Source organism: Microbulbifer maximicatervae (SeqCode) (assembly GCF_056232625.1).
On the sequence record NZ_CP174324.1, the window covers coordinates 2,424,154 to 2,481,824 of the forward strand.

Here is a 57,671-nt window from a genome sequence, read left to right on the forward strand (position 1 = left end):
TCAATAAATTCTGTGAGAATTATCTTATTGTAGACAAAGTAACTGGATCTAAACAAAGTAGATCCTCGTGGGTCAGGACTTTCTTCGAGCTAAATCCTACAGGGTATATTTTCCAAAGCAGGATTAATCTTCTTCCTATTGTAGGAAGGCGGATACTAATTAAAAAATCAGATATTACGGATATAGTTGCTCCCGGCTATGTTCCGAAGACTTTCTGGAGAAAACTAACAATTGAGTGGGAAAACGATCACTGGAGCATGCTAGCAATAGGCAAAAATCCAAAATTTGATGCAGACATTGATAGTTTGGTAGAACAGCTTGACACATCAAATTCATTTGGCGCGATATTCTGTACTCTTGAATGGAAGGATGAAGAAGAAAATAACCATAAAGAATCTCCATTTTCGATTTCCTGGCTTAAAGAAAATAATCAGCAACCTCTATTGAAACCATAGCCAGCCAAAATAGCTGTTATTTGTGGCGGTCAGCTTCATCCATTTTCGTGATAATTGAAGGTTTAGCGCCACTAAATAACACCCTGTATTGAGAAACACAAATAGGACACTCATGAATCATGCCCAATTGAGTTAGCGGCTTATGCCTTTTGTTCGGTGGGTGTCTAAATCTGTTCTTACCAAAAGCTGGCAAAACAACCGCGATTTTTTGCGACGACTGAGCCAGTCGTTAGGTGATCATAAGGATACAACGTGAAATTCAATATTTATCTCATCAAAGAAAGGATTTTAGATTTTTCTGATGCAATATCTCCCAACTATCTTCAAGGGGAAGATGAATACATTACAGCTGATTTACGAGGGTTACCGTTTGAGGCTGTTGCGTATATTCAACGCAACAAAACATCAACACCAAATTGGGTCAGTACGTTTTCTGGGCACATCGAAAGTTCTATTCTTGAAGGAATAACTAATACCTCTTCATCAATTATGCTGATGCTGCGATCTAGTCAACGAATCTTCATTGTAACTTATGGGTACGCTTATCTCGCCTTAAAAAAAGACGTAATTGTTCCAGATTTTGGACTTAAAGTAGTATTAAATAGCGTTGAGAGTGATTCGCTTAAAGCGGTTGAAGCTAGAGGAATGGATGCTGTAGCGCGCCAACGAAAAACAGTAGTCGCAGCCTTAAGTAACATTGACAATATGGGGCTAGAGCATGATGAAGAAATGGTACTTATGGCTGGAGGAGTTCCGCAAGATAACGATCTAGCAAAAGCAATATTTGGCAGTGACTCTCTGAAAATATCAGTTAACTGTCAATTATCAGACTTATCTAGAAAATGTGCTCAATTATTGACCTTATATGGGGCAAACCATTACCAAAACCATTTTGGATTTATTGATAATATAGCTTCTGAGAGGGATGTTGATACTATAAATTCGCTAAAATCTGAACTAAGATCAACACTGAATTCAAACCCTATTGGGAACGAAATAAACTTGGCCCCATTTAAAATTGATGAATGGGACTCGGCTGAAAAATTCAGGCTTGTTTACAATAGGAGGAGAATGGATTTTGATCAGTTAGATATTGATGAGGTACAGAGGTTTTTATCAGTAAAAAATATTACAAACTTCTCACCTGAAGATATTAAAGTACGAGTTCTGGATGGAAATAATAACTCCGTTGCACCAGATAGGAGTCTCTATGAATATCTTGTTTCTGAGGTTTCTCATAATGGCATGTTATATATTGTTTGTTTAGGCAAGTGGTTTAAGATAAGTGAAGGGTTTAAAAGAGATATTGAAACTAAATTTAGCCAATTAGTTCCACCTCCAAATAACTTTTCGCTACCCAATATTCTCCCGAATGAGCACGAAGGGACTTATAACCAGAGGGTTGCCAGTAGCTGTGACAACTATGTCTGCTTAGACTCCGTCAACTATCATCCTGGCGGGAGAAGTAGCGTTGAGCCATGCGACATACTTACTAGAGACTTAAATTTTGTTTGTGTCAAACCAGGCAACAAATCTGCCACATTGAGTCATCTTTTTTCACAGGGAAAAGTATCCGCAGCATTATTGAGAGACCTACAAGAGTATAGGGAGTTTATAGTTGATAATATACCTGATGATTGGGGGGTACAGGAAACCGATATTTCCAAGCCTGAAACTATTTCATTCACGTTCGCCATAGCATCTCGACGGGAAGGAAATATGAGTGACTACTTGCCATTTTTTAGTAAATTGAATGCAGTTTTGACTCATAAAGAAATATCACGTATGGGGTATCAAGTGTTTATCTACAAAATTGAGCAATCAACACAAATAAGACACCCATGAATCATGGGTGAGGAAGAAATCGGCGGAGTAAAGATCTATACTCACCAGAGGAGCATCGAAGCACGAATATGCGGAGTATTTTGTCTATTTTTGGTGTGCAGAGCTTTCAGCACACAGGGCGAACAGGTATCGATCGGTGGGATTAAAAATGATTCAATTGAGTTGAGATGAAGGGTAAGAGAGAAACTTTTGGCAATCACACACGCCTTGGGCCCAGCGTTTATTCAATAAGTTACAGGCTTTCCGTACTGCTTCAACCGACCCTACCAATCCTTTAAATCGGCTTTCAAAATTTCGGTTGAGGTAAAGCCAGTGCTCAGGTGAAATACCGAGGCGCTCAAGTATAGGAGGGGTATTCTCAGCGATAGTGCCGCGCTTTCTGGGATCTAGATGCCGACCGCTCCAATCCACCAACTCCAAATAATGGCCCAGCTGAAAAGGTAAACCTTTTGGCAATTTAAGCGTTCATCTCCCACAAACGGCAGTAAACTTCTGGGTTGCTCAGCGGTGATTACAGAGCGAATACGCAGTTGAATAGAGATGTATCAGGCGTTTTGGCAATATTAGCGCGGATAGGGTTTAGGTCTACATAGGTCATGCAAGCGGCGAGGGCTTTTTCATCCAGTAAAGCCTGCGACTTAAATCGCCCCTCCCCAAAAGGGCCTGTACACTTGTCTTCAGCATTGGCTTTCCGAGCGATAGACTCGTTTAAACAGCGCATAAACCAACTGATATCTATTAAGCGCTCCCGCCATATAGCGGCGACTTCCTTTAGTTTTCCCAACTCACAGTGATCGAGGGTATCGCCTTTGAGATAGTGCGGAGCCAGAAAGGGAGCCCGAAACAGCTTCTCCCACGGGTAATTACCTCTACAAGCTGCTTTAAATATTCGCGAAATAGAAATACCAATGTATTTTGAGAGCCCTGAAATTAATTGGCGAAATTTTCGCCCCGAAAGCATTGCGGAGCTTGGCAACCAATTAACAATGATAGATTTCATCAATTTGCAAATGGGCGGGCAGATACACAAAAAAGTTTACATTACCTATTTTCTGGATACGAATAACTTTAGAGCACTACTTTACCATTGCACAATGATAAAGTAGCGCTTTACACTCAAGGAATGCAATTTAACCTGTCCGTTATTTCTATTGGTTCAACTTATCAGCAAAACATCGCTGCTACATCTGCTACTTCTTCTGCTTCACTTGCTACATCTACTACATCACCGACTATCCCCCCACCGTCTCCTCCATCTTCAAATATCTCATCTTTATTTCGGTTAGCTCGCTTTGTATTTATACCTCGAGGGAGTGTCCGAAAGGACATTCCCAATTGAATTTGAGCTTCATCCACATCCACAAGTGTTTGAGCGTCATCCAGAATAGGTTGATCGTCACCGGGTCTGGCGTCCCTGGCGTCGTAGTGATATTTCCCATTCTCTAATCTGATATCGACAACTGAACTTGGACCAACAGCTTCCAATAACTCTTCTGGTGTATCCGCCTCTCCATAAGCGCCAAAATTTGGAATGAGAGCATTAAATTCCTGTGCCCCCCCAAAAGCGCCATAATTTTGACCAACACCATTCAAAACCTCTCCCTCCCCATCTTGATCAATTTGCCCACGCACCAAGTGTGACCAGGCACCCCACGCGCCAAATCCGAAGATGGTTGCACCGACGGCTGAGCCCACGCCGATACCAATCTTTACTGCAGTTGAATGATGCCCAGAAGGATCTTGCTTCATGACAGGGTTCCCATCGGCATAGGTGTAAGGATTCATAACCAGGAAGCTATCTCGACTCACAAACCTCATCCGTTGCGCCGCGTAGTACCGGGCCCTCAGATAGAGCAAGCTCGATTCCGAGTCGGCATATTCTCCACAATAAGCAAATGGATTGTCAGCGATGCTACCACTCTGGGATGACCTGCAGTTGCCATATACGTCGTAGACATACTCGCTACTGATAGAACCTGAAGTATCGAAAGTCAGAAGAACATTTTGTCTATCGAGTAGATAAGACTGGAGTTCAGATGACGAGTCTTTCTTCAGCACACGAGCGAGTCGCGACGATGCTGATATTATGTAGCTGGCCTCTGAATCCCCCTGAACTTCATTGATGATGTTGGCATTGCTGGCGTTATCGTAATAATAGTGAATGATTTCCTCATCACCGGTTTGCTTGGTTGCACGCAACCCATTGGGATAATAGGTGTAGGTCGTGTTCTCGCCGTCACTTGAGGTGAATTGTGTGAGTTGATTCAAAGCATTGTATTGGTAGCTATTGCCATTTTCATCTTTAATCAGATTGTTGTTTTCGTCGTAGCTCAAAGCCTTATCTTGGGCGCCAGCCACGCTGATGGAATTTAGCCGGTTATCAGCATCGTAGGTGTAATTTGTCTCCGCACTTTCAGAAGAAGGCAGTGAGCGGGCGCAAGTTTTGATATTGGCTAGCGCATCATAGCTATAAGATACGGTTTCGAGTGGGTTGCCTTGTAGGTCTACAGATGATTCCCCAATAACTTGTCCAACATCATCATATACGAATGAAACATCGCGGTTGAGTGTACTCGAGCCCCCAGGATGCCGGTAGCTAATGGCGGTTACGAATGAGGTCGTTGCATCGTAGCTGTAGGTGAGGGTAATCGGCTCGTCTTCACCCGTACTGGTAGCGATGATTTGTTGGGGGCGCCCATAACCGTTATAGGTGTAAGCGAGCTTGACCCCATTTGAGTAGCTCACCGAGGCTATTTTCCCCACATTAGCTTTGTCCATATGCTGGGTGATATAGGTGATTCCCACGGAAACAGAGCCATCGTCCCGAGCGATTTTAGCGAGCCGGCCATAACTGTCGTAGGAATAGCTACACTGATGCCCGAGCGCATCAATGAATGAAGTCAGAAGGCCCGTATTGACATCGTAGTTCCACGAAACTGTTTTCCCGTCTGGATAACTTATTGAAGAAATATTGCCATCAAGCGTGTAGGTGTAGCTGAGCAGTGCATCGCTTTCCCCATTCACGAAGCGCTCGATGGAAGTGCGCTGCCCGACACCATCGTATTCATAATGAATTTCAATGCTCGAGCCATTCTCGGTGTACGAATGAGAAGAGACTCGCTTGTTTAGATCATAGGTGCTGTTTATCTGTGATCCATTAAACTGATTGATCTGAGTCCTATTTCCTACCGCATCATAAGTAAATTTTCGAGTTTGTTCCGTCAGTGTGGCTTCTTGTGTGAATTCCCCGAGTTCATTGTAACTACGATTTGACGACGCTTCTGTCTGAGACGTACCTTCAAGTGTACAAGTGCTCTGAAGCATATTCCCATTTAGATCTCGCGAGGCCACTAGTGTGCGCTTGAGATTTGCACCACCGAGACAATACTGGGTGGGGCTTTGGAGGATATTGTAGGATCTCGCTAGAGAAAACTGTTGAGGGGTCTGCTGATCCCCAATACTGGTCTGTACATTGAGTTGAAAAGCGTTCCACAAGCGTGTAGCGCAGGCGTACTGATTAGCATTGTGCCTATCGAACTTTTTAGCCGAAGCGACAAGTCTTTGTTTATATTCTTTTTTAGCTCTTTTCTTGAATTTACTAAGAAGTGGGCCGCCAGACTTCTCAGGACCGTAAGTCACTTCAGTTGATTTCAGCGAATTAAAAGAGCTTGCTTTCGTGCAAGCTACCGAGTCATATTCGTATCCCGATATATTGCCAAGGGCATCAGTCTTAGAGGCTAATTGGCTGCGTACGTTATAGGCGTATGTAACTTTTGATGCTTCGCCTAGAACACCCAATTGTACGCTGAGACGCCCAAGCTGATCATAAGTATTCGTCGTTAAGGTTCGCTCTGCCCCACCCTTCACAGGATAATCACTTTGCTGGATAAGTTGCCCAAACCCGTTGTAGTAGTACTTCTGTTCGTAACCGTTGGCATCGAGCTTTCGCATTATGTTATTGGTAAGATCGTAGCTCCATGTTGTGGTATTACCCATAGGGTCAGTGCGTATTACGGTTGCTTCAGCGAGGTCATAGTTATACGTAGTGATCGCACCCACGGCGTTGCTGGTTGAGATTGGGAAACCAGTACATAAATCGTAAACCTCATTAGAGGTGTTGCCAAAGAAATCGGTCGTGGCATGCGTCAATGTGTGTGCGGTAGAGTCAAGAATATTTTCAAAGGCCGTGTTGGTTTTTGCAATTCCAGAATGATCTGGCGCTGCTGAACCCCAGGTACGCGTGGAGGAACTGGGACGGCCAGCAGTGTCATACTCAACAGAGGTCACGAGTAATGGATTTAGTAAGCCATTCACTTCAGTCCCGCGGGTGAATGTGAGGATGTGCTTTTTATCATCTGAAAGTTTATTGTCCGTTCTAATAATCTCTGGTGTTTGACTAAGTACTCCTCTGGGTTTGTAGTCGTATACCTTAACGGAAGTGGGCATACCAAAACTGATATCGTATTCAACCTCTCCCTTTTTGACGAGCTGTAATTCACCCTCTATCAGTTCGTACTCTTCGATAGAGGCAATTTGACCATTGTCTGTGTAGCTGCGAATAATTTTAGCGGGTCTGGTGTCTTCTTGCTCGTTGTAGAAGGTACTTAGCTTTTCTGCAATCAGTTGATAATTCGGATCGAGCTGGTTGTAGGGGGGGAAGTCGCCGTCCGTTTCACCAACATAAGTGTACGCTATTTCTTGGATGCGCTCGCTTCCATCTGCTGTGAAGGTGGTAGACTTTAGAAGAAGGTGCAGATTGTTGTACTGATTAACGACCAACGTTTTGTTATTGTTGATCGTGGTGTAATACCTGTAATTATTGTCATTACTTTGAAATAAAGTATCTGATGTTGTAGATGCGACCTCATACGTAGGGTTCCCAAGATAATTATGGCCATCTGGACCACTTTGCTCAGGGTGATAATTATAGGTTGTGCTACGGGTTTCTTCTTCATAGGTGTTTATCACCTTGCTCACGACATCTTGTTGCTCTTGTTGTCCAGAACTATCTTTATAGTAGATTGTACTGTAGTCAAACGTCGAGCTGACTTTATTGGGGTAGTTGACGTTCGAGAGGAGCTTGCTATTTATAAGACCTCCGTTGTAAATAAAGTGCGTGGTCAAGCCCATAGGGTCAATGTAGGAAACCAGCGCGCCCTCAAGTAGCTGGTAAGAATAGGTGATCGGGTTAGGGTTGGCATCGGATCTTGGGTAAATTACATCGATGGAGTCACTACTGAGTGAAATCGATAGGTTTTGTCCGTATGCATCGGTAACACTGATAAGCTTCGCCTGTATAATGGAAGCATCGCTTGAATCATAGGTAAAAAGCAGATGGTTTCCATTTTTGTCGTCCCAACAGATCAATTTCCCCTGGGCATCGAAATACTGATGATGGCCGTCTAAAAAGGTCAGTAGGTATGCATAAGGAGTACTTGGGTCATAGGGCAAATTAGGGTATTGCCCTGGACTATACTGCGTCATTTCAAGATTTTTCTGGTAGTAATACTGCAAGCCAGAAGCACTTTCCGGACTCAAAACATAGGTTTGGTTACCGTTGAGAGTCAAGATTCCATCATTAATGTAACTTAACGAATAGGACCATCCTACAGGTAGACCAAACAATTGTTCATAGGAACCTACGGTCTCCTGCGCGTATGTGATCCCGAGATTCACATCCATCGAGAGAATCCCTTTTAGAGGTGGCGATGGAATCGTAACGCTGAGTAAACCAGTACGGGGATTGACTTGGGTAAGAAAATTCTTCGCATAATTTTTGGCGACAGAGGATGAGTTAGAGCCAGTGGAAGTGCTAGCGATATTCGTGGTACTAGAAAAGTTTGCCATCTGGTCGAAGTTTGACACGTGCTCACCTTATATAAATATAAAAGCTACGCAAACAGATTAACTGTGTCTTGTTATCTCCACACGCCTTATCCTACAACCTGACAGCTGCTCACATCGCCTTTAGAGCTACGCTCTTATGGCGCGCGAGCACAGGCTGGCTAATTGTTTGCATTGGTGTAAAAAGAGATGACGACTATGAGCCATCAATGAATTCCGAAAATATAATAATACTGTTTATGCACCTTCACGGTACCAAACAACGAGGTGTGCTGAGTGACTCTTGGCGTCGATCATAGACAGTCGTGAGTAGTATGCCTGTACGGAATTAAGGGTTTCATTCAGAAAATTGACGGCATTTTGATACATTGTGCTATATCCGTCTGAATCGTTGAAGGTTTCGTAATTCCAAGTCTGTGACAATGTGTCAACTGAGCCAGCGGGTGCCGCGTCGTCTGTGTAAATAATGACACTCCGGCAATTTCCGCCATGTTCGTTTGAACTTGCGATTTTTACCGAATCGCGACCATTCTGGCTTAAGCTATTAAGGCTATTTTGTACCTGCCCCCACAAAGTATCGCTGTCTGACTCACTATCTGCGTAGGATTTATAGATGTAAGTGTTTGTAGCCATGTTAGTTCCCATTAATGTTTGTGATATATACAGGCACAGGCCTGCCCATTTTTTAACAAAAAGCCTTCTTAATACTGCGGAAAATTTTTTAAGATAAAAGGTAATTTAAGTGCCAAATACTAAAGCCCTCCCGATCAGTTTTTGCTTATAGATACTGACAGAAACTTAAAAGTAATTGGCGCTTGAACAAACCTGTTAATTAAAAATACCACAGAAAAAAATATTTAAACCATAGGCGACCACTGAGAGAGCTTGGCCCTTCACTTCAAAACTTTTCTGAAATCGCCCATGGAGAATCTAGTAAACACTATTCTAAATTCAATGTCGATAGTCATGAAAACGCAAAGAAAATTTACATCCATTTAGTTGCAGCTTATAGCACTTAGATTTGAATTTTTCAGCCAAGATTGACACTTAAGTATTACCCCTCCCACAAGGAGAATGCCTCAAGGCATTTATCCTTGGACTACTAACGCCCTACAAAATATATATTGAATTTCAAAGAGTTTTAAAAAAGAAATGATCCACAACCACCAGGAATAAGCGCCTCAAGACCACCTCCACAAAACAGATAGATTGTAGTTTTTTTATAACCTAGTCACTCAAAGATATTTTTACTTAATAGTTGAATTTTTGTTAAATATAGATATACGGCCGGAGATAAGTATCTTGAGGCGTATATTAAATCTGCAATCGCGCCATAATGCCATCCACATTCCGCCAATCTGATATTCTTCACAAATACAAAGGGAATTTATATTCCTTACAATCCTGGAAATCACTTGGGAACAGATGTTCGGAAAATTCGCACAAACATGCATTTAGCTAAGTTAGAATTCTAATTCCCTCGTCCATCAAAAATGCCAAAACGAATTGCTACAATTGACATCCTACACTCCGTTTGTATTGTGCTAGAAAACATTAGCACAATACAAGCTCCATTCAGGCCGCAACTGAGCAACGCGTTAGTGCTATCAAAAGTCGAAAAATTTGCATTAGAAGGTAATGTAGCTCATGATCTTGTATCGTGAGAAAAAAACGGCAAAACCTCGATTATCACTATTTTTCCTGCATATAATCATAAAGAATGAAAATCCTTTAAATTTGCTAATATTCAAGAACGATATGAGCAGGATTTAACTGATGGAGAAGACTTGCTTGAACATCCATTGCCTATTATTGGCTTTGACCCCAAAAGACTGCCGAGAGGTAATTGTAGTTTTTGTCTAAATGCAGAAGATATTGAATGTGGATTTTTTTGATTGGCCGAAAAATGCAAAGCAAAGAACTCTTGTTCGCCACTACCGTGGCTGGGGCTGCTGATACGCATCCACTTCACAGCAACCCCGAAGCTTGACGCTGTAAGCCATGATAAGAAAGTGCCCACAATGTGGAAAGCAAGCGGTAAAAGTCAGAATGCTGTCTTTTTCAAACCGCATGCACTGTGAAAAGTGCTTCTTTCAGTACGAGTACACTTCGTTGTCAAAGTGGGTACTCGCATTTATAGGCGCCATTATTCCAGTGCTGGCTATTATATTGGGTTTGGCCAGTAAGAGTTGGGTTGTGTTCGGTATAGTACTTATCTTAGTACCGCTTCTGAGCGAGTTACTGTTTGCAAAGTACTGTGCTTTAAAGCCTGTAGGTGTACGAGCGTTAAGGGCAAAGTTACGTGGTAAAAGATGATAAAAAGTTTCTCAATTTCGTTCCGACCGCGAAAAGCGCGGCCTCCACAGGATAGCCTGCGCGTTACTTCAGCTACCCATTAGCAAAGCGTTGGACTTATTTGATGATTCACAATATATTTAAAGTAATGTTGCTGGCTATCCTCTTAGCAGAGATCTCCACTGCTACAGCTACTTCGATCGGTATTTGCACGCCTCATGTGGAGTATTTAGGAGAGCGAAATATTGAAGGCAGCTTTGTAATGGTTCTCACTATTGCGAAGAATGGCACATTGATTGATGCTAAACCAGAGGACATTAATCCTGAAGAATTACGCGCTTATGCAGAATGCTTGGCAAAGCATTCAAATTATTACCTATCTACATGGCTGCCAAATCCAAGTGAAGGGCTGCATAGAATTCCAGTTTTATTTAAAGTAGAGACGTAACTTTTTCTGATTCGTTTAGAGTACATCAGTCTAGCAAGCACAAGCAGTTATGTCCGGGTCGCTGCGATCTCATTTTTGCACAAAACGTAGCCAGTATTGGTCGCCACTGTTGTAGCCGTCATTTATCATAAATCAATAAAAGAGGATATATTTTGATAAAGCTCTCTGTAAGTATTGATGTTTCTAATATTAAACAAGCTGAGAATTTTTATATTGAAGCTCTTGGTTGTAAAAAACTAAGAGATCAAGGTGGAATGTCAGTGATTTCAGTAGAGAACTGTGATATTTATCTACAAGAGAATGAGGCTAGATCAGTAGCAGTCCCCACCGAGACAGTTGAGCGAAACTATTCTCGTCATTGGACCCCCGTTCATATTGACTTTCTAACGGAAAACGTAGATGAAATAGTTAAGCGAATTGTTAAACTAGGCGGAAAGCATGAAGGCGGAGAAAGAGGTGACTGGGGCACTATTGCATATTGCTCAGATCCTTTTGGTAATGGGTTTTGTGTAATTAATGAGTAAAACACATACAAAGCACATCAAAAGTCGCTCCACCACGTTGCGCCTGATGTCATTGACGCTCCGCCTTTTATATGGTTGCCAGCCTCCTATAGGAATTTTATGAAAAATATAGATTTAAAAGGAATTTTCGTCGGTGGATTTCTTGGGCTACTCGGTGTTTTCGTTATCACCGTAATCTCGACATTTATTAAAATTATGCTGTTTGGCTCCCAACCATACAATGCTCCATACACTACCGAAGAGCTTGTCATTTTGGTTTTTACATGTACCTTTAGCTATATCTGGTCAGGCTTTATAATCTCCAAAATATCCCGAAAAGGCAAATTGCTTAATCCGATTATCGTCTCTTTAATAATATTAGTATTAGCTCTCTTTCCTGCTCGTGAAGTACCGTTTTGGTATATTTTACTATCTGGTTTTCTAGCGCCACCACTTTTCTACTATGGTGCTAATTTCCATCTTAGAAGGCTAGCCAGGTGCTCAAGCAAAGAGGTCGTAAACGGCGCTGCTTAGCTTGGCGTTGGGCCTGCAGCCTTACACGGGACGACCAACGCTCCAGCTGCTCCTGTTGTGGTCATTATGCTCTGTTCAGCTCTCTAACATCAGTAAATAATAAAAAGGAATCAACGAATGATTGAAAGTGCCCAAATAATTCAGCCTGTAATTGCCTTGATAGCTTGGTCAATGGTTATGTGGGTGTGGATGTACGCAACACGATTACCTGCTGTAAAGAAAGCTAAATTAAAGCTTGATCCGAATGCTCCTCGCGGAGAGCAAATGTCAACCCTGCCTCCCCATGTTCGTTGGAAAGCTGATAATTATAATCACCTCATGGAGCAACCAACTATTTTCTATGCTTTGGCAATATCACTTGCAGTCCTTGGCGCAGGAGATAGCATAAATTTTATTCTGGCATGGACATATGTCGGCATTCGAGTAATTCATAGTATTGTGCAAGCAACTTTCAACAAAATTGAAATCAGGTTTTTAATATTTGCTCTATCAAACATTCCATTATTAGCCTTAACAGTGAGCGCTGTGCGAACCACATTTATGCAATAAAACCAGTGGGCATAACAAAACGTCGGCGTTCGGCAGCAAACTGCCAGGGACGCCTACGGCGCCCCACAACTTCGTGTTGGCACAATATATGAAAGCACATATACCTTATGAAGAAAGATCTGGAAGAAAACCGGATTTTGTAGTCAAGTACAAGATAGACTTATCTGAAGAGAATAAAAATGCCAAGCCGGGACAAGGAATGAGAGTGGATTTTCTTTATGACGGGGATGATCCTCAAGTTGAAGGTATACACATGATCTGGCCAGAGATTCTTGATGAAGATGGCAGAGTCATAAGAGATACTACTCCGGGCAATATTCCCAATGAAGGCTTTGCCAATATGTGGATATTAAATGAAGAGCGCCGTGAGTATCACCATAAAAGGCTTAAGATTGGTACAAAAGGGACTTGGTGGCGCGGTGGTCGCATTGCTAATGTCACGGTAGTTCAGATCAATGCTGTTAAATAGTACTTACAAATTGTGGCACAATCGCCCACAAAGGATACAGACTGGACTCGCTACACGTCGTTCCACTAGCCTATCGTATAAGGCGTTAATAGTTATGAAAACTATCGCAGCATTTTTTTGTTTGCTATCTCTTCTTACGCCTTATCATATCAGACACTTTCAACAGCGGTCAGATCTCTATTAGAATCAGGGAGTACAGATAGCTTCGTTCACGTCGGAAACAGCACACAGTCAGAATTCAATAAGCGGCGAAGTATTGCTTCGTCATGCGCCCTCAACATTCTAGAAGGTGATGCCAAACAACCAATAGGTGATGGTAGCGCTAGCAATCATGCTCTCATTACCTGCCCTGGCTTTAGAGCTCTCGGCATTCGTTTAAAACCTGAAGAGTCCGGCAAATACCATATATTGGGTTACTGGTCCTAGTAAGCTTTTAACAAGTTGCTGAATCCCACCACCTATACTCCGTTCGCTTTGTGCTGTACGCTACGCTAGCACAAAGCGGCTCCATTCCGCCGGCACCTATGCAAGGCGTTATGTGTAAGGAAGAATTGTGGATGTAACTACACTGAGGAAAAAACAGGATAAGTTTTTTCAGTCAGGTAAAAGCAACAAGGCTGAATACAATGAGCTTTCATCGATTCACCAGAGGATATCTGAAATATCATCGAAGGCTGAAATGAGCCCAGAGGAAGCTGAAAAGATAGGTAAACTATTGCAATCTAGCTCAAGTATTCTATTAAAAGATGCTATCGATACAAATACCACCTTTACTCAAAAGTTAACAAAACGAAGCAGTCAAAGACTCAAACAATGTATCACTATATTACTTATATCTATATTTATTAGTATATCAATTATAATTATTAAAGGGCTTTAAACACATAACAAGTTTAGGGAAAGGGCTGGCAAGCCTGCCACCTAATTTTTTTACGATTAGGTGCCAACTTCATCAGCCCATGTTCACGACATTATGCGCCATTAAACATAGAGTATTAATTGAAAAATGAGTAAAGATCAACCAAATAATCCGCTACACGGTATTACTCTTGAGAAAGTTGTTACACGTTTGCAAGAACATTATGGCTGGGATGGTTTGGCAGATAGGATCAATATCAATTGCTTTAAGAGCGACCCATCAATTAAGTCTTCGCTCAAGTTTTTACGCAAAACCCAGTGGGCACGAGATAAAGTCGAAGATCTGTATATTTCAACTTTTGAAAATAACTCTCCATGGGCTAATCGTAAATAAGCACTATTTGGCAACCACATAGATGTCGCTGTGATTAGGCAGGGACAGGCGCATAAATCGGGTAGCCGGTAGTTTTAGCTACCGGCCCCTACACTACTCATCGTGCGGATCAGCATGAGACGACACTCTATCCATAATAAACCTCTACCCAACAATACTGTCGAGCAGTTCTTCATTTGAGTTGAGTGTCATGGCAGTGCGATACCTCAATTTTCCCGACTGAAAACATATCAGTAGGCAGCCCTGTCTTTTAACTCGTAGATTTTGGGTTCAGGCCCTCACTCGGTCCAAGATATTAATCGCTATTAGACCATCGCCTGACTTCTACTCAATTAGCTTGGTCATTACTGACCGAGGCGCTATTATGTGCACCACTTTTACCCCTGTGATGGTGGCTAGGGGATTGGGCCTATTTATGAGCCAGCAGCCACGCTGACAGCTTCACGGTAGCAAGTTAAACAGATCTCCCCAGATAAGAATGGGAAATTCCACTACACAACTGCATCATTTACTCTTCCAATGAGATCTCATAACTTCAGTGTCTTTGGCAGCCCCGCCCCCAGGCTAAACCTTATAGGATGCTCCTGCTCTTCAGCTCGTATCTTGCTAGCGGCTTTCTCCCCACAAAACCTCAGGTGTTGCAGTTGCCATTCGCTACTAGTTAGCATTTAATAGAACCCATTAAATGGTGATCCTCCTACAGGAGACGTTCACACGCCCATGCTAGGCGTACCAAGTTGCTGCATCCAACAGCCTACACTCCGCTCGCTTTGCGCTATACGCTACACTAGCCGAAGCGACTCCATTCCGGCGGCAGTTGAGTAAGGCGTTAAAAGCTTCGTTCGTGTTTAAAAGGTATGTGATATTCTAAAGGGCAAAAAAACTGTATGATTGACATGTAGGAAAAAGAATTAATGACGGTAGAGAACTAATGAAAAATATCATCTCCATACTTGAAGCGAAAGACCTGGATGAACTAAAGGCTTTAGGTTCTTATAAAGAAATAAGAGATTCTCTACAATCAAAGATAGATATAAATTTAAAAGTTAATGGGTGGGTAGCATTAGATAAAAGAATTAGGTCCCTCAAGTCTTTAGCTTCAAATAATAAAGAAAAACTGATAGAAATTAGTGAATCTAGTAATTTCGAGAATGCAAAAGCATCTGTTAATGAACTGCTTGGTTTCAAGATCACAGCTAAAAGCAAGGACGATTTTAAGAAAAAGATCTCAAAGTTAATTGATGCCTTTTACCAAGGTGAATTTGACCCTTACGTTCGTTTTGAAGAAACTAAGATAAGAAACTTTAAAAGTAGTTCAAGATTAGAAGGCCTAGAATTAGAAGAGCCTGACGAATCAGTAACCTTAGAGTCAATATTGTCAAAATATAGGGAGTAAGAAGAATATTTATGGATAAATACGATGCAACTAACGACCACTATTGCTATCAAGGGACCTCTGTACTCAAGAATAAACTCAATATTCAGGATATGGATAAGCTTGAACAAGCTGAAAGAGAAATATCAGCGCTAACTGTCAAGAGAGTTGGATTTCGACCACCTCCCTACAATCTGGATTATATGAAGCTTCTTCATCGCCTATTATTTATCGATCTATATGATTGGGCTGGTGAGCTTCGAAATGTCGATATATCTAAAGGCGGTACGCGTTTCTGCAATTGTGGCAGAATGAGAGCGGAATCTCAAAAGTTGTTCAACCAAATAGAAAATCAAAATTGGTTGAGAGGGCTTTCAAAAGAACAATTCTGTGCAAAACTAGCTGAATTCTACTGTGAGTTTAATATGATCCATCCATTTAGAGAAGGTAATGGTCGGGTCCAGAGGCTATTGTTTGAGCACCTGGCATTGCATGCAGGTTTTGAGCTTGATTGGAATGATGTTAGCAGGACAGAATGGATTCAAGCCAATATTGATGGAGTCAACGTAAATTACGCTCCTATGGAAAAGATTTTTTTACGAATTGTTTCTTTCGCTCAATGACGCTTTTAAATCGGGTGGCCGGTAGTTTCTAGCTACCGGCCCCTACACCACCTATCGTGCGGGTCAGAGATGGGCAGCTCCCAATCAGCAATGAATCTCTACTCAACAATACTGTCGAGCAGCTCTTCATTTGAGTTGGAATAATCTTGAGTGCCCACAAATTGGGCACCTAGGACACATTGATAGGTCGGCCCAACACTAATCCAGTGAATACATCCAGCAAGTAGGGGTCGCGAGCAAAGGCATCCTATATCAAAACCGCTACCACACCATGGCTTTGACATGGATGCTTTGGGAAATCCTTAGCCACAGTGGGGCTATCAACGATCTCCTCTTCCAAGTGCCCGCTCCTTTTGTACACGTATATATATTTCTTCACGGTGAACAGGCAGGGATTTGGGAGCAAGTATGCCTATCTTCACTTGATTACCTTTAACTTCCAGTACGGTAATTGAGACATTTGCTCCAATCCTTAAGTTTTGACCCGTCCGGCGCTTTAAGATCAACATTTTTGTTTCCTCTAAGACTCAAACCATTTGTAGGCCACCCTTAATGGAAGGCTTTGTAAGTAATTTTTTGAGGAAATATGAGGTGGTGCACGAGAACGGTAGGCATAGAAGAAGAAAAGGCGGGCACTACGCTCCCAGAGCTTGGAGAACCTCTCCAAACTGCTCAATATACTCCAGTTTATTGAAGACGAGCGGGTTTCTAGCGTATGATCCATATAGCCAGTGCGTCCTGAGTATTTTTTTTTTAATTTATTTTTTATAAATAAAAAAAATAAATAAATACGTGCTATCCAGGAGATGGAGGTCGGCCCTCCGTTATCGCTTTGCAGGAAGTGGTAACAAACCGCCTCAAGGTGATCGGAGTAAAGAGCTTTGGTTAGAAGCGCTTGAGGAAAAGGCGTACGAGATACGTCAGGTATGTTGTGTAGAGACGAATGCAAATGAACCGCTGATGAGGTGTCGAAAGCGGATTACCAAGATGATGTCAAAACCCGTGCACTGGCTAAGTGCGGGGATAAGCTTGGAGGTTACCTGTTTACCGACCAAGTGACATCCGGCATAAAGGCGGCGTGAACACACAACAGGCTTTTGGGTGGAACAGGAGAACCTGTCGTCCAGGTGTTAAGGAAGAGCGTCAAGTAGAGGCCCTACAAGACGTTGAGTACCAAGACTGGGCACAGGGGCGGAACAACCCGTAGTAGTGGAGAAGTGACTGTAATGGTCGTGGAGCGAAGGGGTTGTCGTATTCGGCGACTAACCGTGTAATCAACCCAGAGGGGGAGGAATTAACGATTAGCGCAAAGCCATTCAATATTCCCAAACGGGCGGTTTGGGAAGCGTGGAAGCAGATCAAGGCCAATGGAGGCGGTGCGGGGATTGACGGGATAACGATAGAGCAGTACGAATCGAATCTCGCCAGAAACCTGTACAAGCTGTGGAATAGAATGTCATCTGGCAGCTATTTTCCATCAGCCGTCAAACGAGTGGATATTCCGAAGCTCGATGGCAGCCTGCGACCACTGGGTATTCCCACAATCGAAGATCGCATTGCACAAATGGTGGCTAAGCAACTGCTGGAACCAGAATTGGAGAAGGTCTTTCACCCTGACTCCTACGGTTATCGACCAGGTAAGTCTGCTATAGACGCAGTGCGCCGAACTCGACAACGATGCTGGGATAGAATCTGGGTGGTTGATTTAGACATCAAAGGTTTCTTTGACAATATTAATCACGAACTCCTACTGAAGGCATTAGATAAACATAATGATCATCGGTGGGTCAGACTCTATGTGCAGCGCTGGTTGACGGCTCCGGTACAGCATCAGGATGGACAGTTTGAAGAGCGAACACAAGGCACTCCACAAGGGGGCGTAATCAGCCCACTGTTGGCGAACTTGTTTTTGCACTACGCGCTGGACGTCTGGATGGTAAGAACGCACAAAGAAATTCCTTTTGAGCGTTACGCTGATGATGCGGTTTACCATTGTCGTAATCCCCGGGAAGCAGATCGCTTACTGGCAGCGCTGAAGGCACGCCTGACTTCCTGCGGGCTTGAAGCTCATCCAGAGAAAACCCGCAAGGTTTATTGCAAGAACAGCAACCGCAAAGACAACCACCCTGTGATTCATTTTGACTTTCTGGGTTATCGATTTGGTCCCAGGAAAGCAAAGAATCGCCATGGACAAACCTTCACCGCCTTTGGTCCATCAATGAGCCCTAAAGCTTTCAAGAGGATCAAGGATAAGGTTAGGCAGTGGCGTGTGATTAACTGGGTGGATCGATCACTATCTGAAATGGCAAAGGTACTTAATCCCGCAATACAGGGTTGGCTGAACTATTATGGTCACTTTGGGCGGAGATATGGTGTTTATCGGCTACAGAAGTATCTTGATCAAACGCTGATGCGTTGGGCTAGGAAGAAGTTTAAGCATCTGAAGCGAAGCTGTTTCAAGAGTTGGGCCTTTATTGGTAAGGTTCGTCAACAAATGCGCGGCTTGTTTGCACACTGGAGAATGGGAAGATTGAAAATGTGCTGAATACGAAGAGCCGTATGAATTGAGAGGTTCACGTACGGTTCTGTGAGAGGTCGAAGGGGAAGTTCCTTTGGTCTACTCGACTTTTGATAGTCTGCTTATCAATTTGGTTAGCTGGCCCCTGGTGTTCGAGCACCTTGGGTCAGCGCCTTTTACTTGCTTTTACGTCACAATACCGCTCTCCTTTGATAGGCTGACTTTTAGAAAATTATTGACTTGGTTAAATTTCTTTGGTAGTTGGCATTTTAAAAGGCGGATCAATGCCGACCAAAATACTAATAATCATCCATCGATTTTACGCAGCTTTGACACTAAAACAAACTTAATAAAATCCAATAAGATTATTTTTGTGCCTATATTTTTTAACTTTACGCTTTGAATAATCTGAGTTATTTACAAAATAAACCTTTTATCCTGGTGCTTTTATTAAGCTCACTCGAAAGAACTCAGAAGAATAGATCTTCAATATTGCCACTTATCACAGGTCCCCTTCTGCCTACAGCCAAAATTGCTTTAATATATTGCAGAAGATTTTGGGCAACCATCCTATTAGGAATAGTAATGGCGTTATTTTTATAACGATTTAGGGATTGGAATTTTTGATGCGACACCCCTAAAAATTCAATTCACTCAAGGGGTGAAACTATAAATCCTAAAGGTTCGTAGAGTATCTCAGAAAGTGAAGTTCAATCGAAATATACATGTATCGAACCCCTTAGTCGTGCTTTAATAGCCAATATACAAAACAGGGAAAGATAATCCGTACTTTCACCTCCGTGCTTGATACTAAGAAATTAATATCACCACTACAGCGCCTGCTGAAGAGCCCTCTCCGTGCCACGATTGAATTCGCTAGGGGTGAGATTGCGGAGTAATTGAGGTGTAGCACAACAGTTAGCGACTAGCGTTTTTATCACTTGAGCACACCAACTCTGGTGCCGCTCATCCAGGTGCGGCGAGCCGATATAAATTCCTATGGAATCTCTGGCTTGTCTGTGTAGGGTACGCCTGTCCACTGCTAGCTTCCATTACTACCGCCAAGTGTGTTGGTTAATGTGGGAATTAGGCTGCAATTGATCCTTTGTTTGGTCTAGAATTTGCTCCAAAGGTGGGGCCCTACCTATCCCCTCGCGATGGGGGCGTTAAGATCAAGTTCGGATGAGAGCAACCATACAGGCTTGCGAGGACATGCACTACTTTAACAAACCGGTAAGCCCCCAAAGAAAAGCCCATCACTGGCAAGTTGCCTTAGTTATTAGCCCGCACTAATTGGAACATCATATTTTATGAGCAAGAAGGTATTTGGAATTAATGAATTTATTATCCTCACCACCCTACTGGCAATGCTTGGCTTGCTGGCTATCCGGTTTTTGAATCCTGAGATGCTAAATCTGTCCATTTTCAATACTCGGGCAGGCTCCTTTTTACTTGGCTGCGCATTTTGTTATTTCACTCTAAATGAGTTCAAGACAGCCATAGCCAAAGATGAGTGGGGCCCAAATAGAATTGCAGGAATTATTCGTGTCCCCCTATATTTCGCTGCAGCTTTATTCCTATTTTACTTGACCGCAAGCGGGGGGAATTAATGGGTAGCGAGAGAATTCCTAAAAGAAATAAGAGCCCCTATAACTGGTGGGTCGCAACAATTATAGAGAGGTTTCTATTTGATGATGAGGAACTTGACAATATGCGCCAGCGCTGCCGGGCATTCTCACATGTTGTGATATTAAATCGTTCTTAATCTCTACAGATTTCTATTGAAGTATCTCTACTATGCTTAGTCCGAAACTCTCGTGGAGATTGCCCAGTCCATTTTTTAAAGCTTCTGGAAAAACTACTGGTATCACCGAATCCCAGTTTGTAGGCGATTGACGTGATCGGGGTATCGCTTTGCTTAAGATACTGCACAGCCTGATGCTGGCGTATTTCATCTAGCACAGTCTGATAACTGGAACCTCTTTCTTTTAGTTTTCTATGCAAACCGCGACAACTAATACCAAGCTCCTTGGCCACGACCTCTTGTGAAAAATTACCTGAAGCCATCAGATCAACAAGCACCCTACTGGTCATGCTAACTATGTCATTCTTCTGCAAACGCTCCAAATAACCAATTAGGGCTTGCTCGTTAACTCTGACCAACTCATCGTTTCCCGAAGAGAGCTTTCGATCAACAAACTCTTGTTTAAACCTAATCTCACAAATGTCTGATGAAAAGTTAATTGGGCACTTATACATCAATTGATGCCGCTCAAGGGTAGCAGGTCTAGGCCTCTCCAGATTAATTGAAATCAAATGATGATGCACATCGGGGCATATCTTTCTTATGGACTTTATTAGCAAGGCCATAAAAGCATCTATAGCATGAATACTTGGATCATATGAAAAATTATCAACTTTTTCCCAAGAGACTACTACTTGTTTCTGTTCATCATGAACATTGATTCGCATAGCGGTGGTAACCACTTCTGAGAATCGAGCAGACCTCAGTAAGCTCTCCCTGATGGAGCTACTGGCCAAGTGGGCATAGCTTAGAGCATGAAGGTTTGTATGATTAACATACTTAGTGACTTGCAGGCCGATACAATCATCACCTGATATGGATTCAGCGAGCCCCCATAGTTTTTTCATATTCTCTAAAGGAATTCTCTGATTCGCATCCTCTATGCACTTAGGGTCAATTTCTGCACGCTGCAAAATTTCTTGGGTAGAACAGAATGGTTTTAGGGCCTCAATAATAGGTAATACCCAAGTTGCAATGGTCGTGTGTTCATACTCAGCCATCTACAAGTGTGTCCTAATTGGTCAAGAGATTGGCTTTATTTGCAAAGAAACCTAAAAGCCAAATGATTAGCATCTAATCAATCACTTCCTTATTTACCAAGATTATCCTAACGATCCTGACATGTTAAGAGGATCTAGTCATCTAAAAGATAGCCAACCGACGTTGGCAATTGGAAATATGAAAAATCCCATAAAAAGAATAGCATGTCTGGTAGGGGTTACATTATCCATCACTCACCTAGGTGTTGGTGCTAGTGAGCCCACTCAGGTTTTCTGGGGAGATATGCACCTTCATACTTCCTACTCGTTCGATGCCTTCTTAAGCCAAAATTATTCGGCAACTCCGGACACCGCTTATCGGTGGGCCAAGGGGCAGCCGGTTATTCACCCCTACACTCATGCAAAAGTACGTATAGACACCCCGTTGGATTTTCTCGTGGTTTCAGATCACGCTGAAGGGCTGGGAGTTATGAGGGCAGTGGTGAATCAAACAGATGAGCTCGACAGCGATATGTCCTTATACCAGTCAATGATGCGCTGGTTTGCCAAGCAGCATATTAGATATAAAGTCTCAATAAATGAAGGTATGGATATTTTCAATGAGTTACTGCCCAAAAAGGCGCTAGACACAGTAGCTCCCGCTGACCCTGTCCAGGACCCAGCTAACACGCCCCCTGAGCCCGTTCTTGGAGATCTGGATAAGACCCGGACAAGCGCGTGGAGCGCAATAGTCGATGCCGCAGAGCGCCATAATAACCCGGGCACTTTTACCAGTTTTATTGGCTGGGAATGGAGCTCAACACCAACCGGGGCCAACTTACACCGGGTGGTAGTCTCTCCTGATGGGGCGGAAAAAGCTAAGCAGTATCTTCCTTTTGGGTCTGATCAGAGCCAGTACCCAGAAGATTTGTGGCAGTGGTTAGATGAGACATCCAAACGAACTGGCAGTGAATTCATTGCGATCCCCCACAATTCCAATGTGTCCAAAGGTTATATGTTTGCAGAAACCACTCTGCGTGGTGAGCCAATTGATACACAATATGCGCGTACACGCATGCGCTGGGAGCCCCTGGTTGAAATAACACAAATTAAGGGGGACTCAGAAACCCATTCAACGCTTTCCCCGGACGATCCTTTCGCAGACTTTGAGAATTATCCATTCTACCTACAAGCTGACCCGGAGTCGTACCGTGTCGCTAAAGGTGATTTCGTCCGATCCGCCTTACGGTCAGGGCTGGAAATACAGGGGAAAATTGGTGTAAACCCCTATAAGCTGGGGTTTGTAGGGTCCACAGATTCACATACGGGTATGTCAACTGCTGAGGAGAACAACTTTTGGGGCAAGTTTGCCCATGACTCAGTACCCAGCAGCAAGCGAACTAACACTGTCATTGGCGGAACCAAGGCTACAGGTTGGAACATGTCCGCTTCCGGACTCGCCGCCGCTTGGGCAGAAGAAAATACCAGAGAAAGCCTTTTCGCCGCATTTAAGCGCCGTGAAGTATACGCCACTACAGGCCCTAGAATTCAGGTGCGCGTCTTTGCAGGCTGGAATTTTCCGAAACACGCTATCGATGCTGAGAATATTGCTGAACTAGGTTATTCCCATGGAGTACCTATGGGGGGTGATTTAGTGAAACCACAAGGAACTGACCAACCAATTCAGCTACTTATACGCGCGACAAAAGATCCTAAAGGAGCAAATCTGGATCGAGTTCAGGTGGTTAAATCTTGGCTGGACTCAACAGGAAAGAGCCAAGAAAAAATATTTAATGTTGCCTGGTCTGGCGAACGCACGCTTAATAACCAAGGCCAGCTAAGGCCTGTGGGGGATACGGTAAATCGAGAAACGGGGCAATACACTAACAACATTGGCTCCATAGAGTTATCAACCCTATGGCAAGATCCAAAGTTTAATATGCACGAAAGAGCCTTTTACTATGTTCGGGTATTGCAAATCCCTACCCCACGCCATTCACTCTACGATGCAATAGCTACAAAAGAAATCAATAATGGAAATATTCAGGTACCGCCTGAAGGACCCGCCGTTATCCAGGAGCGCGCTTATACATCCCCAATTTGGTATACCCCCTAAGACTGGCAGGAACCTCGACACCAAAGCAAGTAAATAGCATATCTAAAAAAGTCGCTTACATACTGACATCAATACTCTCTGCAGGTTTCAATGGAGGAAGCTTCATGCAGCGGAAATTAGAGATTCTGAAGAGGGAGCCTCTGGTACACTTTTCTATTATCGCTTTATTGCTGTTCGTTTTCGCAGAGTTGTTAATAGAGGAAAATGAAACTAACTATGAAGATACCTTGCTTATCAGCGAGGACATACTAATTGAGCACCTCCAATTCCAGAAAAAAACATTTAACCAGAGTTTTGCACGACGTTATTGGGAGGGCTTGACCCAGCCAGAAAAGTCCAACCTCATTAATGATTACATTAAAGAAGAAGTACTTTACCGTGAAGCCCTTAATCTAGGCCTGCAGAAGCATGATCAGATTATACGACGACGCCTTATTCAAAAGCTTGACTATGTAAATGGTGGCTTTTCCAGTAACACTGATATTAGTGAAGAAGACTTGGAAAACTACTTCCAGCTTTATCGCGAGAAATATCGAATTGAAGCATCTATTACCTTCACTCATGTTTTCTTTGATTTTAGACGTCACTCTAAAGAAAAATTAGAGAAGACTGTTAAGCAGAGCTTGAACCATTTAATAAAGCAGTCTGTTCCATTCGAGGAATCCGCCTTCTACGGAGACAGATTTATCTTTCATCGGAATTATGCAGATCGCACTCCCCATCTAGTGGCCAGCCACTTCGGCGATGATTTGGCAGAACGTATCTTTCAACTACCATTGAACACCTGGTCCGGTCCATTTAAATCTCCATATGGTCTACATCTAATTTTGGTTAGTGAAAACAAAACAAGCCGCTTACCCAATTTTAGAGAAACTGCCCCCTTAGTACTTGAAGATTATCGACGAAACAAAATGGAGGAAAACAGACAACTTAGAATACAAGAGCTGTTGGCAGGCTACAGAATAGAGAGGGATGCCTCGATACCATATGTACCTGTGGATATCACCTATGCCAACTAAAACTCCCTACAAGATTATCAAAGCCCTTCTATTCTTATTGTTACTTACAACAACTAGCAATTTTAGTTTCGCTCATGACGGAAGACCGATATACATTGATTTAAAAGAAGTCACGGAAAGCAGATATGTCCTTCGATGGAAAATCCCCCCTATCATGCAGCCAGGCACTGAACCTGAGATACACTTAAAGGGCGAATTCTGCCAAATACAACCAGAGATAACAGGGCCTGCCGGATCCAACGTGAAGAGTTACCTATGCAGGACCCCCCACCCAAACAATTTTACAAGACCATATAATCCCCTAACAATAAAAATCACATACCCCATTGCCAATCCAGCCTTATCGAGCTTAATTCATTTTGAAAAATCAGACGGTGACACTATTAATCTCTTTAATGGTCCCAAAGTCTTAGAGATAAATCTACCTTCCCGCCTAACTATATGGGATTGTGTCACACAATATATTGAAGCAGGTTTCTTACACATATTAGAGGGCTATGATCACTTACTATTCGTATTATGTTTAGTCTTTATCGCCAGAAACTTTAGAGGCATTTTAATAGCGATTAGCGGATTTACAGTAGGCCACTCTCTCACTCTAGGGCTCGCAAGTTTAGACTTATTCACCATAAGAGTAGATGTTGTTGAAGTGTTGATCCCATTGAGTATTATGCTGTTAGCCGCAGAAATTGTATACGCGCATAATGGACAGAGTAAAACAAGTTTAACCCGACGCCATCCGGCGATTGTTGCCACTGGCTTTGGATTACTTCACGGGTTTGGGTTTGCCAGTGCGCTAGCGGAGTTAGGACTTCCTCATAGCCATAAAATCACCGCATTATTTAGCTTTAATATAGGTGTAGAACTGGGGCAAATATTATTTGTCTTGGTTTTGATTTTTTTATCATCTACAGTTCAGCGGATATTCTCGAAGTGGAAAATTACAACTTTGTATAACCAACTTCTGACACAATCAAAATACGCTATTTATCCAGTTGGAATAGCCAGCGGGTATTGGACAATTGACAGGGCTCTGGGGCTAATTTCCTAAACAAGCAAAGCTTGAATCACAAAAGCTGCTTCAATACTTACTACTGGGGTAACAGGAAATAATACACAGCACTCGAGACGCGCTGTGAATACATCCCTGTAAGCTCCTTATCGGCATCCATGCCTCATAGGGTCCTGAACGTAGTGTATTATTTTCTTCTCCCTTTTTACTATAATCTGTTATTCTCACGCAATCACACAGATAACGGCTCACAGTAGTGGGCAGATATATGTATGAGTTGACCATCAAACAATAGGGATTCATCGAGCCTTTTTAGCCCACATCAATGTCAGATACAGGCCTTTGTAGAGCTAAAGCAGTTTTCACTACCAAACCTACCACCACTGAAAATTAAGATGTTGAATTTTAGAAAAGCACTTATAGAAGACCTTCCTGATTTACTTAAATTTGAACAATGCCTTATCGAAGCCGAAAGGCCATACAATTCATCTATTAAAGCTGAATCAGCATTCTATTATGATATAGAGAACCTGATACTATCTGATGACTCATATCTTCTGGTAGTTGAAACTGAAGATGAAATCATTGGAAGTGGATATGCTCAGATACGAAGCTCAAAAATATCCCTTGATCATGAGCGGCATGCTTATCTGGGTTTTATGTATGTATCACCAGCACACCGAGGAAAGGGCATTAACTCAAAGCTAATAGAGAAATTAATTGCATGGGGAAAACAGAATGGTGTTCAAGATTTCTACCTTGACGTTTACTCTCAAAATAGCTCAGCGATAAAAGCCTATGAAAAAGTCGGCTTCAAACCATCACTTATGGAAATGAAGTTAAACCTTAAATAGAAAGATCACAATCTATAAACCAGGTGATACCTTTGGCCCACCTGGTTTATATCATGTGATATCAAAGAGTGCTCTTCAAGAAGAGCTTAGCAGATATATCTCGACTTAAATGCATAACTGCAAATGTTATGATCAATTAGAAAATTGCATGAACACGGGGAATAACTTCCTGTTTTCTCTGGTCTGCATCAGACTTACCACAAGATAAACTTCCCTTATCGCCCTCAGCTATTTGACCACTTGCCCAATTAATAGTGGCGGTATAACTCCCGATCCTTACAGCGGTTTAATCAGGCTCAGAATCATCTTCCACTCAGTAAATACTCAAGACCAATAGCAAAACAAACTGTCAAATTATCTATTCCGATATTTTTAATGGCGTGAATTTTCCTTTACTAATTACATGCTTTATCACCCATAAATTATCCCGCCAAAATTTCGCCATTCATCACACTTTTAGTGAGAAAGAACGCATAGTTACCACACTCATAAACGGTTGTGCGCCATAACTTTAGTATTAGAAATACGCACAACCAAAATAATGACATCTATCTAAAAATAAGCCGGAGTCCAAGTGCGCCAGCATAAATGATTTATTGCAGGCGTATTTTTTATAGGTCTACTGCGCTTGTCCGACAGATAACAAAAATGGATTTTGTTCGGGAGATTATGACCATGCGTCTACCTTCGCTTATTGCGATCCTATTTTCATTGGTGCTTTTAAGTGCCTGCGGTTCTGATGGAGGCCGGGGCGATGCCGCCGATGACTTGCTCCCACCCCCTGGTGTCACAGACTCAGATGGTGACGGTATCGATGATGATAATGACAATTGTCCGGCTGTTAGCAATTCAGACCAGGATGATTTAGATGGCGACGGCAGCGGTGATGCCTGTGATACTGATGACGATGGCGACTCCCACCCAGACACTTCAGACAACTGCCCACAAACCCCCAATTCGGACCAAGCCGACAGTGATAGCGACGGCATAGGCAATGCCTGTGACAGCGACCTGGATGGTGACAACGTCCCCAACGATTCTGACAACTGCCCTGCTGATTCAAATAGCGAACAGGGAGATATCGATGGCGACGGCGTCGGGGATGTGTGCGACAACGACCGCGACGGGGACAGCTACACCGACAGCCTGGATAACTGTCCAGATGTAGCCAACCCAGACCAGTCGGATCAGGACAATGACGGTATCGGCGACGCCTGTGACGAAGATAGCGATACTGACAATGACGGCCACGACGACGGCCAGGATAACTGCCCAGCGGTATCCAACCCGGACCAAGCCGACCTTGACGGCGACGGCATTGGCGATGCCTGTGACAGCGATGACGACGGTGATGGCGTAGACGATCAAGACGACAACTGCCCAACCGCAGCCAACTCCTCACAAACCGACCAGGATGGTGATGGTATAGGTGATGCCTGTGATGACGATGCGGACAGTGACGGCATCGATAACGAAGATGACAACTGCCCATCCACCCACAACCCGAGCCAAGACGATAACGACGGAGATGGCATTGGCGACGCCTGTGACAGCGACGACGACAATGACTCTGTCGATGATGAGGTCGACAACTGCCCCAGCCATAGCAATACCGACCAAAGTGATATCGACGAAGACGGTGTCGGCGATGCCTGTGATAGCGACCAGGATGGTGATGGCATTGATAACGACGATGACAACTGCCCTGCTACCGCCAATTCAGACCAAAGCGATATTGATAGTGACGGGCAAGGCGATAGCTGTGACAGCGACGATGACGGCGATGGTATAGACGATAGTAATGACAACTGTCCGGCCGTTGCCAACGATGATCAAACCGATACCGACAGCGACGGCACCGGCGATGCCTGCGACAGCGATCGCGATGATGACGGCGTTGAAAATGAAAATGACAACTGCCCTCTGGTACCCAACGCAGATCAAACAGATACAGATGGTGATGGTTACGGAGATGCCTGCGATGACAACACCGATGTCGACGGCGATCAGGTACCTGACAGCGTCGACAACTGTGTACTCATCCCCAACACCGATCAAACTGATCAGGATGGAGATGGTGTCGGGGATGCCTGCGATAGCGACCTCGATGGAGACGGCACCGATAACGATACCGACAATTGCCCATCGATACCCAACTCAGACCAACTCGATACTGACGGGGATGGCAGCGGCGATATCTGTGATAGCGACGACGACAACGACGGCGTCGATGACATAGCCGATAACTGCCCCACGGCATCCAATAGTGATCAAACAGATACCGACGGGGATTCAGTCGGTGACGCCTGCGATCCAGACCTCGATGGCGACGGTATCTTCAATGACGACGATAACTGCCCCTATGTCAGCAATACACTACAGGAAGACAGTGACAACGACGGAATCGGCGATGCCTGCGATGGCGACAACGATAACGACGGCGTAGATAACGCCTACGATAACTGCCCGGATACTGCCAACAGCGATCAGTCGGATATCGATCAGGATGGCGTTGGTGATGTCTGTGACAGCGACCGGGATGGTGACACAGTCCCGGACACTTCCGACAACTGCCCGGCTATCCCAAATGATGATCAAGCCGATCAGGACGGTGACGGCATCGGCGACGCTTGTGATGACGATAGTGACACCGACAATGATGGCCACGATGACGGTGAAGACAATTGCCCAGCCATTCCCAATCCGAATCAAACGGACACGGATGGCGACGGTGTCGGCGATGAGTGTGATAGCGATGCCGATGGCGATGGCATAGACAACACCGATGACAACTGTCCACTAACGCCAAACGACCAAACCGATACTGACGGTGACGGTATTGGGGATGCCTGTGACGAAGACTTGGATGGTGACGGCGTTAATGATGACGTCGACAACTGCCCAATGATTCCGAATCCAGGGCAAGAGGACGGCGATAACGACGGTGCCGGAGACGTCTGCGATAACGACCGCGACGATGACGGTCTTGATGATACCGTCGACAACTGCCCCGCGATTCCAAATCCAAACCAAACCGATACTGATGGTGATGGAGTGGGAGATGTTTGCGATGCAGACCTGGATGGGGACGAGGTAGAAAACGATCTCGATAACTGTCCCCAGACTCCCAATCCCAACCAGGAGGACTCCGATAACGATGGTATCGGCGACGCCTGCGACCTCGAATCAGGCCTGTCCTGTGCAGCGTTTGAAGACTTGGAGATTGTTAACGGTGTAGATGCAGACCTGACTTACGGAATTGAACAGCCCTGTGATGGATGTTCTATTACTGCAGTAGAAAGGGTGTTTAACGGCGTCCTATCTGATGCAGCCAGAATGGAAGTTGTAAGCGGTGCAGGCGGCTCTACCCATATTCAAATCAACCACCACTCGGTTAAAGAGGGACGCCATGTGGTCGGTTTCCTGGTAGAGCACACCACACCGCTGCTGGATATCATCTACCTCAACACCATCACAATCAGCACCTACCTGGATGGAGTAGCTACTGGGGAGTCCACTAGCGGACGTCGTCTAGCTCCATTCAAAGTCAACGGTGCACGCAATCATCGCCTGCTATTAGTCACCACTAATAGTGATTTTGATCAGGTCAGGCTATCTTTGAGCGGCTTGAGCTTTATAAACAACCAACTGGATGTTTACCTGGCCTGCTCAAAACCTGTGAGCCAGCCATAACTAAAAGAAGAAATAAAAAGCCCCGGTGCGCCGGGGCTTTTTATATACAATTAAATTGAAAGGAATAAAGCACATAAAGCAAACTAATTCCAACCTTTAAAACAATAAAGAACGCAAACCAAAGAACTTATTTACCCCTCACCTATTGCCCACACACCAAAAATTACAAAATCAAAAACCCTAAAAAATAATACTTTTTAAAACAATCAAGATAGGACTGATCAAATTGACAGCGGCGCATCTTATAGTTACTGACCAGCAAGTTAACTATATATTGGCCGGCCTATTTTTTAGGCATAATTGACAATTAAACTTATAGTTACTCGAACGTCTCTCAGAAACCATTCCAGCTGCAATTAAACTTTAGAAAAAATATGGGCTTGCCATTATCAATAACATGCAGATGTATCTGTACATTCGGAGGTGAAGTACTTGACGAGGAACTCCATGGCTTTTTCGATGATTAGCCAACGTCATCGAGTGACTTCCCCGTCATTTCTATCCGGTACTTCCAGGTTATCATTGCGCCAATCAAGGAAGTCACCGCTAGTGCACTAAGCAACATACTTGCGCCAATATCGCTAAGTAAAATTGGGAAAAAAAATGCGATAGCGACACCCCCGAACTTTGAGACGGATGCGGCCAATCCCGCACCAGCACCACGATAGCGGGTCGGGAATACCTCCCCAGCGATTAGATAAGTCTGAGAATTTGGCCCCAGATTATTCATCAAGTTGAACAACATAACCCCCCCGAAAATGAATGGTAACTGCTGGCTAGTATTTAAAGATTCTCCATAGGCGGCAATAAGAAGGCCGAGTGCACAACCAAGGAAGCCAAGAACTTGCAATCGGATACGCCCCACCCTATCCACAAATATAATTGCTAGAATAACGCCAACTACCAGCATTACATCGATTAATGCTGCTCCTTTCGCCGCCTCGACTTTGTTATGGATTAGTTCCGAAATGGAGCGTGCATGGGGTGACGCATATCCCAACACATTCGCTAAAATTACTGGCGTGAAGATACCAACGCCATAGGTTCCCAAATCCTGCAAAAACCAGGGAATAGAAGAGAGTTTGATTGCTTTTCGAGAATTCTTATCCTGAAGCAAATGTTTAATACTCGATAGTCCACCTATCTTTTTCTCATTCGTCTCCGCTGTGGCAACATTCTTTAATAAGAATCTGGACGGGTATGGCGGATCTCTTTTCAACAGTTGGCTGATAGATTTCTCCGCCTCAGGCATGCGACCTTTAGCCAGAAGCCACATCGCACTCTCTGGAATATAGAAACGACCAATCGTGATCAAAATCGCTGGAACAATCGCCGCAGCATACATATACCGCCAAGCTTCCAGGGAGGGATACCAAGAGAGGACCAAAAATGCGAGACCTGTACCGACCAAAATTCCAACAGCCTGAAAACTAAAGGCTCCGAGAACTAGCCTGCCCCGCATCCTCGATGCCATGCTTTCAGAGATCATCATGTGAGCTGTGGGATAATCACATCCAAGCGCCAATCCAAGACCAAATAATGAAATAACAATCACGAGATAAGAATCTGCGAAGGTCAATATCACCAGGAAAAAGATAAACATGATCATCTCAGCGATGAACATTTTCCGCCGGCCATAATGATCGCTGAGCCCTCCTAGGGTTATCGCTCCAACCAGAATTCCAAACAATGTCGCCGATGTCACAAAGCCCATACTAAAGGCGGTCAAACCAAATTCTTTAGCAATTAAAATGTGGGATACCCCAGTCATGAAGACGATCATTCCCTCGAAAAATTTACCAGCTGTCGCAAGCCACCAAATTCGCCACTGCATTGGCGTAAAAATATTCTGCGGAATCGAGGTTCCATCACACCAAACGGGAGTTTCGTCAATGTAATAGTCAGCCGAATGGTGTTCGCTGAATCGGAGATTTTCAGTCAATGACAGATTTGGAGTGCCATCGGGCTCATTTTTCTCCATAACTACTTCTTTAAATACCCCAGTGAATTATGGCGAACACTAGCATAAAGTGATGACAACTAAGTGATCGAAATATCAGTATTAAGAAAGATTCGAAAGCATAGTCTATTACTACATTAGACTAAGGCGGCCGGTGATGCTTTTGTAGGTAAAGACATACCATAAGGCAGCTACTATTTTCAGCCCTTGAAGTCTGAACTACTACAACTAATTATATAGTGGGCATACTATTATTCAGGTAATTAGTTAACTACGACAAACTACCAACATTAAGGGTTTTGAAACTTTACTAAAATTAAAGGTGGGCACGATATGGCATCCGCACTGCTCAACTTTTCTTTTGCCTTCACTTCCGCAATTTACAGTTTCACAAGGATACATGGAAATACCTTCAGTGAAATTCGTCCCCATATCAATGACAGTCTCATTTTGTCTTCTCCTGATATTAGCCATGGCGCTAAGACAAAAGAGGTTCTAATCAGAGCTATATAGCTTTGGATGGCATACTTATTGAGCAAGCAACACGCTATTCTCCCACCAATAACAAGAATTCAATTATTCCAAGCAACTTGGGCTAGCTGTATCGAATATGTTACCAAACCAAGTATTACTGGAGAGGCAAGCATCAGGAGTCTCATCTACCAAATCACCTTCACCATTACTACCAGTCACCTGATTTCCAGAAATAATGTAGTTCATTGAGGGTGGATCCACTATATCAAAATCCATCATGATACCGCTATCTGAAGAATTCGATATCACATTCTGCACCACCAATCCATTAACAGTTGGAGGCTCTATAATAATTCCAAAAATAGATTCATCAATGGTATTCTGAATAACCTGACTGAAACTACCCGCAATGACAATCCCTGCTATAGCATCACTATTACCACTTAGAGAGTTCCCTGAAATACGACTGAAGTCCCCATTGAGTTGAAAACCAATGCTGCCAGGGCCACCTGAAAGAAACATTGAGCCATTAATAGAATTGTTGTCACTCTCCACTATAAAACCCACCCCTGGACTATCAGAAATCAAACCTTGAACTGAATGAAATCCATCGCCTTCTAAAAAGACAGAAATTCCACAAGTGCCTATGGTACCTCCTACTAATACTGCTCCTAAACCTTCAAGAGAGACCCCTGCGCTATCACTATCTTCACAAGTAAGTACATAACCGTTCATGTCCAGGCTTCCGGAAGGCCCTTCTATTGTGACCTGTGTATCAAGATCACAGGAAATATCCTGACTGAGAACTTCTGCAGTCGTTATCGTATCTCCACACTGAACATCTGCCAGAGAGAAAATTGGCTTTGATATAAAGATTGTTAATAATGCCAATGATGCACATACCTTCAGATTCATCATTTTCTCGAGAATAAATGTTTGCTAAAGAGTTTTGATATACGAAGAAGTATAGCAACAATTAAAGCAAAACTTTAAATGCCTCCGAAATCTATGCTTATGCGTTTTTAATGACGCATTAAAAGTCTTCTCACCTTACTAGAACCTTTTTATTTTTAATGTGCAATTGGAAAAGCCCGAACCAGCCGAGTTATTCAAACAATCCTATCAAGTGATGCGTCACTAAATAACTCTAGGGAAATTATCGGCGCGTCCGTTGTCTAACCTGATATAGAATTGGCCGCTAAAAGCCAACTTACTGAAGCCCTTGCACAGTATTACTATTTCCAAATTGAGTGGCAGTAGCTATATTACTTACTGTTCCCTGCGTTATCCCCACTTGGTTGGAATCACCATCCTGTACAACCGCTGCAGTATTAAACCCCTGAGTCTGGTTAATTACGGACTGATTAAGCAAGCCATTTAACTGGAAGGTTTCAGCAAAATTAAACTGACTCGTTTGCCCTGTCGCAGCAACATTGATACCGCCGCGCTGTTCGGTAATTGCAGTATTGAATTCACCCACCTGATCATGAGTCGCCTGAAGGCTAGTACCACTTTGCAGGATATAACTATCATTTCCTAGAATTTCTTGAGTAACTGTTACGAAGTTATTATTACCACGCTGAATTACAAAAGAACTGGAGCCGACGACAAACTTCTGCTCAATTTCCACTCTAACAGCATTTCCCACCTGGACGCCAGAAGCATAGCTGTCACTCGCGGTAGTTTGTGATATGTTAAATCCTCCATTGTCACCCGCTTGAAAAAGAACCGCTATATTTCCAAAGCTATTATTATCCTGAAAAATTCCAGAACTACTATTATTACCAAACTGCCGAACAACAGCCGAATTATCACCGGCATTGGTCTGTAAGATGGATACATCAAGTCCTATTCCACTCTGCAAGACAAAAGCAGAGTTATTTTCAGAATTAGCTTGAAGTGAATTAACCGTGCTCATCGTGCCAAACTGATACTGAACAGAGGTTGAGTTAGTTGTGACCCCCCTCTGCTGTGCAGAGGCAGATAGATTACTACCAATCTGCCTCTGTACAATAGTGCTAGATTCTGTCAAAAAAATCTGAGTTGCCGTAGCCTCATTATTGGCACCAACTTGTAGTTGAATGATAGTACTTCCATTCACGCCAGGATCACTCTGATCAGCTTCTGCCATATTACCTTGCCCGATTTGAATGAGCTGGTAGGTATTGTCAGCAGCTATCCCTACTGCACTGGAAATCGAAAATAGAATGCAGGCCATTAGAGAACCGTACTTCATTACCGAATACTCCCTTTCGTCTGATAATATCAATTACTGAAGCCCCAAAACTGTATTATTGTCACCATACTGGGCGGAAGCAGCTAAGTTCCCAACCGTAGTTTGACTAAGCCGAGTAGAATTACCAACCCCGGTTTGTACGGCAGCCGCTGTATTAAATACCTCCAACTGTACGATTAACGATTCATTTAGCAAGCCACTAAACTGAAGTGTTTCAGCAGAGTTAAACCCTACACCTTGCACAGTTTCAGCGGTATTTATTCCACCAAATTGCTCTGTATATGCAGTATTAAAAGCACCAACCTGTTCATGTACAGTCTCAAGACTGGTTCCATTCTGTAGTATAAAGCTATCATGCCCTAAATCCCCTTGGGTAGATTGAGCAAAGTTGTTATTTCCTCCCGCCTGTATAATGACAGCATTAGATAGTGAAGCCGAATTTTGCTCGATAACCAATTCCAGCAAGTTGCCCGCCTGGAAACCTGTTGCAGTATTCGCTGACCCCATAAATTGATTAATAAGGTAAGAGAGATTCCCCCCTACTTGAATCATAACCCCCTGATTGCCAGCACCATCTCTTTGCGCAGTAGAACCATTATTATTAACCCCTATCTGAGTTACACTAGAAGAATCATCAATACTGTTTTGGTGATCCACCATTACTCGGTTAGAAGAACCCACTTGTACAATTGAGCTTGAGCTACCTATAGACTCAAACTGCAACGAAGAGCCAAAATTATTATCCCCAATCAAATTAATTGTCGAAGATGTAAAAATAGTATTCCCTTGAAGAGAAGCTGCTGAGTTTGAATCTCCAATTTCGACTTGAACGATACTACTTGACACTACTAGTCCGCTCCGGATCACCTCTCCGTCATTATTATTACCAATTTGCACTTGAATTATCGTACTGTCCACTACGACTGCATCACTATGATCAGTCGAAGCCATATTATCATCACCGATTTGAATAAGTTCGTAGGTATTATCAGTGGCTGCAGCTACCACTCCAGCCAACATCAATATAAAACCTACACCAATGGGTTTGTACTTATTCATCTAACACTCCTTTAAGAGGATTAACCAAGCACAATTTTCGACATCAAATTTGTAGCGCCAATCCAGCAAACTGCTCATCCTTGATCCAGCTATAAAAGCTCCGCAAGATTACTGAAGTCCCAGCACAGTATTACCATCACCAAACTGTGCAGAGGTAGCAAAATTTCCTACTGTAGCCTGACTGAGACGTGTAGAGTTTGTATCACCGGTCTGTGTCGCACCGGCAGTATTAAATGCATCCAGCTGCACAACAACTGCATTATTGAGAATCCCGCTAAACTGCAAGATATCTGAAGTGCTAAAATCACCGCCCTGAGCAAGCTCAGCAAAGTTCAGTCCACCAAATTGCTGGATAAACCCCCTACTAAAGTTACCTATCTGATTCTGAATCCCTTCTAAGCTGGTTCCATTTTGGAATCCAATACTAACGTTACCCACATTTTCCTGACGACTTTCAAAAGAATTATTATTATTATTTTGATAGATGAATGAACGAGAACCATAAGCAGAAACCTGAAATGCCTGAGCATTTAGTGCATTTCCCGTTTGCACTGTAACCTCATTATTACCAGCCCCACCGTTCTGGGTAAGTGATAGAGTATTCATTGACCCAAACTGAAATCCACTTGCCGAACTGACCTGACCAGATTCCTGGGTAATTGTTATATTACTTGAATCACCTAAAGTTATTCCGCTGGCAGAAATATCCACACTGGAATTTTGTATCACATTAGCAGTATTACCATCACCAATGCTCACGATATTTATAATACTTCCTAAAGTGCTATCTTGAACAAGACCGTTGACATTACCGTCTCCTAGCTGTACGGAATCAATGATAGATAGTAAGACCCCATCTTGTGAAATACTTGAAATATTACTCGAACCAATCTGTGTAACTGTGACACTGGTTAAAACAGAAGCGCTTTGCTCAACTTCTGCAGTATTACCTTGACCCAACTGAACTACAACTATTTCGCTAGATTCGGTAACTGATTGCTGCTCTCCAGTAGTATTATTGTTATTCCCTATTTGCGTTTGGCTAATTAGACTATTGGTAACACTGGGATCGCTTTGCTCACCCATTGCTGTATTTCCTGACCCCACTTGAATGAGGTCATAGGTGTTATCGGCAGCTACAGAGGATATACTGACTATCACAAGTAACACACCTACCGAGAGAGGCTCAAATTTAGTCATCACTAAACCCTTTGGGAGGAAAAAAATCGTCTCATATTGTGAGTTTTAGACAGCCTCCCCATATAATAAGGGAGACTGGACCTCCTAATGAACTTAAATCAACAAGTTACTGAAGTCCCAATACCGTATTGTTATCACCATACTGGGCAGAACCTGCAAGGTTTCCGGCTGTTGTTTGGCTAAGCCTTGTAGAATTGCTGGCTCCTGTTTGAACAGCAGCCGCTGTATTAAATCCGCCAAACTGCAATATCAAAGATTCATTAAGTAAACCACTAAACTGGAGTGTTTCTGCAGTGTTAAACCCAACGGTCTGTATCGTTATAGCCGTGTTTATTCCACCAAACTGCTCCGTATACGCTGTACTAAATAGCCCCGTTTGCTCAGTTTCGGCTCCAAGGTTGGTTCCATTTTGAAAAATAAAACTATCATGTCCTAAACCTACCTGACTCGAAATCGCAATATTATTATTCCCACCTGCTTGAATCCCTACAGAATTAGATGCTGAGGCAAAATTCTGGCTAAGAGACATTGAGAGTAAGTTACCAGCCTGAAAACCTGTTGCAGTATTCATCGCACCAGCGTTCTGACTCATAAAAAAGCTGAGGTTTTCACCCGTCTGAACCATCACTCCCACATTACCAGATGCATCCGCCTGAGAGCCAAACCCATTATTATTAACCCCTACCTGGTTAATACTTATGGAATTATTAAAACTACTCGCTTGTTCAACGAACATGGTATTACTGGAACCCGCCTGGAAAATATCACTTACATCTCCCTCCGTATCAAACTGCTGGGAATTACCAGTATTACTTTCTCCATATTGAGCAACTGTAGAGGTCGTAGATATCGCACCTTCCTGCAGCACATCTGACATATTGGCGGTACCAACTTGTCGCTGGATAACTGTACTAGATATAGTCAAGCCTTCCTGTGTTACCTGAGCATTATTAGAATTGCCAATTTGTACCTGAATGACGGTACTGCCAACTACCGTTATCTCACTCTGATCCGCTGACGCGGTATTACCATTACCAATTTGGATAAGCTCATAAGTGTTATCAGCAGCCACTGAAAAAGCGCTAACCATCGCAGCTAAAATACCCACCGAAATAGGCTTAAACGAATTCATCACTAACTCCTTAAAGCAGCAGGCAATTAGGCTTGCCGCCCCTAATTTTTTACAGAGCCAAAGAATGTGACAGATATGCCCCTTATCACTTCAGCACTCGAACCTATAATTTACTGAGTTAACATACCCACATTACCGTCTCCTACTTGAGTAGTAGACACACTATTATTAGCGTTGGCTTGTATAAGAGTGATCTGATTTGAGTTTCCTAGCTGGGAAGTGGAGCTGGCATTAAAGCTAGCCAGCTGAGTGACCATTACAGAGTTTCCTGATCCCCCTAGTTGCATAATATCTACACTATTAAAGGCACCTGCCTGATCGATTTCAGCAGTATTGGTACTGCCATGCTGTTCCGTAGAAACAACACTAAATTCTCCACTTTGAGTAATGTCTACACTATTTGATTCACCAAATTGCTGAGAGTATGCCTCGTTGTAGACACCGGACTGAGAGTGCCAGGCTTCCAGGCCTTCGCCTTCCTGGCGAATTTCACTATAGTGCCCGATAGATTGCTGCAGAGTATTTGCGCTATTGCCTGTACCATCCTGAACCACAATTGCAGTAGAATCAAAGGCAAGAATATGACTTATATTTAACGTATTAGAACTTCCATATTGCTCAGTGGTAATACTATTCCCTACGCTTGCAGTTTGTGTCACTGCCGCACTCTGCGCACTACCTTCTTGATGCATAGAGATAGAGTTTGCTGCCGAACCTGTCTGCGATACACTCAGAACGTTGGTATCTCCCACCTGAACAATACCAATAAATTCATTCAGTGTATTTGTTTGAGTAAATGAGGCTTCATGATTATCCCCAATCTGCACTATCAAAATAGTGCTTAACTCGGCAAACTCCTGCGCAGGTGTCGCTGAGTTATTATCCCCAATTTGCTCCACCAAAATGCTTGATAATACAGAGCCGACCTGAGTTGCCTCAATATAGTTACTATCACCCACCTGTGATTGCTGAATCAAACTGAAGGAAGTAAATAGGTTCTGGGTGGCATATACCTCATTATCATCGCCCACCTGAACTTGGATTACTGTATCACCAATAGCAGAAGGGTCACTTTGGTCTGAGTTAGCGGTGTTACCCGACCCTACCTGAAGGACATCATAGGTGTGATCTGCGGCAAAAGCGGAAGTTCCAATTATTGAAAGTAAAACAGTTGCTGCAACAGGTCTGTACATGCTCATCCAATACTCCTTAAAGATGACAGGTCCAGCTCGAAAGCTTTTACGACGATTTTTTCAAGAGCGCAGCATCATTGAGTAGAACAAATATTGAGGTCGTGGCGCATAGCATGGGCCACTTAGGGGCGGGCGGTGACAGTTGAATGACTAGCTTCATAAGTCAAACTCATACTACTTCGCATACAAACAACAATATTGCGATACTTCTTGAGTGATAAAACGATGCTGAATTCAGTATTGATAAGAAACAAAGGTTTTTCTATGAGAGATTAGTTGTATGCTAGTGGGAAGAAAGTATCCTGTTTACACAGGCGAGCAACCAGAGAGTGAGTATTTCTTACTAATAAATGAAGGAGCAGCCATACACTTCGACTACTCCATAGATTATTATTTAATCTAAACAACTCGGATCAGCCGTATCAAAAATATTTCCATACCATAAATTTGTAGACATACAGGCATCCGGATTTGAATCAACCAAATCACCATCAGGGTTACCCGTTGCTATGTTTCCAGTAACCAAATAGTCGCTTTGTCCGCCACCCTCCATTGATATACCTGTCTGGCCACCATTTGTTACTGAATTTTGTATCACTTGCCCACCTGAAGAGGGCTGAATTACGATCCCACCTTGACTGTTATTGTCACAGAAATTTTGAGCGACAAACGCATTATTACCATTAATAGCTATACCCCTAAATGGCGCTGCCTGGTTACCTTCTAGAAGGAAGTTTCCAATCGCACTATTACTCTCACCCGAAACCTCTATACCTATAGTATAACCATCAGTAACAGTAGATCCGCTCACAATATTATATTCACTTACTAACCAAATACCGGTATTAATACCATCTTGAACCGTCATCGACTGCACGCTATGGAAGCCATCTCCAATTACAAAAATACCTACTGCACATCCATCCACCACTCCATTTGAAAGCACAGCGGCGTTACCCTGGACGTCAATACCCCTTGTGGATCCACCTCCACATTCCAAGGTGAATCCATTCATATCTAAACTTCCAGTTGGACCCTCAATCGTTAGCGCCGGCGTACCACTACAATTTAATAGATCTTCAGTGAGAATCTCTGCGGTTGTAATAGTATCTCCACACTCCACCGCAGCCACTGACACAAAGGGAAGAGCCAATACTGCTGACACCAGAAGCTTCACATCCATTAGTTTCATGAGCTAAACCTTTAAGCCTATAAAAAGAACAATTAAAAAAGTTCGCATCCGAAGATTTTTTACTTTTAACGGAGGCGAAGCATTTTTTAGTCTAGCTACGGTTATTAACTTAACGATAAGAATATTTTCTCATACCTTAAAGTTTGAAATTAAAACAAATTGACACTGAATAATACTTTCGGCCTAGGACCTAATAAAACCCAAGCACATCAAACGACGTAATGTCTTTATTTAAATTAGCGCCTTCTATTTAGTAAGTAGCGATGCAAAGCCTATTAGCTTTTAAACGCTTTCTGTCTACTCAGGATCAAAGTCTATTGAAAAGGAATGGGCAGGCTATTCAACTTATTTATAAGCGCATAAGCACAAGAATTGGAGTCAGCCTATTTAGCAATACCTATAGAGGCATCAGGCATGAACTAAAGGTAAAATAATCATTCCAATAGTACCCATATATCATCAAAAAAGGGGCTCTAAATAGAGCCCCTTTTTATTATCCTGATGCCTGTGGATGGGTATCAGGTAAAGGATTTTGAATACTACTCTCTACCAAGGGCTTCTCCACAAGCTCAGACCAGACACTGTCCGCTTCGATTTTTGCCTGCCGCTTGCGAAGATGAACCAAAAGTAAAACAAATGATGTACCTATCAGTAACGCAACAAAGTCAACCGCCCATACCTGAGTGGCAGCTCCCAACAAATCACCTTTGATAAGTGAGCTAATTGGTATCAGGAAAATAGTGGCAATACAGAAGGCAAGAAGCTGTCGAGCAGCAGCCATGGGACGACGTATAAATGCCCAGATCAGCGCAAATAAGAACCCTGTGTAATAAGCGGCTTTCTGCCAAAACTCAATATCCACCTGCGCATGGGGCAGCCATTTAACTGCCAGCATACTGGCGGCTATGCCCAGAATAGTACCCAGACCAACGCCCACTGTTAGCCTTGCCATTACCATTGATGAGGTTGTTTGTACCGGTAGAGTCCCCTGCCCTCTGCGTTTTTTACGGCGGCTTTCAATCCACAGTATATTGCCGGTGAGGAATATCAGCGCTCCCATAATGCCGAGAATAAAGTACACCCAGCGCACGGCATTTCCACCAAAACTGCCAAAATGCAGCGAGAAAAAACTCATTACTGCGCCACTGTACCCATTCAAGTTGCTGGGTAGAAAGCTGCTATAGGGAATCTCCCTTTGATAGGGATTACCGAGCACATAGCCGTACTCAGCACCGCGCACCACCTCGCCATGCATGATTCCACCTACTCGCATTCGCGGAGCCCGGGTATCCAGATTTAAATAGAGGATTTCTGCCATCTGGAATTTGGGTTCCCCCTTCTGAATCGCAGCTTCCAACTCTGTGACAGGCACCAACTCAGAGAAGCTCTTCACCTCTGTTGGCGCCGGGCGAGTGAACATGGGGGAATCACCGTAGACCGCCACGCGCAGGGCACCATAAAGCGGATCATGGAATGCAAATACAAAGGCGGTAAAAGCAATAATCAGGTGAAACGGCAGCGAGGTGATGCCCAGTATATTGTGAAAATCCAGCCAGTAGCGCTTGCGGTTCTTTCCCTTTCGGAGTACCAATAAATCCTTGAACCAAGTGGGCAGGAAAACAATCAGGCCCGAAATTAGCGCCACAAAATACAGAGCCGCCACAACACCCAATACATAAGTACCAAAAGCATCGTGGCCCTCACCACCGGGAATACCGGCAGTGCGATGTAAATGATCGACAAATTCGCCAATGGCGGAAACCGTAAAGCTTTGAGTGATTAGCTCCCCTTTCTCATTGAAACTCGCATACCAGAGAGTATGGTCATGGGTTTCTTCATCCTCGATTTCCCAACTCACCGGTGCCGCCTGCAGACCCGCCAGAGGCAATTGGACAGTCATCTGTTTTGCCGCTTCCGGGTGCGCCTGCAGAACCTCGGAAATAAGGCTGTCATACTGATCGATAGAAATACTTGGCAGGGTGGTCTCAGGCTGCAGAGCCCATTGATTGAGGGGCCCTTTAAACATGGTCAAGGCACCAGCGACAAAAGCGATATACAGAAACAAGCCCGCAAGAATACCGGTCCAGGTATGCACGCTTTTATAAGTTTTAATCAATTCAACGCGCATATTCTTAGACTCCGAATCTCGCTACCCACATCAGGGTAAACAGCACCAAATTTAGCCCCAGGTAGAGAGACAACATACGTCTGACACTAATAAACAGGTAAACCAGACTTACCAAAGTGAGCCAGACAGGTGTGATCAGCCACATCACGAATTGGCTTTTATCATCGACCACTACATCACCGGGGCCCCACAGAGCAATCAACCCAGCAACGGCAACTGCAATGGGTAACCCCAAGAAAACTGCACACAGGCTTTTTACCCACCAGTGGGGTTTATAGCCTTCTAACCCTTTTTCAATTCGCTTCTTTTTCTTTGCCAAAACTTTGCCTGGCTTATCTAGCACTCCGCTAAAAGGCAGCAATCCCAGAGCTAGCATAAAAGTACTAAGAAGCGTAAAGGAAGCTGACATTGCCGAAAAATTTTGATGAAAAAGCGTCCAGGAAATGACAAGGAGCGCAAAACTGATGAGAAGAGCGGGGTAAAACTGAATTGGCCTCTGCTCACGCCACTGTTGATTGGGACACCCTAAATAAAAGACCGAGGACGCGAGAGCACAACTCAATAGCCCGAGCCCCGTTAAAACAGAGGAATACATTGCTAGTTTCACTTAAGGGTTAGAAGTACCACCACCAAAGTGGTAGAAGATTGATTACTAAATGCTGATCAATCGCGGCGACTAAGCTAACGCCTGACGAAAGAGTAATAGAAGTCTATTTCTATAGCTCGACATTTGCAAATAAGAATGATTAGCATTATATTCCCTGCCGATCTTCCTTGTCGTTCTGACTTCGTTATATTGCTAGGGATTACGTCATGTATAAGCGCCACCTGCTCAGCAAAGCCGTTTCACTCACTATTCTTGCTTCGATTGGAGCGACTGCGATTGCCGCAGATGAGAAGAAAGAAGAGTATGCGCCGCAGGCAATGGAAAATGTCATTGTTATTGGCGAGAAAACAGAGCGCTCCCTCAAGGAAACCACGTCTTCGGTATCCGTAATTACCGAAGAAACCTTAAATAGCATGCAACACTTGAGCATCACCGATGCGGTGTCCAATATCTCTAACGTGGTAGTACTTTCTGGTGCTACTCCAGATATTCGCGGTGTGTCCGGTAACGGTTCAGCCACCGGCTTTAACTCCTTCACAGGCGGAGCCAAAGCTCGAGTTTCCACCCTGATTGATGGTGTCGCCGAGCCATTTGTTGCAGATCTCACGGGTGATTCCGGTATTTGGGATGTGGAACAAATTGAAGTATTCCGTGGACCCCAGTCCACCAGCAATGGCCGTAACAGCATTGCCGGCTCTGTCTACATCAAAACCAAAGACCCAAGCTTCGATTGGGAAGGTGCAGCCCGCGTAGGTTACCGCGACCAGGATGGCTATATCGATACTTCCGGCATGATTTCCGGTCCAATTGTTGACGATACCCTCGCCTTCCGGCTGACCGCCCAGCAACTCACCGGCGACACTATCAGCAATGCCCAAGAGTATGAGGGCAACCCCGCTGACTTCGACCTGAACACTCTGGAAACCCAGCGACTGAAGGGCAAGCTTCTGTGGACCCCCACTGAAAAGTTGAAGACATTATTTACTGTGTCCACTAACAGCGAAAAGGGAAACACTGGGCGCGTGTACTACACCTTGACCGGTGTTGACGATTACGAGCCTAACTTCTATCGCGACATGGATACCGAATCTACCACTGCCAGCGCTAAAGTGGATTACCAGGTCAGTGATAATATTTCCATTGAGGTGCTGGCGGCCTATATGGATTACCAGTGGGGCTTTGATTCTTACGAAGAAGAAGCCACCAGCCAACAATACGTTCGAATGGATGAACAGAACACCACTATCGATGCCAAGCTAAACTTTGGGCTCAACAATGAAACACTGAATGGTTTTATTGGCTTTGCCCACTTCGAAAGAGATCAAGACTTTAACAGCTACAACAGTGTTACTTATTTTGGTGACGACGAAAGTACCTCTACAGCACTTTATGGTGAAGTGACTTACTCACTGACAGACCGTCTGAACCTGATCAGCGGCCTACGTGTGGAAAAAGAAGAACAAGACCGCTACTTTCATTTTACTTCCTACGGAGAACCCTCCAGTGACCCTCTAAATACTGATGAAACCATCATTCTCCCTAAAATTGCACTGCAATACGATCTAACCGAGGAGACTATTGTTTCTGCCAGTGCGCGCAAAGGTTACAATTCTGCTGGCGGCGCCCTTAAGTTGGACCGCGATACAGATAATAACACCATTTATTATTACTACTACTACGATGAAGAAACCGTTAATACCTATGAGTTGGCTTTACGCAGTTCCTTGGCAAACGGCACCGTCAGCCTAAACGGTAGCTTGTTTTTCAATGAATACTCCGGCTATCAGGCACTCAGCTCTACTCGCAAAATTGTTAATATGGATGCAGTAGAGACCTATGGTGTTGAACTCGAAGCTATCGCAATGCTGACTCCGCAATGGGAATTACGTGCCGGAGTTGGACTGCTGGAGACTGAAATCACCGATGCCGGTGCTGATTATGCAGATGCTGACGGCAACGAACTTAATTCCGCGCCGAACGTCACTGCAAACCTAGGCACCAAGTACTGGATTAGTGATGCGCTTAGCGTAGGGCTCTCGGCCAACTATGTAGGAGAGTACTACGGTGATTTCACTAATACTGAAGAGCGGGTTGCCGGCGATTACACTCTCGCCCGCCTGAATGTTAACTATGAAGGTGAAGATTGGAGCATCGCAGCCTATGTTAACAATGCCTTTAATGAAGAAGGATTCCTCACTATTGAACCGGCAGTAGAAGGTGGCCGCTACCCAGATGGCTACGCAGCCATTGTTGAACCCCGCAATATTGGTGTTTCTGCCACCTACCGCTTCTAATTAGCTCCTTTACCAACAGCTAAAAATCCGGCCCCTAGTTGAGTTTATCTCACACAGGGACCGGAATTCCGATATCGTCCTAAGCCTCACCCTACTGCACAATTATTACCATATTGCTGTTTCCAATCTGGGAAACATTAGCATTTTGAAAATCGTTAACCTGGCTAACGGTAAACATATTTAAGTTACCCTGCTGTAATGCCGTGGCAACACCATTCGCTCCGCTTTGGATAGTCGAACCCATATTAGTCAAACCGATCTGAGTGGTACTTGCCAAATTAAAGCTGCCAGATTGAGCGTGGATAATAGTGTTAAATTCATTTTGCTGACTAATGGCACTGGTATTATTATTATCTGTTTGATTCACAGTAGCAGTATTACTATTCCCCAGCTGGCTTAATGTGGAAGTGTTAGTGTCGGATACAAATTGCGACACGGTAGCCACATTCAAGTTCCCCTGTTGAGCAGTTACAGCCGAGCTCGTCGTGCTATTGGTTTGAACAACCGTACCGGTGTTGTTGTCACCCACTTGATTAATAACTGCTGTATCAGTAGTACTACTCGACTGTGTAACCGTGGCAAAGTTAACCAGATTGAACTGATTTATAGTTGCAACACTGGTTGTAGATGCCACCTGATTAATTACGCCAATATTAGTATTCCCATTTTGAGTAATAACGGCAGCCACAGTATCAGATGAATTTTGAGCAACAGTGGAAGTATTTAAATTCCCTGTTTGTATCTGATTAACTGTGCTTCCGGTATTTCCGTTTACCTGAGTGGCAGTGGCTGTATTATTGTCTCCAGTCTGGGTTTGGCTGATAAAGTTAAATGTAACGGTTGGATCACTTTGATCCGCTGTCGCGTTATTACCTACTCCATTTTGGTTCTGAACCGCAACATTGTCGGAGGCAAAAACACCCTGGCTTGCAACAGCAAGCAGGACCGCAGCCGCCAACGGGGCACACCTTTTCATATTTATCTCCTTAGAATATGAAATGTCGCTAAATTAAGATTCTTATACTGCATCAACACACAAAATTAATTAGCACCATATGCAACAACATTAAGAGAAAGCAATTTACGATCAGCTGCGCTTAATTTTGCTAAAACAAATACCGGAACTTCAGCATTTATGCTTATAAACTCTTGCTTCTCAAGGACTCAATCCCCAGCTTCCTTCAGGAATCTATGCTTGATGCTGTGTTGAGTCTTATCCCCGATGGCACTTTCAGCAATAGGAGAATAGTGCGGAAAAAATAGGAAGAAAGTTTTCCAAGTAGGTAGAAATACAGGAAATCGAGCACGCTAAAGCAGTAAACGCCGCTTAGGCAGCGTTTACTAAAGAAAAGATAGCTTTTAAGTAAGACATCAATTTAGTCAAGACAAGAAGGGAATGCAGACGTAAAGTCATTTCCTAGCCAGGTATTGCTAGGGAGCCTCTGAGTAACTCTGTGATGCCTCTGGCATGCAGAGCGGTTCACAATCAAGGCGCGGCTTCGCAGGAATGACTAGACCTTTCAAGAAGTCGCAACGCGAAGTGTGAATCGCTGACCTTGAAGGCCGCATCTGCTGCGTTGCAGCTCTTGCAAAGGGCTAGGGCCATTCGCGGCGAGCTGCGCCTAACATCTGCAACCTTCAAGACCCCCAGAGGTATTACGTAGTTACTCAGAGGCTCCCTAGATTCACATGCATCCTTATTCTCATCAAGCAAATCCATATCACCGCTATTTGAAACTTGATTGCTGATGATGACATTATTCTCCTGTTCTAGTCCACGAAGAACGATTCCAACGCCTCCCACTTCTTCACCAAAGGTATCTGCCACAATATTTTGTGCCACTCCCCCCCCTGACGCGCGGCCTATTTCAATGCCCGATAGGAAACTGTGAGAGACGGTATTTTTAATGACTTGAAAACCATCCCCATCAACCTGTATCCCAGAACCTCCACTTTCTGTAATCACACAAGAGCCTACTTTATTGTTGTCACCAATTATCGACACTCCTGTAGCAGAGCGATCCTCCACTTCACAATCAGCAACATTATTGTTACCGCTCAAGACCTGAATACCAATATTACTGGCATCACCAACTTCTATGTCGAAGATGCTATGAAAACCTTTACCGCCAACCAATATTCCAATACTACAATCGTCTATTTGTTCACCCGTGACGAAAGCACCTGTTCCCTCAATAACAATACCAACATTGTTATTGGAGCATTCTATCCCCCCACTTATCATGGTAAGACTGCCAGAGGGGCCGATAACTGTCAGGGCTGGATCTTCAGCGCAAAATAACTCTTTTTCCAGTACTTCTGCTGAGGTAATAACATCACCGCATTCAGGTACCGCATACACTGGTAATGCCATCCCCCCCTAGAGAGCCAGCCATAAAGACGAATGACTTTAAAATCCTACCTATTGTTCTCTTTCTCATAATCAATTACACCTTAAGCCTTGCAGACAATAAATTTGGTATTGCGGCACTCTATCTACATAAGAATTAAAGCTACTGAAAAACTACAAATTAAAACAAAATCTTTATCTAAAAGAGTGCCACAACTCTGTTACAACCAGAAATCTTGAGTCAAACACAGATTTTATCAATAAGAATATTTAACTAAGAAAATAAGAAAAAGATCTCATCGTTAGTAAACCTCAATAAGCCACACTCCGAAAGTCACAATTCAATCAACAAGCACCAATCATACGATGATGAAAAATAGCTTCTATCCTAAGTCGATAATCGCACTAACAATTGGATTCACCTTTATCACCTCTTCAGGCTTGGTGTCGGCAGTAAGTTGTGGCGATGTTATAACTACAGCAGAAGTACTGGATGCGGATATATCCAACTGTGCTGCTGATCCAGCGATCACAATAATAGGACCAGAGGGGAGCCTGGACCTCAATGGTTACGAAATGTCCTGCGATGGAATGGCGGGTGTTGGAATACTATTGGATGGCAGCTTTGCAAATTTAACCAATAGCCAACCTCAAACGGGAATTATCACCTCCTGTGAGACTGGAATATCAATCGAGGGGAGCGGATTCCACAATATCAGCAGTGTTACCGCAATTGAAAATGCTATTACCGGAGTCAGAATAGTTAGCAATAACAACTTCTTATCCGGGTCCAACTATACGTTTAACTTAAGCATCGGCATCGAAGTCCTCGGAAATGAAAATTTCCTTAATCTTTTAAATGTTACCAGTAACGCCGATGGTGGTATAAACATTTTTGGAGATAACACTCTAATATCACTTAGCAATGCCTCTAACAATGGTGGTGCAGGCATTGACATTAGGGATGTTGATGGATCTCAAATTATTCAAAATAGCGCAAACGCCAATGATCAGTTCGGCATTCGAGTAAGGAACTTCGATCAAGTAAATACGCTAATTACAGGTAATGTTGCACAGACCAATAACAATAATGATCTTGTGGACAACAACAACCCAGCCTGCACTGGCACTACATGGTTTGGCAACCAATTCACTAGCAGCAATAACTCATGTATTGAATGACTTAAGGAGCCTCACGGGTTGTTCGAAAGTAAAGATATGAAATTTTCAACAGCCCTCCTGTAAAAAAACCAAAGAAATTTCGGAAATACCAGCCAAACGAGCTATAACAAGTATCACTTATGGTGTTAACTGTGAAGATGTAATCACCACAACAGAGGTACTAAATACCCACATAACACATTGTGCAATTAGCCCCGTTATTACAGCTATTGGACCAAACGACATCTTAAATACGAACAACTTTAATATCAGTTACAATGGTGGTGCACTATCCGCTTTGAAGGTGATGGTTTTCACTACATGAGCGGCGCAAATGTAACAGACACGTTTATAGTTGGCATCGCCATTCAAAGTGACCATAACTTTCAAACAAATGTCAGCTCTAGTAATACCAATGGCAGTGGTATAAGAATATTCGGTGATGATAATTTTTGTTTATTGTTACAACAGATAGCAACGTACAACAAGGAGTCATCATATACGGCGACTGTGTAAATATATACCAAAGACAATCAAACTCTAATACATCATTCGGCTATTCGGTTGAAGGCTCAGATAATCTAGTGGATATATACATCTTTTGCACTAGGACAATATGGTAGGGAAATAACTTTGGAAGCGCAAACTAGGCCTGCATCGAGTAGAGTTTCTACAACAATGTGCCTACTGACAAACAATAGTTTGGCAACAGGCTCTCTACCCTACAGAAAGAAGCGCTAATTTGATATTATACACTGTCCAGAGGTAGTAGCGTCAGGTGAATTCCCAACCCAGCTATTTAAACAGGGTGAACTATTATTATCCTGCAGATCAAAATCTATATTGCTGAAAACAGTATTCCCGACAATCACATTGCCAGACTGCCCCAAAAGTTCCAGTAAGATTCCAGCGGTATTCGCCCCTCCAATCCCACTCATTGAGACGGTATTTTGGGCAACCGTATTACCATCTGCTTTACCAATTAAGATACCATTTAATGTGCTTCGACTGATCTCATTGCTTACAATAAGGTTGTTATTACCCTCTAATTGAATACCATTCTCTAAATTATCTAGGATCGAGCTAGAAGACACATTATTATTATCACCAGCTATAAATATGCCAGTACCACTGTTTTTAAATATTCCTGACTGAATAACAGAGTTAAAACTACTATTAACAGCGATCCCTGATATATCTGTTCCATCTACTCTGATTGCCTGTATATTGTGGGCTCCAGTTCCATCCAACGATATTCCGATGTCACATAGTGTTACCACACCATTTGATAGGAAAGCCGCAACACCGTCAATCTGGATACCAACAGCAGAGCCATCGCACCTAAGGGTGTACTCTGCCATGTCTAGGCTACCCGTAGGCCCCATTATCGTTAGTGCGGGTTCTGTTGAGCACACAAGATCCTGATCAAGTACTTCAGGACTAGTAATTGTGTCACCACAATCAACCGCAAAGGCGGAACTACCTAAAGCAAAGTATAAAATACCAGGTACCACAAAGTGCCTAACGGATCCCCTAAATTCATACACCACACAATCCTCCTTGAATCATCTTAACAATCATATCCCTCATCCAACCAAAAGGCTGGGCTATCTCACGCAGACAAAATAACTATAGAATATATCCCTTGTAGTCTTAGCTAACCTCACCAGCAAAAAATCACACACAATAATAAAACCTATGGGAAATAGAGATAGACGTAAGGCACCTTAAAAAGACTTGCGGCACGTCTCATGAAATTTTTGTAGAGTAAAGACATTAACTCTAGAGATCTGAAGGCAAATAATGAACTGCCTTCAGATTCAAATTTAAAACTAAATTAATGTTACTGTGATGTCACACATTCACCAGAGGTAGTAGCATCAGGAGAATTTCCTATCCAGTTATTCTCACAGGGTGCAGAGTTGTCATCTTGCAAGTCAAAATCCACATTGCCAGAGACAGTATTGCCTACGATATTGTTTCCAGTCTGGCCAAATAGCTCCATTAAGATTCCTGCAGTATTTGACCCTTGAGTGCCATTATTCTCCACCGTATTCTGGCTGATAAGACAGCTACTGGCGTTATTAATTTGTATTCCAGTTAAAGTATTATCCGATACTGTATTTGACGATATTATTGAACTGCTACCATCTACCTGTATACCCGTTATTTCATTTCGACTTATGTCATTAGAAAACAGATTATTTGTTCCCCCCGCGATTATAATACCTGTACCTGCATTATCCGATATATTTGATATGGTTAGCGTATTATTACTACTAACAAACTCAATACCAGAAGAAGTATTACCAGAGGTGTTCAGGCCGAACAAATTATGAATACCGGAACCTTCTACAGAAATACCTGTATTGCAATTAGATACAAACCCATCCTGTAACACCCCGCCCGATATTATGGCCGCAAAACCATCGACCAAAATTCCCACTGTAGTTCCATCGCAACTCAGTGTATAACCATTTAAATCCAGATATCCGGTCGGCCCAGTTACAGTCAAAGCCGGTGTAACATTGCAGAGCAAATCTTGATCCAGTATTACCGGAGTGGTAATGATATCTCCGCACTCAACGGCACCATTTGCTTGTGAACACACAGATACAGACAATAAAGAAGCTGCCAAAGAAGTTATCAATGCCTTGTTTATCACACTTCGAGATATAAATCTCACGAGAGACCTCCCAAATAAAGCTCAAATACAGAAAAGATATGTCATGCTGATTTTGAGCCAAAAACTGGAAACAGCCATGGGAAATTTGTCCGCAAAATTTAGTAAAATAGTTTAAGCAGAGAATGGAGTATATTGATATACAAGCTACAGAAATATAAATTGTAAAAGATAACACCACTACCTAAGCCACCATAGTGGCACTATCTTTTTATATCCGTATATTTCAATCCAGGCAGCTAGGATCTACAGTGTCAAAAGTATTGTTTCGCCATAAATTGGTACCATTGCAGGGATCACTGTTTAAGTCTTGCGCATCGAAATCTTCATTGAGAATCCCCACATTTAAAATGATCAAATTATATTGCTGATCAAAGTCATTCATTAAGATTCCTGCCGTTCCCGCACCTGAAGTACCGTTATTTTCAGATGCATTTTCAACGATCCAGCTATTATTGGAATCATTAATCTCTATCCCTGAGCCCATATTCTCAAAACAGAAATTCTCTGTTATATATGATCGATCACCATCTATCTGGATACCACTCAAGGTATTTTCTTCAAAGGTATTCTGGAAGACGTTATTCCTCTCTCCAGTAACAATTAGTCCAACCCCCGTATTTGTTTGAGCGGTACAGGCTGTCATATAGTTGCTATTGCTCACTAACTGAAATCCAGCGCTGGCATTTGCCGTGGTCGATACCGCTTGAATATTATGGAATCCATCTCCATTCGCTAAAACACCCACCTCACAATCTGCAACCTGCCCTCCTCGAAGTAGCGCAGCACGCCCCTCTAACAGCACTCCAACTTCACTACCATCACATTGAACCTCGTACCCGGTCATATTCAGGCGTCCATCAGGGCCTATAACAGTTAAAGCGGGGCTGACATCACAAGTGAGATCCTCATCCAAAGTAACAGATGTGGTAATCGTATCCCCACATTCAACATCATCCGCAATCACTGGCTTGGAAATGGAAATGTTGGATATCCCGATCATTGAGACAATGGCGATTTTATAGAGACTTGAACGAGGGAGTTTCATCAAATTTTTCCTTAGCGCTGTGTTCGTTATTCATAGTCTAGGGTCATGCCTAGGTGATTTTGATCCAGCATTAAGAAAGAACCATGAGAAATTATTCCTAATAAAATGGGAATTTAGTTTGGGTTTTATGTTTAATATGCGCCAATACGGCTACGATTTTATGGATTTTATTAAAGAAAGGAGAGTTAGGGAGATGGCCAAATGATGGAGTAGGCGTCGCCCCTGCTCCATCATTTAGCGGATAAGAATTTAGGCTTTTGGCCGAACGGCTTTGATATCCTGATCTGCAGCCCAGTTAAGAACGTCTTCCCGACGCAGCGCCGTTGCCATCAGGTCCGGGAATTGATCCGGTGTACAGGCAAAAACCGGAGAGCCTATCGCAGCAAAATCTTCCGCCAGCGACTGGTCATAAGATGGACGCCCATCATCACTGAGTGCCAGTAAGGTAATCACATTTACATCCTCGCGAACAAGGTTAGCAACCCGTGCTTTTAACTCCTCTTCATTCCCCCCTTCATACAGGTCGGTAATCAGGATTAAATGTGTCTTGCCAGGCCGCTCAATTTTATCCTCACAATAAGCCACCGCCTGGTTAATGTCTGTGCCACCTCCCAGTTGTACGCCAAACAAAACGCTGACCGGGTCTTCCAAGTCCTCAGTGAGATCGACAATTGCGGTATCAAAGCAGACCAGTTTGGTTTTCACTGCCGGTATTGAAGCCATTACCGCTGCAAAGATTGAGCTGTATACCACCGATGTCGCCATGGAACCGGACTGATCGACACATAGAATGACTTCATCCAGATCCGCAAGCCGGCGGCTTTGTCGCATAAAGCCAATCAACTTCTCAGGCACCACTGTGTGGTAGTCATGTTGGTAGTGCCTGAGGTTTTGCTGGATGGTTCTATGCCAGTCGATATCAGCAAAGCGCGGCCTGAAACTGCGTTTTGATTTATTGACAGCTCCCCTAACCGCTTCTGTGGTCTTTCGCTCCAAGCGCTCCATCAGCTCGTCGACCACTTTCTTGATGACCTGGCGAGCAGTCTCAATAGTCTTTTCAGGCATCACTGAACGCAGACTGACCAAGTCTGCGACCAAATGAACATCCGCTTCAATCGCCGACAAAAACTCGGGCTCCATGAGCATCTGCTTGAGGCCAAGGCGCTCAAACGCATCACGCTGGACAACTTGTACTACCGAAGTCGGAAAGAACTCGCGGATATCACCCAGCCAACGGGAAACTTGTGGCGACGAGCGGGACAAACCACCTCGACCTTTTTTACCAGACTCCGAGTCTCCGCTGCCATAAAGCGCACTTAACGCTTGGGACAAACGCATATCCCGCTCAGAAAGCCCGGATTCACCTTCATCAGCCCCCAATACCAGGCGCCAACGGCGCTCCTTTTGTTGGTCTTTATCGACCGTTACCTCATCGGGTTGTTGCCCTTCAGACACTTCGTTTACTACGCCCATGTCTTGTCCTTCTGGATTAATTTGCCGATACGCAATAAATGCTCTGACCACAGCGGCAAAACTTCGGGATTAATGGCTTTGGATACCGAGTGGTTAGATCGGACACCGAGTACCAGCTCCATCATGCGCCGACGCTCCATCGCATCGAGACTGGAAAATACGCGTCGGAACAAGGGCAAATACTCGATAAATATTTCTTCGTCCAGATGCAGCAACCAGCGCTGTACCGCTCCCATCAATACCGGGTCGTACAGCAGGCGCTCAACCGCTTCAGCAAAAAAGCCCTCAAAAAATCGTGCTGCATCGGCGGCAGCTACCGCTGGAGACAGGGATTTTTCCAGCAATTGCTGTAACCGATGTCCATCGAATCTTTCAGCCTGATACAAAAGACGCGCACAAAGACCGCTAACTTGCAAACTGGAAAGAGAGCTGTCTACCAGTTGCTCGAAGGCTTGCCACCAGTCCTCCATAACTTCATCACCCAACTCTGCCAATTGCAGTGCCTGGTGAGCGCTGTGAATACTATTTCGCAGCCGTAGTGACTCTGCATCGTTAAGATTGCGACAGGCGTACGGCAGGGCCAGGGCAGATTGCATGGCTAAGCGTTCTACCAGGCCGGCAACTTGCTCCAACGCTAATTCTCGCGCGGTACCATAGCGTTGTACCTGGATTAACGCCGGCAGGCTGTCGAGAAGCTCGATACCGTCACTGGCCAGAGCCGCTCTCTCGGCCAATCGCTTCAGCCCCGCTTCAGAAGCCCGGTGCAACTGAGATTCAAGGGACAGCAAAACCACTTCTGCTAATTTGCCCAAATGACTCTCAGCCGAGATCGCCTCGATAAGTTTATTGTTAGCCGCTTGCTCAATGGTGGAACCGTAAACTAAGTTTTCCACCAACTTAACTGCATACTCCGGCTGCCAGCTGAGCACCCAGTTTTCCCGGAAAGTACCGCGACTTTTTCCGGTATGGGAGGGTTTACCCCAAGGCACTTCCAGCACAGCAAGACGGTGCAGTAACGTAGATTTATTCAGGCCGATATCACTGCGTAAATCCAGGGAAACTTCTTTATCCAGAGCCGTGGGCTTTAGCTTGGTCTTTTTCTGCCAGCGCTGTAGATCCTCCAGCAGGGGCACCAGTGGGGCATCCTCGGGGATAGCCCCAACTTGCTCACCCAGAAGCAACTCTCTTTCTACCTGTTGCCAAATAAGGCGCTCGCCAAAACAGAGGCAGGCCACAGCGGCTTCAATAATTTCTTCAAACCCCGGAGCTGGACGATTTCTAACGGCTGCCAAACTGCGACTCAGACGCACGGCTTCAATAACCGAAGCCGTAGAGACCACTTGTCCACTTTCGCGCAATGCGCGCACCAGCCGCCCAAACCAAAGCTCCAGCCACTGCTCGCCGGTGCCCTCGCGCCAAATATGCTGATACCACATAGGTGCAGCAACCCCAGCCCCGTAACCGGAAGCCATCGCCAATCGCGGCGATGTCCAGGGAATCCAGGTGGTTTTCACTTTGCTCTTGGGCAATTTCGCCGGCAGCTGTTTAATCAGTGCGCGGTCATCTTTTGCTGTGTGCTTTTCACGAAATGCCGGTAAGTGCCAGGCCCCGCAGACTACAGCGACCTCACCTTCCACCCCTTTCTTTTCTTTGGCAATTTCCAGGCGCATATAGGCTTCGCGCAGTAAATCCCTTTGCGACAACGGCGCGGTTTCAGTTATTTCTCCGCGCAGCGCGGTCATCGCCGACTCTACCCGGGAAAATATCTCCGCACTGTCATCGTTATTCTGCTCGATCAGGTCATTCCACCAGGCCTCACCATCTTCATAACCCGCCAGCTTCGCCAAAAGGCCGATAGGATCAGAGGTATCAGATGGTGGCTCTGGCTCGCCTGCCACCGCAGGGGAATCAGACTCTCCGCCGTTTTGCTCCGCTTCAGGGTCCTGGGCTTCAGATTGGAGTAACTGCGCCAGCTGGATATTAATGGGCAGATCAATGAATTTAACTTCTACCCCCTGTTGTACAGCCCACAGGCAGGCCTGGTACTCAGGGGAGTATTCCACAAACGGGTAGTAAAGGCTGGAGCCGGGCGACTCTGCGGCATAGCCGAGTAGCGCTACCGGCGGCTGCATCTGTGCGCTAGCCAGCAGAGGCAGTAATTCACTGCAATCAGCGGGGCCCTCTATCAATACTTTTTTTGGCTTCAGCTGATCCAACGCGGCGACAAGTCGCCGCGCAGAACCGGGCCCGTGGTGCCGAATACCAAAATAATGACAATCCACCTTGGACACGGGATATCCCTTACAGTACTTCGTTCATGGTGTGGTAGTAACCGGCAAAGTCACGGCGCTTTTTCAGGACCGTTTCCAAATACTCCTCCAATACAGCTTTATCCTGCACTGGATCTTTGACAATGGCGCCGACCAAATTACTGGAAAGCTCTTCTGCACTGAATTTACCATCGCCAAACCAGTTCGCCTGGCTCAATCCACCCACCATTACCGCAATTGCCTCAGCCGTAGACAAGTTACCGGACGGTGTTTTCAGGGTTATTTTTCCATCCAGTGTTTCACCGCCGCGCAGCTCGCGGAAAATGGTCACTATTTTCTCGATCTCTTCGCCGGCGTTTGCCGGTACTGGCAACTCCAGGCTCTCACCCATTTCTGCCACGCGGCGAGAAATAATACTGACCTCTTCATTCATATCATCGGGCAGCGGCAACACAACAACATTGAAACGACGTTTTAATGCGGAGGATAATTCATTAACACCCTTATCGCGGTTATTGGCTGTTGCAATTACATTAAAACCGCGCTGCGCATAAACCGCATCATTCAACTCGGGGATCGGCAACATTTTCTCTGACAGCACGGTAATCAATGTATCCTGAACATCAGAACCCATACGAGTCAGCTCTTCCAAACGACACAAGGTACCCTGTTCCATAGCGCGATATAAAGGCGTTGGCACCAGGGCTTCTTTGCTGGGGCCCTTTGCCAGTAGCTGAGCGTAGTTCCAGCCATAGCGAATCTGGTTTTCGTCAGTGCCCGCCGTACACTGGATCACACGGGTACTATTGCCACAGATCGCCGCAGACAGGTGTTCAGACACCCAGGACTTTGCCGTACCCGGCACACCGAGTAACAGCAGTGCACGATCGGTGGCGAGGGTGGCAACGGCAGTTTCAATCAAGCGCCGATTGCCGATATATTTTGCACTGATCTCAGCACCTTCAGCCGTTGTGCCGCCCATCAAGTATTTCACGACTGCCTGCGGAGACAGACTCCAATTCT

Annotated in this window: 43 protein-coding genes (2 of these 43 only partly in view); 20 read left to right on the plus strand and 23 right to left on the minus strand. The window is 44.0% G+C overall.

Going from position 1 to position 57,671, the window contains the following annotated elements; genetic code table 11:
* On the plus strand, window positions 1-455 hold the final stretch of the coding sequence (locus ACJJI6_RS10540; protein WP_475713338.1) for an HD domain-containing protein. The gene continues 2,383 nt to the left of window position 1, outside the view; only the last 455 of its 2,838 coding nucleotides appear in the window; the start codon falls outside the window, past its left edge; its stop codon occupies window positions 453-455.
* A 252-nt stretch (window positions 456-707) separates the two neighbouring features.
* A complete protein-coding gene (locus ACJJI6_RS10545) occupies window positions 708-2,300 on the plus strand; it encodes a DUF6119 family protein (protein ID WP_475713339.1) in 1,593 nt (530 codons plus the stop codon).
* Window positions 2,301-2,811: 511 nt separating this feature from the next.
* Here the strand turns inward: ACJJI6_RS10545 and ACJJI6_RS10550 are convergent.
* The 3 genes from ACJJI6_RS10550 to ACJJI6_RS10560 all read right to left on the minus strand — a co-directional run bounded on the left by ACJJI6_RS10550 (window position 2,812) and on the right by ACJJI6_RS10560 (window position 8,777).
* Window positions 2,812-3,300 carry a transposase gene (locus tag ACJJI6_RS10550; protein WP_475713340.1) on the minus strand — a complete coding sequence of 163 codons (489 nt, stop codon included), beginning with the start codon at window positions 3,298-3,300 and terminating at the stop codon, window positions 2,812-2,814.
* A gap of 164 nt (window positions 3,301-3,464) precedes the next feature.
* The gene (locus tag ACJJI6_RS10555; RefSeq protein WP_475713341.1) at window positions 3,465-8,165 is read right to left on the minus strand and encodes an RHS repeat domain-containing protein; all 4,701 of its coding nucleotides are present in this window, start codon (window positions 8,163-8,165) and stop codon (window positions 3,465-3,467) included.
* Window positions 8,166-8,381: 216 nt separating this feature from the next.
* Window positions 8,382-8,777, minus strand: a complete 396-nt coding sequence (locus ACJJI6_RS10560) for a hypothetical protein (protein WP_475713342.1) — start codon at window positions 8,775-8,777, stop codon at window positions 8,382-8,384.
* 1,786 nt (window positions 8,778-10,563) lie between these two features.
* Between ACJJI6_RS10560 and ACJJI6_RS10565 the strand changes: the two genes are divergently transcribed.
* From ACJJI6_RS10565 to ACJJI6_RS10605, 9 genes are all read left to right on the plus strand, one after another.
* Window positions 10,564-10,887 (plus strand): hypothetical protein, encoded by a 324-nt coding sequence (locus ACJJI6_RS10565; RefSeq protein ID WP_475713343.1) that lies wholly within the window; start codon window positions 10,564-10,566, stop codon window positions 10,885-10,887.
* A gap of 152 nt (window positions 10,888-11,039) precedes the next feature.
* Window positions 11,040-11,411, plus strand: coding sequence for a VOC family protein (locus ACJJI6_RS10570; RefSeq protein WP_475713344.1), 372 nt, complete (start codon window positions 11,040-11,042; stop codon window positions 11,409-11,411).
* 99 nt (window positions 11,412-11,510) lie between these two features.
* Complete coding sequence (locus ACJJI6_RS10575; RefSeq protein ID WP_475713345.1) at window positions 11,511-11,924, plus strand: hypothetical protein; 414 nt, start codon at window positions 11,511-11,513, stop codon at window positions 11,922-11,924.
* Between the two features lie 117 nt (window positions 11,925-12,041).
* Entirely contained in the window at window positions 12,042-12,473 is a 432-nt protein-coding gene (locus tag ACJJI6_RS10580; RefSeq protein ID WP_475713346.1) for an MAPEG family protein, read from the plus strand.
* An 88-nt stretch (window positions 12,474-12,561) separates the two neighbouring features.
* Window positions 12,562-12,942: a hypothetical protein gene (locus ACJJI6_RS10585; RefSeq protein WP_475713347.1), complete on the plus strand. Its 381-nt coding sequence runs from the start codon at window positions 12,562-12,564 to the stop codon at window positions 12,940-12,942.
* Between the two features lie 553 nt (window positions 12,943-13,495).
* Complete coding sequence (locus ACJJI6_RS10590) at window positions 13,496-13,822, plus strand: hypothetical protein (RefSeq protein ID WP_475713348.1); 327 nt, start codon at window positions 13,496-13,498, stop codon at window positions 13,820-13,822.
* A 126-nt stretch (window positions 13,823-13,948) separates the two neighbouring features.
* On the plus strand, window positions 13,949-14,194 hold the full coding sequence (locus ACJJI6_RS10595; RefSeq protein ID WP_282931758.1) for a VF530 family protein: 246 nt from the start codon (window positions 13,949-13,951) through the stop codon (window positions 14,192-14,194).
* 931 nt (window positions 14,195-15,125) lie between these two features.
* Window positions 15,126-15,590, plus strand: coding sequence for a YhfG family protein (locus ACJJI6_RS10600; RefSeq protein WP_475713349.1), 465 nt, complete (start codon window positions 15,126-15,128; stop codon window positions 15,588-15,590).
* An 11-nt stretch (window positions 15,591-15,601) separates the two neighbouring features.
* Window positions 15,602-16,192, plus strand: coding sequence for a putative adenosine monophosphate-protein transferase Fic (locus tag ACJJI6_RS10605; RefSeq protein ID WP_475713350.1), 591 nt, complete (start codon window positions 15,602-15,604; stop codon window positions 16,190-16,192).
* A 320-nt stretch (window positions 16,193-16,512) separates the two neighbouring features.
* On the opposite strand, the gene csrA is transcribed toward ACJJI6_RS10605, so the two are convergent.
* A complete protein-coding gene (gene csrA / locus ACJJI6_RS10610) occupies window positions 16,513-16,701 on the minus strand; it encodes a carbon storage regulator CsrA (RefSeq protein ID WP_444915871.1) in 189 nt (62 codons plus the stop codon).
* Window positions 16,702-17,438: 737 nt separating this feature from the next.
* Between csrA and ltrA the strand changes: the two genes are divergently transcribed.
* On the plus strand, window positions 17,439-18,737 hold the full coding sequence (gene ltrA / locus ACJJI6_RS10615) for a group II intron reverse transcriptase/maturase (RefSeq protein WP_475711195.1): 1,299 nt from the start codon (window positions 17,439-17,441) through the stop codon (window positions 18,735-18,737).
* Window positions 18,738-20,020: 1,283 nt separating this feature from the next.
* On the plus strand, window positions 20,021-20,320 hold the full coding sequence (locus tag ACJJI6_RS10620; protein ID WP_475713351.1) for a hypothetical protein: 300 nt from the start codon (window positions 20,021-20,023) through the stop codon (window positions 20,318-20,320).
* A gap of 151 nt (window positions 20,321-20,471) precedes the next feature.
* Here the strand turns inward: ACJJI6_RS10620 and ACJJI6_RS10625 are convergent, their stop codons facing one another.
* Entirely contained in the window at window positions 20,472-21,515 is a 1,044-nt protein-coding gene (locus ACJJI6_RS10625) for an AraC family transcriptional regulator (RefSeq protein WP_475713352.1), read from the minus strand.
* A gap of 178 nt (window positions 21,516-21,693) precedes the next feature.
* Here ACJJI6_RS10625 and ACJJI6_RS10630 point away from each other — a divergent pair, with 178 nt between their 5' ends.
* From ACJJI6_RS10630 to ACJJI6_RS10650, 5 genes are all read left to right on the plus strand, one after another.
* Window positions 21,694-23,610: a DUF3604 domain-containing protein gene (locus ACJJI6_RS10630; RefSeq protein WP_475713353.1), complete on the plus strand. Its 1,917-nt coding sequence runs from the start codon at window positions 21,694-21,696 to the stop codon at window positions 23,608-23,610.
* 104 nt (window positions 23,611-23,714) lie between these two features.
* The gene (locus tag ACJJI6_RS10635; protein WP_475713354.1) at window positions 23,715-24,629 is read left to right on the plus strand and encodes a peptidylprolyl isomerase; all 915 of its coding nucleotides are present in this window, start codon (window positions 23,715-23,717) and stop codon (window positions 24,627-24,629) included.
* Window positions 24,619-25,680: a HupE/UreJ family protein gene (locus ACJJI6_RS10640; RefSeq protein WP_445360150.1), complete on the plus strand. Its 1,062-nt coding sequence runs from the start codon at window positions 24,619-24,621 to the stop codon at window positions 25,678-25,680. Before ACJJI6_RS10635 ends, ACJJI6_RS10640 begins: the two co-directional genes overlap by 11 nt.
* A gap of 356 nt (window positions 25,681-26,036) precedes the next feature.
* Complete coding sequence (locus tag ACJJI6_RS10645) at window positions 26,037-26,495, plus strand: GNAT family N-acetyltransferase (protein WP_475713355.1); 459 nt, start codon at window positions 26,037-26,039, stop codon at window positions 26,493-26,495.
* A 648-nt stretch (window positions 26,496-27,143) separates the two neighbouring features.
* Complete coding sequence (locus ACJJI6_RS10650; protein WP_475713356.1) at window positions 27,144-30,188, plus strand: thrombospondin type 3 repeat-containing protein; 3,045 nt, start codon at window positions 27,144-27,146, stop codon at window positions 30,186-30,188.
* Between the two features lie 463 nt (window positions 30,189-30,651).
* Here the strand turns inward: ACJJI6_RS10650 and ACJJI6_RS10655 are convergent, their stop codons facing one another.
* The 10 genes from ACJJI6_RS10655 to ACJJI6_RS10700 all read right to left on the minus strand — a co-directional run bounded on the left by ACJJI6_RS10655 (window position 30,652) and on the right by ACJJI6_RS10700 (window position 43,081).
* Window positions 30,652-32,169 carry an MFS transporter gene (locus tag ACJJI6_RS10655; protein ID WP_475713357.1) on the minus strand — a complete coding sequence of 506 codons (1,518 nt, stop codon included), beginning with the start codon at window positions 32,167-32,169 and terminating at the stop codon, window positions 30,652-30,654.
* A 555-nt stretch (window positions 32,170-32,724) separates the two neighbouring features.
* Complete coding sequence (locus ACJJI6_RS10660; protein ID WP_475713358.1) at window positions 32,725-33,537, minus strand: right-handed parallel beta-helix repeat-containing protein; 813 nt, start codon at window positions 33,535-33,537, stop codon at window positions 32,725-32,727.
* Window positions 33,538-33,832: 295 nt separating this feature from the next.
* Window positions 33,833-34,858, minus strand: a complete 1,026-nt coding sequence (locus ACJJI6_RS10665) for a hypothetical protein (RefSeq protein ID WP_475713359.1) — start codon at window positions 34,856-34,858, stop codon at window positions 33,833-33,835.
* A gap of 33 nt (window positions 34,859-34,891) precedes the next feature.
* Window positions 34,892-35,917, minus strand: a complete 1,026-nt coding sequence (locus ACJJI6_RS10670) for a hypothetical protein (RefSeq protein WP_475713360.1) — start codon at window positions 35,915-35,917, stop codon at window positions 34,892-34,894.
* A gap of 108 nt (window positions 35,918-36,025) precedes the next feature.
* On the minus strand, window positions 36,026-37,117 hold the full coding sequence (locus ACJJI6_RS10675; protein WP_475713361.1) for a hypothetical protein: 1,092 nt from the start codon (window positions 37,115-37,117) through the stop codon (window positions 36,026-36,028).
* Between the two features lie 106 nt (window positions 37,118-37,223).
* On the minus strand, window positions 37,224-38,249 hold the full coding sequence (locus tag ACJJI6_RS10680) for a hypothetical protein (RefSeq protein ID WP_413664842.1): 1,026 nt from the start codon (window positions 38,247-38,249) through the stop codon (window positions 37,224-37,226).
* A gap of 110 nt (window positions 38,250-38,359) precedes the next feature.
* Entirely contained in the window at window positions 38,360-39,448 is a 1,089-nt protein-coding gene (locus ACJJI6_RS10685) for a hypothetical protein (RefSeq protein WP_475713362.1), read from the minus strand.
* A gap of 388 nt (window positions 39,449-39,836) precedes the next feature.
* On the minus strand, window positions 39,837-40,634 hold the full coding sequence (locus tag ACJJI6_RS10690; RefSeq protein WP_475713363.1) for a right-handed parallel beta-helix repeat-containing protein: 798 nt from the start codon (window positions 40,632-40,634) through the stop codon (window positions 39,837-39,839).
* 493 nt (window positions 40,635-41,127) lie between these two features.
* Complete coding sequence (locus ACJJI6_RS10695; protein ID WP_475713364.1) at window positions 41,128-42,762, minus strand: PepSY-associated TM helix domain-containing protein; 1,635 nt, start codon at window positions 42,760-42,762, stop codon at window positions 41,128-41,130.
* A 4-nt stretch (window positions 42,763-42,766) separates the two neighbouring features.
* On the minus strand, window positions 42,767-43,081 hold the full coding sequence (locus ACJJI6_RS10700; protein ID WP_444927063.1) for a hypothetical protein: 315 nt from the start codon (window positions 43,079-43,081) through the stop codon (window positions 42,767-42,769).
* Between the two features lie 494 nt (window positions 43,082-43,575).
* On the opposite strand from ACJJI6_RS10700, the gene ACJJI6_RS10705 reads away from it, so the two are divergent.
* Window positions 43,576-45,663 (plus strand): TonB-dependent receptor, encoded by a 2,088-nt coding sequence (locus ACJJI6_RS10705; RefSeq protein ID WP_444927062.1) that lies wholly within the window; start codon window positions 43,576-43,578, stop codon window positions 45,661-45,663.
* Between the two features lie 91 nt (window positions 45,664-45,754).
* Here ACJJI6_RS10705 and ACJJI6_RS10710 read toward each other — a convergent pair whose 3' ends face one another.
* Both ACJJI6_RS10710 and ACJJI6_RS10715 read right to left on the minus strand, forming a co-directional pair.
* Complete coding sequence (locus ACJJI6_RS10710) at window positions 45,755-46,639, minus strand: hypothetical protein (RefSeq protein WP_444927061.1); 885 nt, start codon at window positions 46,637-46,639, stop codon at window positions 45,755-45,757.
* A 510-nt stretch (window positions 46,640-47,149) separates the two neighbouring features.
* A complete protein-coding gene (locus ACJJI6_RS10715; RefSeq protein WP_475713365.1) occupies window positions 47,150-48,037 on the minus strand; it encodes a right-handed parallel beta-helix repeat-containing protein in 888 nt (295 codons plus the stop codon).
* Between the two features lie 345 nt (window positions 48,038-48,382).
* Between ACJJI6_RS10715 and ACJJI6_RS10720 the strand changes: the two genes are divergently transcribed.
* Complete coding sequence (locus ACJJI6_RS10720) at window positions 48,383-49,195, plus strand: right-handed parallel beta-helix repeat-containing protein (RefSeq protein WP_475713366.1); 813 nt, start codon at window positions 48,383-48,385, stop codon at window positions 49,193-49,195.
* 716 nt (window positions 49,196-49,911) lie between these two features.
* Here the strand turns inward: ACJJI6_RS10720 and ACJJI6_RS10725 are convergent.
* The 6 genes from ACJJI6_RS10725 to ACJJI6_RS10750 form a co-directional block, all read right to left on the minus strand.
* Window positions 49,912-50,535 carry a NosD domain-containing protein gene (locus ACJJI6_RS10725; RefSeq protein ID WP_475713367.1) on the minus strand — a complete coding sequence of 208 codons (624 nt, stop codon included), beginning with the start codon at window positions 50,533-50,535 and terminating at the stop codon, window positions 49,912-49,914.
* A gap of 482 nt (window positions 50,536-51,017) precedes the next feature.
* Window positions 51,018-51,860 carry a right-handed parallel beta-helix repeat-containing protein gene (locus ACJJI6_RS10730; RefSeq protein ID WP_475713368.1) on the minus strand — a complete coding sequence of 281 codons (843 nt, stop codon included), beginning with the start codon at window positions 51,858-51,860 and terminating at the stop codon, window positions 51,018-51,020.
* 223 nt (window positions 51,861-52,083) lie between these two features.
* Window positions 52,084-52,905 (minus strand): right-handed parallel beta-helix repeat-containing protein, encoded by an 822-nt coding sequence (locus ACJJI6_RS10735; RefSeq protein ID WP_475713369.1) that lies wholly within the window; start codon window positions 52,903-52,905, stop codon window positions 52,084-52,086.
* A gap of 249 nt (window positions 52,906-53,154) precedes the next feature.
* Window positions 53,155-54,378, minus strand: a complete 1,224-nt coding sequence (locus tag ACJJI6_RS10740) for a VWA domain-containing protein (protein ID WP_475713370.1) — start codon at window positions 54,376-54,378, stop codon at window positions 53,155-53,157.
* Window positions 54,369-56,669 carry a DUF5682 family protein gene (locus ACJJI6_RS10745; protein WP_475713371.1) on the minus strand — a complete coding sequence of 767 codons (2,301 nt, stop codon included), beginning with the start codon at window positions 56,667-56,669 and terminating at the stop codon, window positions 54,369-54,371. Before ACJJI6_RS10745 ends, ACJJI6_RS10740 begins: the two co-directional genes overlap by 10 nt.
* Window positions 56,670-56,679: 10 nt before the next feature.
* Window positions 56,680-57,671 carry the 3' portion of an ATP-binding protein gene (locus ACJJI6_RS10750; protein ID WP_444898200.1) on the minus strand. 88 nt of this gene lie beyond the right edge of the window, so only the last 992 of its 1,080 coding nucleotides appear in the window; its start codon lies beyond the right edge, outside the window; it ends in the stop codon at window positions 56,680-56,682.

Bases quoted from the DNA above. Each gene is read 5' to 3' on its own strand.
- csrA (WP_444915871.1), bottom strand. From the start codon at position 16,701: ATGTTGATCTTAAAGCGCCGGACGGGTCAAAACTTAAGGATTGGAGCA.
- ACJJI6_RS10585 (WP_475713347.1), top strand. From the start codon at position 12,562: ATGAAAGCACATATACCTTATGAAGAAAGATCTGGAAGAAAACCGGAT.
- ACJJI6_RS10600 (WP_475713349.1), top strand. From the start codon at position 15,126: ATGAAAAATATCATCTCCATACTTGAAGCGAAAGACCTGGATGAACTA.
- ACJJI6_RS10575 (WP_475713345.1), top strand. From the start codon at position 11,511: ATGAAAAATATAGATTTAAAAGGAATTTTCGTCGGTGGATTTCTTGGG.
- ACJJI6_RS10665 (WP_475713359.1), bottom strand. From the start codon at position 34,858: ATGAAGTACGGTTCTCTAATGGCCTGCATTCTATTTTCGATTTCCAGT.
- ACJJI6_RS10625 (WP_475713352.1), bottom strand. From the start codon at position 21,515: ATGGCTGAGTATGAACACACGACCATTGCAACTTGGGTATTACCTATT.
- ACJJI6_RS10675 (WP_475713361.1), bottom strand. From the start codon at position 37,117: ATGACTAAATTTGAGCCTCTCTCGGTAGGTGTGTTACTTGTGATAGTC.
- ACJJI6_RS10650 (WP_475713356.1), top strand. From the start codon at position 27,144: ATGGATTTTGTTCGGGAGATTATGACCATGCGTCTACCTTCGCTTATT.
- ACJJI6_RS10670 (WP_475713360.1), bottom strand. From the start codon at position 35,917: ATGAATAAGTACAAACCCATTGGTGTAGGTTTTATATTGATGTTGGCT.
- ACJJI6_RS10690 (WP_475713363.1), bottom strand. From the start codon at position 40,634: ATGAAACTAATGGATGTGAAGCTTCTGGTGTCAGCAGTATTGGCTCTT.
- ACJJI6_RS10605 (WP_475713350.1), top strand. From the start codon at position 15,602: ATGGATAAATACGATGCAACTAACGACCACTATTGCTATCAAGGGACC.
- ACJJI6_RS10565 (WP_475713343.1), top strand. From the start codon at position 10,564: ATGATTCACAATATATTTAAAGTAATGTTGCTGGCTATCCTCTTAGCA.
- ACJJI6_RS10620 (WP_475713351.1), top strand. From the start codon at position 20,021: ATGAGCAAGAAGGTATTTGGAATTAATGAATTTATTATCCTCACCACC.
- ACJJI6_RS10630 (WP_475713353.1), top strand. From the start codon at position 21,694: ATGAAAAATCCCATAAAAAGAATAGCATGTCTGGTAGGGGTTACATTA.
- ACJJI6_RS10735 (WP_475713369.1), bottom strand. From the start codon at position 52,905: ATGAAACTCCCTCGTTCAAGTCTCTATAAAATCGCCATTGTCTCAATG.
- ACJJI6_RS10680 (WP_413664842.1), bottom strand. From the start codon at position 38,249: ATGAATTCGTTTAAGCCTATTTCGGTGGGTATTTTAGCTGCGATGGTT.
- ACJJI6_RS10560 (WP_475713342.1), bottom strand. From the start codon at position 8,777: ATGGCTACAAACACTTACATCTATAAATCCTACGCAGATAGTGAGTCA.
- ACJJI6_RS10550 (WP_475713340.1), bottom strand. From the start codon at position 3,300: ATGAAATCTATCATTGTTAATTGGTTGCCAAGCTCCGCAATGCTTTCG.
- ACJJI6_RS10645 (WP_475713355.1), top strand. From the start codon at position 26,037: ATGTTGAATTTTAGAAAAGCACTTATAGAAGACCTTCCTGATTTACTT.
- ACJJI6_RS10580 (WP_475713346.1), top strand. From the start codon at position 12,042: ATGATTGAAAGTGCCCAAATAATTCAGCCTGTAATTGCCTTGATAGCT.
- ACJJI6_RS10695 (WP_475713364.1), bottom strand. From the start codon at position 42,762: ATGCGCGTTGAATTGATTAAAACTTATAAAAGCGTGCATACCTGGACC.
- ACJJI6_RS10635 (WP_475713354.1), top strand. From the start codon at position 23,715: ATGCAGCGGAAATTAGAGATTCTGAAGAGGGAGCCTCTGGTACACTTT.
- ACJJI6_RS10725 (WP_475713367.1), bottom strand. From the start codon at position 50,535: ATGGCAGAGTACACCCTTAGGTGCGATGGCTCTGCTGTTGGTATCCAG.
- ACJJI6_RS10720 (WP_475713366.1), top strand. From the start codon at position 48,383: ATGAAAAATAGCTTCTATCCTAAGTCGATAATCGCACTAACAATTGGA.
- ACJJI6_RS10660 (WP_475713358.1), bottom strand. From the start codon at position 33,537: ATGAATCTGAAGGTATGTGCATCATTGGCATTATTAACAATCTTTATA.
- ACJJI6_RS10710 (WP_444927061.1), bottom strand. From the start codon at position 46,639: ATGAAAAGGTGTGCCCCGTTGGCGGCTGCGGTCCTGCTTGCTGTTGCA.
- ACJJI6_RS10705 (WP_444927062.1), top strand. From the start codon at position 43,576: ATGTATAAGCGCCACCTGCTCAGCAAAGCCGTTTCACTCACTATTCTT.
- ACJJI6_RS10655 (WP_475713357.1), bottom strand. From the start codon at position 32,169: ATGGAGAAAAATGAGCCCGATGGCACTCCAAATCTGTCATTGACTGAA.
- ACJJI6_RS10685 (WP_475713362.1), bottom strand. From the start codon at position 39,448: ATGAGCATGTACAGACCTGTTGCAGCAACTGTTTTACTTTCAATAATT.
- ACJJI6_RS10640 (WP_445360150.1), top strand. From the start codon at position 24,619: ATGCCAACTAAAACTCCCTACAAGATTATCAAAGCCCTTCTATTCTTA.
- ACJJI6_RS10740 (WP_475713370.1), bottom strand. From the start codon at position 54,378: ATGGGCGTAGTAAACGAAGTGTCTGAAGGGCAACAACCCGATGAGGTA.
- ACJJI6_RS10715 (WP_475713365.1), bottom strand. From the start codon at position 48,037: ATGGCATTACCAGTGTATGCGGTACCTGAATGCGGTGATGTTATTACC.
- ACJJI6_RS10595 (WP_282931758.1), top strand. From the start codon at position 13,949: ATGAGTAAAGATCAACCAAATAATCCGCTACACGGTATTACTCTTGAG.